At 59.5% G+C, this 57513-nt stretch carries 50 protein-coding genes and 1 tRNA gene (2 of these 51 running past the window's edge); 23 read left to right on the plus strand and 28 right to left on the minus strand.

Annotated features, from left to right (window positions below; translation table 11 throughout):
* From I6L41_RS03065 to I6L41_RS03075, 3 genes are all read left to right on the plus strand, one after another.
* A protein-coding gene (locus tag I6L41_RS03065) for an ABC transporter ATP-binding protein (protein WP_005337668.1) crosses the window boundary here: on the plus strand, nucleotides 1-905 show its 3' portion. It extends 76 nt beyond the left edge of the window; the window shows 905 of its 981 coding nt (coding positions 77-981); its start codon lies beyond the left edge, outside the window; it ends in the stop codon at nucleotides 903-905.
* Nucleotides 906-1901, plus strand: coding sequence for a murein tripeptide/oligopeptide ABC transporter ATP binding protein OppF (gene oppF, locus I6L41_RS03070; RefSeq protein WP_005337666.1), 996 nt, complete (start codon nucleotides 906-908; stop codon nucleotides 1899-1901). It begins immediately after the preceding gene.
* Nucleotides 1902-2203: 302 nt separating this feature from the next.
* Complete coding sequence (locus I6L41_RS03075) at nucleotides 2204-3148, plus strand: TerC family protein (protein ID WP_216961914.1); 945 nt, start codon at nucleotides 2204-2206, stop codon at nucleotides 3146-3148.
* Nucleotides 3149-3213: 65 nt separating this feature from the next.
* Here the strand turns inward: I6L41_RS03075 and alr are convergent, their stop codons facing one another.
* Nucleotides 3214-4440: an alanine racemase gene (alr, locus tag I6L41_RS03080; protein WP_021230622.1), complete on the minus strand. Its 1227-nt coding sequence runs from the start codon at nucleotides 4438-4440 to the stop codon at nucleotides 3214-3216.
* Between the two features lie 173 nt (nucleotides 4441-4613).
* Between alr and I6L41_RS03085 the strand changes: the two genes are divergently transcribed.
* Nucleotides 4614-5063, plus strand: coding sequence for an isoprenylcysteine carboxylmethyltransferase family protein (locus I6L41_RS03085; protein WP_040067858.1), 450 nt, complete (start codon nucleotides 4614-4616; stop codon nucleotides 5061-5063).
* Nucleotides 5064-5156: 93 nt separating this feature from the next.
* On the opposite strand, the gene tapW is transcribed toward I6L41_RS03085, so the two are convergent.
* Together tapW and I6L41_RS03095 are read right to left on the minus strand one after the other, a co-directional pair.
* Nucleotides 5157-6296, minus strand: coding sequence for a type IVa pilus ATPase TapW (gene tapW / locus I6L41_RS03090; RefSeq protein ID WP_005361600.1), 1140 nt, complete (start codon nucleotides 6294-6296; stop codon nucleotides 5157-5159).
* A gap of 58 nt (nucleotides 6297-6354) precedes the next feature.
* The gene (locus I6L41_RS03095) at nucleotides 6355-6711 is read right to left on the minus strand and encodes a DMT family protein (RefSeq protein WP_005353120.1); all 357 of its coding nucleotides are present in this window, start codon (nucleotides 6709-6711) and stop codon (nucleotides 6355-6357) included.
* A gap of 112 nt (nucleotides 6712-6823) precedes the next feature.
* Between I6L41_RS03095 and I6L41_RS03100 the strand changes: the two genes are divergently transcribed.
* The 3 genes from I6L41_RS03100 (at nucleotide 6824) to I6L41_RS03110 (ending at nucleotide 9523) form a co-directional block, all read left to right on the plus strand.
* A complete protein-coding gene (locus tag I6L41_RS03100; RefSeq protein ID WP_216961916.1) occupies nucleotides 6824-7555 on the plus strand; it encodes an ABC transporter substrate-binding protein in 732 nt (243 codons plus the stop codon).
* Between the two features lie 97 nt (nucleotides 7556-7652).
* Nucleotides 7653-8660 (plus strand): vitamin B12 ABC transporter permease BtuC, encoded by a 1008-nt coding sequence (gene btuC, locus I6L41_RS03105; protein ID WP_216961918.1) that lies wholly within the window; start codon nucleotides 7653-7655, stop codon nucleotides 8658-8660.
* Between the two features lie 65 nt (nucleotides 8661-8725).
* Nucleotides 8726-9523 (plus strand): ATP-binding cassette domain-containing protein, encoded by a 798-nt coding sequence (locus I6L41_RS03110; protein WP_216963807.1) that lies wholly within the window; start codon nucleotides 8726-8728, stop codon nucleotides 9521-9523.
* 22 nt (nucleotides 9524-9545) lie between these two features.
* On the opposite strand, the gene aac(6') is transcribed toward I6L41_RS03110, so the two are convergent.
* On the minus strand, nucleotides 9546-10004 hold the full coding sequence (aac(6'), locus tag I6L41_RS03115; RefSeq protein WP_216961920.1) for an aminoglycoside 6'-N-acetyltransferase: 459 nt from the start codon (nucleotides 10002-10004) through the stop codon (nucleotides 9546-9548).
* Nucleotides 10005-10010: 6 nt separating this feature from the next.
* On the minus strand, nucleotides 10011-11075 hold the full coding sequence (locus I6L41_RS03120; RefSeq protein ID WP_005353109.1) for a 3-deoxy-7-phosphoheptulonate synthase: 1065 nt from the start codon (nucleotides 11073-11075) through the stop codon (nucleotides 10011-10013).
* A gap of 144 nt (nucleotides 11076-11219) precedes the next feature.
* Here I6L41_RS03120 and I6L41_RS03125 point away from each other — a divergent pair, with 144 nt between their 5' ends.
* Nucleotides 11220-11600 carry a diacylglycerol kinase gene (locus I6L41_RS03125; RefSeq protein ID WP_005337641.1) on the plus strand — a complete coding sequence of 127 codons (381 nt, stop codon included), beginning with the start codon at nucleotides 11220-11222 and terminating at the stop codon, nucleotides 11598-11600.
* 81 nt (nucleotides 11601-11681) lie between these two features.
* On the opposite strand, the gene serA is transcribed toward I6L41_RS03125, so the two are convergent.
* From serA to I6L41_RS03150, 5 genes are all read right to left on the minus strand, one after another.
* Nucleotides 11682-12914: a phosphoglycerate dehydrogenase gene (serA, locus tag I6L41_RS03130; protein WP_005337639.1), complete on the minus strand. Its 1233-nt coding sequence runs from the start codon at nucleotides 12912-12914 to the stop codon at nucleotides 11682-11684.
* Between the two features lie 324 nt (nucleotides 12915-13238).
* The gene (gene rpiA / locus I6L41_RS03135) at nucleotides 13239-13892 is read right to left on the minus strand and encodes a ribose-5-phosphate isomerase RpiA (RefSeq protein ID WP_216961922.1); all 654 of its coding nucleotides are present in this window, start codon (nucleotides 13890-13892) and stop codon (nucleotides 13239-13241) included.
* A gap of 161 nt (nucleotides 13893-14053) precedes the next feature.
* Nucleotides 14054-14650 carry a 5-formyltetrahydrofolate cyclo-ligase gene (locus tag I6L41_RS03140; RefSeq protein ID WP_058059524.1) on the minus strand — a complete coding sequence of 199 codons (597 nt, stop codon included), beginning with the start codon at nucleotides 14648-14650 and terminating at the stop codon, nucleotides 14054-14056.
* A gap of 212 nt (nucleotides 14651-14862) precedes the next feature.
* Nucleotides 14863-16197 (minus strand): Na+/H+ antiporter NhaC family protein, encoded by a 1335-nt coding sequence (locus I6L41_RS03145; protein ID WP_201941436.1) that lies wholly within the window; start codon nucleotides 16195-16197, stop codon nucleotides 14863-14865.
* A gap of 438 nt (nucleotides 16198-16635) precedes the next feature.
* A complete protein-coding gene (locus I6L41_RS03150) occupies nucleotides 16636-17616 on the minus strand; it encodes an alpha/beta hydrolase (RefSeq protein WP_216961923.1) in 981 nt (326 codons plus the stop codon).
* A 273-nt stretch (nucleotides 17617-17889) separates the two neighbouring features.
* Between I6L41_RS03150 and dapB the strand changes: the two genes are divergently transcribed.
* From dapB to I6L41_RS03170, 4 genes are all read left to right on the plus strand, one after another.
* On the plus strand, nucleotides 17890-18702 hold the full coding sequence (dapB, locus tag I6L41_RS03155; protein WP_005347132.1) for a 4-hydroxy-tetrahydrodipicolinate reductase: 813 nt from the start codon (nucleotides 17890-17892) through the stop codon (nucleotides 18700-18702).
* 669 nt (nucleotides 18703-19371) lie between these two features.
* On the plus strand, nucleotides 19372-20508 hold the full coding sequence (gene carA / locus I6L41_RS03160) for a glutamine-hydrolyzing carbamoyl-phosphate synthase small subunit (RefSeq protein ID WP_216961924.1): 1137 nt from the start codon (nucleotides 19372-19374) through the stop codon (nucleotides 20506-20508).
* Between the two features lie 20 nt (nucleotides 20509-20528).
* Nucleotides 20529-23753, plus strand: a complete 3225-nt coding sequence (carB, locus tag I6L41_RS03165) for a carbamoyl-phosphate synthase large subunit (protein WP_216961925.1) — start codon at nucleotides 20529-20531, stop codon at nucleotides 23751-23753.
* Between the two features lie 301 nt (nucleotides 23754-24054).
* Nucleotides 24055-25206, plus strand: a complete 1152-nt coding sequence (locus I6L41_RS03170; protein WP_100646200.1) for a DUF1615 domain-containing protein — start codon at nucleotides 24055-24057, stop codon at nucleotides 25204-25206.
* Between the two features lie 157 nt (nucleotides 25207-25363).
* Here I6L41_RS03170 and tyrA read toward each other — a convergent pair whose 3' ends face one another.
* From tyrA to hinT, 12 genes are all read right to left on the minus strand, one after another.
* Nucleotides 25364-26491 (minus strand): bifunctional chorismate mutase/prephenate dehydrogenase, encoded by a 1128-nt coding sequence (gene tyrA, locus I6L41_RS03175; protein WP_216961927.1) that lies wholly within the window; start codon nucleotides 26489-26491, stop codon nucleotides 25364-25366.
* Between the two features lie 135 nt (nucleotides 26492-26626).
* Nucleotides 26627-27700 (minus strand): 3-deoxy-7-phosphoheptulonate synthase, encoded by a 1074-nt coding sequence (locus I6L41_RS03180; protein ID WP_216961929.1) that lies wholly within the window; start codon nucleotides 27698-27700, stop codon nucleotides 26627-26629.
* A 409-nt stretch (nucleotides 27701-28109) separates the two neighbouring features.
* Nucleotides 28110-29411, minus strand: coding sequence for a glucose-1-phosphate adenylyltransferase (gene glgC / locus I6L41_RS03185; protein ID WP_005334047.1), 1302 nt, complete (start codon nucleotides 29409-29411; stop codon nucleotides 28110-28112).
* A gap of 283 nt (nucleotides 29412-29694) precedes the next feature.
* Nucleotides 29695-30612 (minus strand): protein translocase subunit SecF, encoded by a 918-nt coding sequence (secF, locus tag I6L41_RS03190; RefSeq protein WP_005334046.1) that lies wholly within the window; start codon nucleotides 30610-30612, stop codon nucleotides 29695-29697.
* A gap of 150 nt (nucleotides 30613-30762) precedes the next feature.
* Entirely contained in the window at nucleotides 30763-32565 is a 1803-nt protein-coding gene (secD, locus tag I6L41_RS03195; RefSeq protein WP_216961932.1) for a protein translocase subunit SecD, read from the minus strand.
* Between the two features lie 158 nt (nucleotides 32566-32723).
* Nucleotides 32724-33158: a hypothetical protein gene (locus I6L41_RS03200; protein WP_216961935.1), complete on the minus strand. Its 435-nt coding sequence runs from the start codon at nucleotides 33156-33158 to the stop codon at nucleotides 32724-32726.
* Nucleotides 33159-33253: 95 nt separating this feature from the next.
* Nucleotides 33254-34111 carry a DUF6279 family lipoprotein gene (locus I6L41_RS03205; RefSeq protein WP_005361577.1) on the minus strand — a complete coding sequence of 286 codons (858 nt, stop codon included), beginning with the start codon at nucleotides 34109-34111 and terminating at the stop codon, nucleotides 33254-33256.
* A 3-nt stretch (nucleotides 34112-34114) separates the two neighbouring features.
* Entirely contained in the window at nucleotides 34115-34939 is an 825-nt protein-coding gene (locus I6L41_RS03210) for a phosphotransferase (RefSeq protein WP_254203381.1), read from the minus strand.
* A 10-nt stretch (nucleotides 34940-34949) separates the two neighbouring features.
* Entirely contained in the window at nucleotides 34950-35546 is a 597-nt protein-coding gene (lpoB, locus tag I6L41_RS03215; RefSeq protein ID WP_216961942.1) for a penicillin-binding protein activator LpoB, read from the minus strand.
* The gene (locus tag I6L41_RS03220) at nucleotides 35546-35944 is read right to left on the minus strand and encodes a YcfL family protein (RefSeq protein ID WP_064339841.1); all 399 of its coding nucleotides are present in this window, start codon (nucleotides 35942-35944) and stop codon (nucleotides 35546-35548) included. Before I6L41_RS03220 ends, lpoB begins: the two co-directional genes overlap by 1 nt.
* A gap of 83 nt (nucleotides 35945-36027) precedes the next feature.
* Nucleotides 36028-37464: a COG3014 family protein gene (locus I6L41_RS03225; RefSeq protein ID WP_216961945.1), complete on the minus strand. Its 1437-nt coding sequence runs from the start codon at nucleotides 37462-37464 to the stop codon at nucleotides 36028-36030.
* Complete coding sequence (gene hinT / locus I6L41_RS03230; protein ID WP_005334033.1) at nucleotides 37464-37814, minus strand: purine nucleoside phosphoramidase; 351 nt, start codon at nucleotides 37812-37814, stop codon at nucleotides 37464-37466. The genes I6L41_RS03225 and hinT overlap by 1 nt, the downstream gene beginning before the upstream one ends.
* Before the next feature lie 252 nt (nucleotides 37815-38066).
* On the opposite strand from hinT, the gene I6L41_RS03235 reads away from it, so the two are divergent.
* On the plus strand, nucleotides 38067-40079 hold the full coding sequence (locus tag I6L41_RS03235) for a methyl-accepting chemotaxis protein (RefSeq protein WP_216961947.1): 2013 nt from the start codon (nucleotides 38067-38069) through the stop codon (nucleotides 40077-40079).
* Nucleotides 40080-40150: 71 nt separating this feature from the next.
* Here the strand turns inward: I6L41_RS03235 and I6L41_RS03240 are convergent, their stop codons facing one another.
* The gene (locus I6L41_RS03240) at nucleotides 40151-41026 is read right to left on the minus strand and encodes a 6-carboxytetrahydropterin synthase (RefSeq protein ID WP_216961950.1); all 876 of its coding nucleotides are present in this window, start codon (nucleotides 41024-41026) and stop codon (nucleotides 40151-40153) included.
* Nucleotides 41027-41106: 80 nt separating this feature from the next.
* On the opposite strand from I6L41_RS03240, the gene I6L41_RS03245 reads away from it, so the two are divergent.
* From I6L41_RS03245 to I6L41_RS03265, 5 genes are all read left to right on the plus strand, one after another.
* Nucleotides 41107-42450 (plus strand): dihydroorotase, encoded by a 1344-nt coding sequence (locus I6L41_RS03245; RefSeq protein WP_216961953.1) that lies wholly within the window; start codon nucleotides 41107-41109, stop codon nucleotides 42448-42450.
* Nucleotides 42451-42562: 112 nt separating this feature from the next.
* A tRNA-Pro gene (locus I6L41_RS03250) sits at nucleotides 42563-42639 on the plus strand.
* 216 nt (nucleotides 42640-42855) lie between these two features.
* Nucleotides 42856-43287, plus strand: a complete 432-nt coding sequence (locus I6L41_RS03255) for a hypothetical protein (RefSeq protein WP_041235087.1) — start codon at nucleotides 42856-42858, stop codon at nucleotides 43285-43287.
* A gap of 204 nt (nucleotides 43288-43491) precedes the next feature.
* Entirely contained in the window at nucleotides 43492-44751 is a 1260-nt protein-coding gene (locus I6L41_RS03260; protein ID WP_005334018.1) for a dicarboxylate/amino acid:cation symporter, read from the plus strand.
* A 104-nt stretch (nucleotides 44752-44855) separates the two neighbouring features.
* Complete coding sequence (locus I6L41_RS03265) at nucleotides 44856-46475, plus strand: methyl-accepting chemotaxis protein (protein WP_216961956.1); 1620 nt, start codon at nucleotides 44856-44858, stop codon at nucleotides 46473-46475.
* A 67-nt stretch (nucleotides 46476-46542) separates the two neighbouring features.
* Here I6L41_RS03265 and I6L41_RS03270 read toward each other — a convergent pair whose 3' ends face one another.
* Nucleotides 46543-47145, minus strand: coding sequence for a DUF924 family protein (locus tag I6L41_RS03270; RefSeq protein ID WP_216961959.1), 603 nt, complete (start codon nucleotides 47143-47145; stop codon nucleotides 46543-46545).
* 252 nt (nucleotides 47146-47397) lie between these two features.
* On the opposite strand from I6L41_RS03270, the gene I6L41_RS03275 reads away from it, so the two are divergent.
* The 3 genes from I6L41_RS03275 to I6L41_RS03285 all read left to right on the plus strand — a co-directional run bounded on the left by I6L41_RS03275 (nucleotide 47398) and on the right by I6L41_RS03285 (nucleotide 50380).
* Nucleotides 47398-47538 (plus strand): hypothetical protein, encoded by a 141-nt coding sequence (locus tag I6L41_RS03275; RefSeq protein ID WP_021231002.1) that lies wholly within the window; start codon nucleotides 47398-47400, stop codon nucleotides 47536-47538.
* 1 nt (nucleotide 47539) lies between these two features.
* Complete coding sequence (locus I6L41_RS03280; protein ID WP_124929122.1) at nucleotides 47540-48460, plus strand: DUF808 domain-containing protein; 921 nt, start codon at nucleotides 47540-47542, stop codon at nucleotides 48458-48460.
* 123 nt (nucleotides 48461-48583) lie between these two features.
* Nucleotides 48584-50380 carry a M3 family oligoendopeptidase gene (locus I6L41_RS03285; protein ID WP_216961963.1) on the plus strand — a complete coding sequence of 599 codons (1797 nt, stop codon included), beginning with the start codon at nucleotides 48584-48586 and terminating at the stop codon, nucleotides 50378-50380.
* A gap of 63 nt (nucleotides 50381-50443) precedes the next feature.
* On the opposite strand, the gene I6L41_RS03290 is transcribed toward I6L41_RS03285, so the two are convergent.
* Entirely contained in the window at nucleotides 50444-51850 is a 1407-nt protein-coding gene (locus I6L41_RS03290; RefSeq protein WP_019445490.1) for a nucleobase:cation symporter-2 family protein, read from the minus strand.
* Between the two features lie 505 nt (nucleotides 51851-52355).
* On the opposite strand from I6L41_RS03290, the gene ycfP reads away from it, so the two are divergent.
* Together ycfP and I6L41_RS03300 are read left to right on the plus strand one after the other, a co-directional pair.
* Nucleotides 52356-52895 (plus strand): alpha/beta hydrolase YcfP, encoded by a 540-nt coding sequence (gene ycfP / locus I6L41_RS03295; protein ID WP_005334000.1) that lies wholly within the window; start codon nucleotides 52356-52358, stop codon nucleotides 52893-52895.
* Between the two features lie 74 nt (nucleotides 52896-52969).
* The gene (locus I6L41_RS03300) at nucleotides 52970-54262 is read left to right on the plus strand and encodes an NAD(P)/FAD-dependent oxidoreductase (protein WP_076492161.1); all 1293 of its coding nucleotides are present in this window, start codon (nucleotides 52970-52972) and stop codon (nucleotides 54260-54262) included.
* 84 nt (nucleotides 54263-54346) lie between these two features.
* Here the strand turns inward: I6L41_RS03300 and I6L41_RS03305 are convergent, their stop codons facing one another.
* The 3 genes from I6L41_RS03305 to I6L41_RS03315 form a co-directional block, all read right to left on the minus strand.
* Entirely contained in the window at nucleotides 54347-54988 is a 642-nt protein-coding gene (locus I6L41_RS03305) for an energy-coupling factor ABC transporter permease (protein ID WP_216961966.1), read from the minus strand.
* An 88-nt stretch (nucleotides 54989-55076) separates the two neighbouring features.
* Complete coding sequence (gene pflA / locus I6L41_RS03310; RefSeq protein ID WP_139734243.1) at nucleotides 55077-55874, minus strand: pyruvate formate lyase 1-activating protein; 798 nt, start codon at nucleotides 55872-55874, stop codon at nucleotides 55077-55079.
* 65 nt (nucleotides 55875-55939) lie between these two features.
* Nucleotides 55940-57513, minus strand: the 3' portion of a protein-coding gene (locus I6L41_RS03315; protein WP_216961969.1) for an EAL domain-containing protein. It continues 1363 nt past the right edge of the window; only the last 1574 of its 2937 coding nucleotides appear in the window; its start codon lies beyond the right edge, outside the window; it ends in the stop codon at nucleotides 55940-55942.

Raw genomic sequence — 57513 nt, forward strand, 5'->3', positions numbered from 1 at the left:
TCAATTTTTCTCTCTCTGCGGGTGAAACCCTGGGGATCGTCGGCGAGTCCGGCTCCGGTAAATCCCAGACGGCCTTTGCCATCATGGGGCTGCTGGCCAAGAACGGCATTATTACCGGTTCCGCCAAGTTTCAGGGCGAAGAGATCCTCAACCTGCCGGAGTCCAAGCTCAACAAGATCCGCTCCGAGAAGATCGCCATGATCTTCCAGGACCCCATGACCTCGCTCAACCCCTACATGAAGGTGCAGGATCAGCTGATGGAAGTGCTGATGTTGCATAAGGGCGTTAGCAAGGCGGAAGCGTTCGAAGAGTCGGTGCGGATGCTCGATGCGGTGAAAATTCCCGAAGCGCGCAAGCGGATGGGGATGTATCCCCACGAGTTCTCCGGCGGCATGCGTCAGCGGGTGATGATCGCCATGGCACTGCTCTGCCGGCCGCAACTGCTGATCGCCGACGAACCGACTACCGCACTCGACGTGACCGTACAGGCCCAGATCATGACTCTGATGAATGAGCTCAAGCGCGAGTTCAACACCGCCATCATCATGATCACCCATGACCTTGGCGTGGTCGCCGGTATCTGCAACAAGGTGCTGGTGATGTATGCCGGTCGTACCATGGAGTACGGCAAGGTAGACGATATCTTCTATCGCCCGAGCCACCCCTACACCGAAGGCCTGCTGCGCGCCATTCCTCGTCTCGATACCGAAGGGGAAGTGCTGCCCACCATCCCGGGCAATCCGCCCAACCTGCTGCGTCTGCCCACCGGCTGCCCCTTCCAGGAGCGTTGCCACCGTGTGAGCGAAATTTGCGGCCAACAGTCACCGATCCTGACCCCCTTCAACGACGGTCGGGAGCGTGCTTGCCACTGGGTTTCGGATGCCATGAACAAGGGGGCCAACTAAATGGGTGCCGACAAAAAATTGCTGTTGGAAGTGTCTGACCTCAAGGTCCACTTCAGTATCAAGAGTGGCAAGGCGTGGCCCTGGGCCAAACCGTCCGACCTCAAGGCGGTCGATGGGGTGACCTTGCGTCTCTATGAGGGGGAAACCCTCGGTGTGGTGGGGGAGTCTGGTTGCGGCAAATCGACCTTTGCCCGCGCCATCATCGGTCTGGTACCGGCCACCGATGGCAAGGTGGTGTGGCTGGGTGACGATCTCACCAAGCTCGATCAGAATGCCCTGCGCGAGAAGCGCAAAGAGATCCAGATGATTTTCCAGGATCCGCTGGCTTCTCTGAACCCGCGCATGACCATTGGCGACATCATCGCCGAGCCGCTCATCACCTTCTACCCCAACCTGCCGCGGGAAGAGGTGAAAGAGAAGGTGCGTGCCATGATGAGCAAAGTGGGTCTGTTGCCCAACCTGGTCAACCGCTACCCGCACGAGTTCTCAGGCGGCCAGTGCCAGCGGATCGGGATTGCCCGGGCGCTGATCCTCGAGCCCAAGATGATCATCTGCGACGAGCCGGTGTCAGCGCTTGATGTCTCTATCCAGGCACAGGTGGTCAACCTGCTCAAATCCCTGCAAAAGGAGATGGGGCTGTCGCTCATCTTCATCGCCCACGACCTGTCGGTGGTCAAGCATATCTCCGATCGGGTGCTGGTGATGTATCTGGGCAACGCCGTCGAGTTGGGGACCCGCAAGGAGATCTTTGCCAATCCGCTGCACCCCTACACCAAGGCGCTGATGTCTGCTGTGCCGATCCCGGACCCTGAGCTGGAGCGCAACAAGGTGATCCAGATCCTGGAAGGGGACTTGCCATCGCCGATGAATCCGCCGTCCGGTTGCGTGTTCCGCACCCGCTGCCCGGTGGCTGGCCCCGAGTGTGCCAAGACCCGCCCCGTGCTGGAGGGGAACTTCGATCACGCGGTCTCCTGCCTCAAGGTCGACCCGCTCTGATGGGGATGTGTTGAACCTGTTTGCGGGGCTCCTTGATGGGGCCCCAATTTATTTTTGACGGCAGTGAAGATGCCTCTTGGCGTTATCTTTTACCGCTGCTACTATCCGCGCAACAAGGGGAGTAACTTCTCGCCGGTTTGTCGTCATTACGGTGCACCCATTTCCTGCAGTGCACCCGGCAGCCGGGCAGTTGATGCAAATCAGCTGTAAGTGAGACCTTGCCGAGAGGCAAGGTGTATCTGCTCCAAACGCAAACCCACGCCTCTCGGTCGTGGGTTTTGTCGTTTTTGGGAGAAGTGAACATGGGTGAATGGTGGATGTGGACCGGTTTCTTCAGCATAGTGCTGGTCCTGTTATGGATAGACATACGCTTTGTCGGTGGCGGCAAGTCACACAAGGTGTCCCTCACAGAGGCGGGTGTCTGGTCCCTCATCTGGGTCAGCGTGGCGCTGCTCTTCAACCTGGCCATTTGGCTCTGGCTGGATCACAGCGCGGGCCGTGAGATTGCCAACCAGAAAGGGCTGGAGTTCCTCACCGGCTACCTCATCGAGAAAGCGCTGGCAGTAGACAACGTCTTCGTCTGGCTGATGCTGTTCGGCTACTTTGCCATTCCGGCCGAGCTGCAGCGCCGGGTGCTGCTGTACGGGGTACTGGGTGCCATCGTGATGCGTGCCGGTATGGTGTTCGCGGGCAGCTGGCTCATCGAGCAGTTCCACTGGATCCTCTATCTGTTTGGCGCTTTCCTGCTGCTGACCGGTGCCAAGATGCTGTGGGCGGCCGACAAGGAGCCTGATCTCGCCAACAACCCGCTGCTGGGCTGGATGCGCCGTCGCTTCAAGGTGACCGAGACCCTGGAAGGGGAGAAGTTCTTCGTCTGGCGTGACGGTGTGCGCTATGCCACCCCGCTGCTGTTGATCCTGGTGCTGGTGGAGGTGAGCGATCTTATCTTTGCGGTGGACAGTATCCCGGCCATCTTCGCGGTGACCACGGATCCCTTCATCGTGCTGACCTCCAACATCTTCGCCATCATGGGTCTGCGTGCCATGTACTTCTTGCTGGCCGGTGTGGCTGATCGCTTCGCCCTGCTCAAATACGGTCTGGCGCTGATCCTGATGTTTATCGGGGTCAAGATGCTACTGCTGGATATCTTCAAGATCCCGACCGGCATTGCACTGGGCGTAGTTGCATTGATCCTGCTGGCATCCATGGGGCTGAGTCTGTTTGTGACCCGTAAAAAGGCCGCTTGAGCGCGGCAGACAATTAAGCAATAACAACAAGGGCTCCCGCGGGAGCCCTTTTTCATATCGTCTTATCAGCGTTTGATCTTCTTGGGGTTGGTGTAGCCCCAGATGGTGTACATGTCCGCCAGCAGGGCGCCGTTGTACTCCTCCAGATCCGCCTGTTTCACTTCGGCTTCACCCTGACGGCCAAACAGCACCACCTCGTCGCCGGGTTTCACCCCTTTCAGGTCGGTCACGTCCACCATGATGGTGTTCATGGAGGTCTTGCCGACCACCGGCACCTTCTGACCCTGGATCAGCACATAGGCCTTGTTGCTCAGGGAGCGGCGATAACCGTCGGAGTAGCCCAGCGGCAGGTTGGCGAGCCAGGAGTCACGCTTGAGGGTAAATGTGCGGTCATAACCGACGGTGTTACCCGCTGCATAGTGGTTGACAGAGGCGACCTGGGTCTTGAATGCCATCACCCGCTTGTATTCGGTGTGGGAGGGGATGGAGTCACCGTAGAGCAGGCCGCCCGGGCGCACCATGTCGAAGTAGGCGTCCGGCACGGCCAGGGTGGCGAAGGAGTTGGCGGCGTGGATGGTGATCTTGCTGCGATCCAGCTTGCCCGCTTCCAGCAGCCACTGGGAGTCCAGTTTGAACTGGGCCAGCCCCATCTTGACGTCCTCTTTTTCCTCCACCGGGAAGTGGGTCATGATGCCGACCGGGGTGATCCCCTTGAGCTTGAGCATGGCCAGCGCATCCTGCTTGGCATCGGCCAGACGCAGGTCGATGCCGTTGCGGCTCATGCCAGCGGAGTTGAGCGCGATATGCACCGGAATGGTGGTGTGGTGGCGCTGGGCGATATCGGCGATACCCTGGGCACTGACCAGACTGCCGATCAGCTCCTCCATCTTGTAGGGCAGGGCCTGCTCTACTTCATCCGGGGTGGCAGCACGCACCCGCATCAGACGGCCGGTAAAGCCCTTCTCGCGGGCGACGCGCGCCTCTTCGTTGCTGGCGATACCGATGCAGGGGATATTGGCCTTGACCACGGAGGGGACCAGCAGGTCGATGCCATGACCGTAAGCGTCGGCCTTCATGATGGCGCAGATCTGCGGGCCCTTGTCGCCGAGGCGATCCTTGAGGGTCTGGATATTGTGTTCAAAGGCGCCCAGATCCACTTCCAACCAGGCGTTGCTGGCGGTTTGCTCCTGGCCGTTGCGATGATCCGTCGCAAGGGGCAGATAGGGAGCCGCAACGGCTTGGCCCGCGAGCAGGCCGAAGATCAGGGTAGCCAGCAGAGTTTTCTTGTGCATGGTGATTCCTTTTTGTTGTTCGCGTTGGATAGTTTGGACGGGGTCGGCCACATTGGTGGTGGTTTAACCACAACTTGTTGTTATTATTATGATCTTTGTCACTCTCAACAGGCGCTGACTGGTTGGGAGTCTACCGCAACACGGGTTCGGCCGACACTCGTCAGGGGAAGAAAATGGTCAATCTTGAGTTACGTTTGCCACCACCGCTGATCTTTCTGCTCTGTGCTGGTGTCATGTGGTGGCTAAGAGGGGAGAGTCAGCCCGGCATCTGGGCAATGACGCTGATGGCTATGCTGGTCGTGGCGGGGGCCATCATGGGCTTTGGTGCCCTGCAACGGTTTCGTCACCATCAGACCACGGTCAGCCCCACCAAACCGCAGCACACCAGTCGTCTGGTGACCTGCGGCGTCTATCGTGTCAGTCGCAATCCCATGTATCTGGGCTTGCTCTGCTGGCTGGCCGCCTGGGGCTGTTATCTCGGTGGAAGTTGGGTCTGGGTTGGGCCAATCGTGCTGGTTGCCTGGCTGACCCGCTTTCAGATCATGCCGGAGGAGCGGCTGCTGCGCGCCCGTTTCGGCGACGAGTATGTGGCGTATTGCCAGCGTGTTCGCCGTTGGTGCTGACTGGCTGTGAGCTGCGTGAGCTGAGGGATAAGTCGGGTCAGCCGTGCTGGATAAAGAGAACCCCGGGCGGGCCCGGGGTTCTCGAGGGGCTGGTTAGAAAAAATCGCCCTTCTCGTCCTTGGTGGGTTCGAGGCTCCAGCCGGTGGCATCGCTGCTGCTGGCAATCTGTCCCTTCTCCTTCCACAGCTTGATCTTGAGGCGCAGGTTGTTGGCCGAATCGGCGTTCTTCACCGCCTCTTCTTCCTCAATTACCCCTTCCACCACCAGATCAAACAGGGCACTGTCGAAGGTGACCATGCCGAGGGCCTTGGATTTCTCCATCACCTCTTTGAGGCCGCCAAATTCGCCGCGCTTGATCATGTCGCGGATGGTGTGGGTGCCGAGCATGATCTCCACTGCGGCCCGGCGGCCGCCATCGGTGGTTTTCACCAGCCGCTGAGAGACAAAGGCCTTGAGGTTGTTGCCCAGATCGTTGAGCAGCTGTGGGCGGCGCTCTTCCGGGAAGAAGTTGATGATGCGATCCAGCGCCTGGTTGGCATTGTTGGCGTGCAGGGTGGAGATGGCAAGGTGGCCGGTTTCGGAGAAGGCCAGCGCATGCTCCATGGTCTCGCGATCGCGAATTTCGCCGATAAGAATGACGTCCGGCGCCTGACGCAGGGTGTTTTTCAGGGCGGCGTGGAAGCTGCGGGTATCCACGCCAACCTCCCGCTGGTTGATGATGCTCTTGCGGTGGCGATGAACGAACTCCACCGGATCCTCGATGGTAATGATGTGCCCGCCGCTGTTGCGGTTGCGGTGGTCGATAAGCGCCGCCAGCGAGGTAGATTTACCCGAGCCGGTACCGCCGACAAACAGTACCAGACCGCGTTTCTCCATGATGGTGTCGAGCAGCACAGGCGGGAGTTTGAGATCTTCAAAGCGGGGGATGTCGGTCTTGATGTTGCGGGCCACCAAAGAGACTTCGTTGCGCTGCTTGAAGATGTTGACCCGAAAGCGGCCGATCTGGGGCAGGGAGATGGCGAGGTTCATCTCCAGATCCTTCTCGAACTGCTGCTTCTGCTCGCCATCCATGATCTCGGCGGCGATCCGCGCCACTTCCCCCGGCTCCAGCGGCGTTTCGTTGAGGGGGCGCAGGCCGCCGTTAAATTTGGCGCAGGGGGGCGCGCCGGTCGACAGATAGAGGTCTGAGCCATCCTGCTTGGCCAGGATCTGTAACATGTCTCGCAATTCCATTTTTTTGCCTCGTCGATCAATGAGATGCCATGAGCGGGATGATATTGAGTGTACAGCCTCAGGCGCCGGTCAGTTTCTCGCGAAAGACAAAAAAGACCGCACCGAGAATGCAGAGCCCTGCCCAGAGATAGTCCCATTTCAGATCTTCCTTGAGATAGAAGATAGAGAAGGGGACGAATACGGTGAGTGTGATCACTTCTTGCAGGATTTTAAGTTGGCCCACGCTCATCACCGTATGGCCGATGCGGTTGGCAGGCACTTGCAGCAGGTATTCGAACAGGGCGATACCCCAGCTCACCAGGGCGGCAATGATCCAGGGTTTATGGTTCATGCTCTTGAGGTGAGCGTACCAGGCGAAGGTCATAAAGACGTTGCTGCAGAGCAGCAGACCGATACTGGCGAAAATCGGGTTCATAGGGTTCTCCTTGAAAATCCGGCGCATTTTATCCCTGAACCACGGGTTTTCATACGTGGTGCGGGAGGGTATTTTTAACCAACAGGATAAGCCGTGCGAGGTATGCGACGGGATGGGCAAGTTATGCGGGATTGTGTTGTTACTGTTATTTGCCATGCCGGTGCGTGCGGCCCCGACGCTGACGGTGGCCACCGATCTGTGGCCGCCATTTCGCATCCTGCAAGCGGATGGCCGGTTGCAGGGGCTCGACATGGACATCCTGCGCCGGTTGCAACAGGCGAGCGGCATTGAGTTGCAGGTACGGCGGATGCCGTGGGGCAGGGCGCTCAAGCAGATGCAGACCGGTCAGGTCGATCTGATGATTGGACTCGCCTATACCGCCGAGCGGGCGCAGTTCATCGACTATCTGCAGCCTGCCTACTACCAGTGCAGGCCCGCGTTTTATGGTCAGCCGGTCAATGTGGCACGGATCCACCAATACCGCGATCTGCAGGGGGTGAAGGTGGGCTATGTGCTCAACTCCGCCTATTTTGAGCCCTTCAACAGTGACAGCCGCCTCGACAAGCACGGAGTACCCACCGAAGATCAGCTGCTGCGCATGGTGCAGCGCGGTCACCTGCCGCTGATGATTGGCACCGACTGTCAGGTTGACTATGCCCTGAGTCAGGGAAATGCCAGCCGGATAGGCAAGGCGGACTACCGCCCCGCCACGCCGGTAACCCTCTATCTGGGGATGAGCAAGCACTCACCTCACCAGTCGCTGCGCCAGCCCTTGCTGGTGGCGCTGCAAAATCTGGTGGCCAGCGGCGAGATAAGGGTGATGGCCAAGCGTTACCAGCCTTGACCTTGGGTGGCAAGCCACTGTTATCATGCCCTTTTCCTGCTTCTCCCCCGGCGCTGCGACAGGGCCGGGGGGAAGCCTTGTTATTCGGGGATCCTCTTTGTACCTCTCCCTTATCGCCCGCCAGCAGCGCTGGCAGCGGCGCTGGCTCTGTGGCCTGACGCTGCTGACCCTGCTGCTGTTTCTCTTCTCCCTCGTCTGGGGCAAGTTTGTGCTGCTGCCCTGGCAGCCCCTTGGCGATCTCGAACAGCGCATCCTGCTGGAGTTGCGCCTGCCGCGCGCCCTGCTGGCCCTCTTGGCTGGCGCAGCCCTTGCCTGTGGCGGCGCCGTATTGCAGGTGATGCTGCATAACCCGGTGGCCGAACCCGGGCTGCTTGGCGTTTCAAGCGGAGCAGGCCTTGCCGCCATGGTGGCGATGGCGGTGGCCAAATCCCTTGGCTTCTATCTGCCAGGCTGGGGGCTGTCGCTGGCGGCCTTCGGTGGCGCCCTGCTGGTGACCATGCTGCTCATTCGGCTGGCTCGCCGGGCACGCCTCGGCCATGCCCGCTTGCTGTTGTTTGGCGTTGCCATCGGTATTCTCACCAATGCCGCCATGACCTGGCTGATGTACTTTGCCGACGATGGCTCCTTGCGTGAATTCATGTTCTGGATGATGGGGAGCCTCTCTTACGGCAGCCAGCAGTTCGGCTGGTGGTGGCTGGTGCTGCCGCTTACCCTGGGCTGGCTCTGCTGGCAGGGCAAGGCGCTGCAACAGTTGTTGTTGGGGGAGACTCAGGCCCGCCTGATGGGGATGGATGTCGACAGGATGCGGGTGCGGTTGGTGCTGGCGGTCTGTCTGCTGACCGGTGTGGCGGTGTCGTTGTGTGGTGTCATCGGTTTTGTCGGGTTGGTGGTGCCCCATCTGCTGCGGCTCTGCGGTGGCAGCGATCAGCGCTTTCTGCTGCCTGCCTCGGCGCTTGGCGGCGGGGCCCTGCTGCTGGCGGCCGATCTGGTTGCTCGATCCACCCTGAGCGCGGGTGAGTTGCCTATCGGCGTCATCACCGCCTCGGTGGGGGCGCCGCTCTTTATCTACCTGCTATTGAGGCAAGCTGCCGATGGTGCTGCATGAATATCTGCATGATTTGGTCGGGGCGCGCAGTCTCCTTATTTACCCGTTGTTGAGGCAAGATGCCGATGTCACCCGCTGATCCCATGCCGGTTTCTTCTCGTGCTGCTGCGCCGCTGCTGGAGGCGCGCGCACTCGCCATTGCCGGACGGCTCTCTCCCCTGGATATCCGCTGGCATGGCGGCCAGCTGGTGGCGCTGCTTGGCCCCAATGGCAGTGGCAAGTCGACCCTGCTCGGGGCGCTGGCGGGGATTTTACCCGCCGATGGCACAGTGCTGCTGGGGGGGGAAGTGCTTACTGACCTGAGTTGGCCCGAGCTTGCCAAACGGCGTGCCATGCTGCCCCAGCGTCAGCCCCAGCTGTTTCATATTCCGGTGTTTCAGGTGTTGAGCCTGGGGCTCGATGAGACGGTTGCGCCCGCCAGACAGAACGAGGCGATCGTGGCTCTGTGCGAGGCACTGGAGCTGGAAGCCTTGCTGGCCCGGGACTTCAGCCGCTTGTCGGGCGGTGAGCAGCAGCGGGTGCTGATTGCCCGTACCCTGCTGCAGGTGTGGCAGAGCCTCAATCCGACCGGCAAGGTGCTGCTGCTGGACGAGCCGCTGGCGGGGCTCGACCTGCATCACCAGCTGGCGCTAGTGCGGTTGCTGAAAACCCTGGCTGGGCAGGGATTGCTGGTGGTGCTCGCCATCCACGATATCAATCTGGCCATCGACTGGGCCGACCGCATTCTCTGCCTGCAAGGGGGCGCGGTGGTGCGCGAAGGGGGTGTCGAGCTGGTGGATGAGGCGCTGCTGGAGCAGGTATTCCAGATCCGCACCGACCGCATCGAAGCGGCTGGCCGGGTGTGGTTTATGCCCAGTTTGTGAGAAACAAGAAAGGCCCTTGGCGTCAGCCGAGGGCCTTTTTGAAGAAGACGACCCGCTCCGTTTCGGCAAAGCCGAGTTGTTGGTGCATCTGCTGCGAGTCAAGATTGTCGATGGCGGCATCGGAGGCCAGTTCCCGGCAACCCAGCTCGCGGCCCCACTGCGCCACCCGAGCGATCAAGGCTTGGGCCACCCCACGCTGGCGCGAGGCCGGTTGCACATAGACCCCTTCCAGATACATCACAGGGCTGCTGTTGCAGCCATTCACGTAATCGTGGCGCAGGGCTGCATCGGCAAAGCCTACCGCCTGACTCTGCTCATCCAGCGCCAGAAAGGCGTTGAGATGTGCATTGGCCAACATCTCAACCCCTTCCTGCAGGTGGGCCGAAAGTGCGTGGTGCGGCCACAGCTGCTGGCGCAGGGTTGCCCACTGCGCCAGCAGCGTCTCGTCGAGGGGGACTATCTGCCAGCCGATATTCGTCATCGGGGCTCAGGCTTGCCGCTTGGCAAGGCGTACCAGTGCTGCCTCTGCCAGCATCGCCAGCAGGGTTTCGGTGTCGCTCCATGACAGGCAGGCATCAGTGATGCTCTGGCCGAAGGTGGCGGCGCAGCCGTTCTCTACATCCTGACGCCCTTCCACCAGGAAACTTTCGGCCATTATGCCGGCGATGCCGGTACGGCCGCGGCGCAGCTGATCGCAGATATCTTGCGCCACAAGCAGCTGACGGCGGTGATCCTTCATGCTGTTGCCGTGGCTGAAATCGACCACCAGACGCTCCGGCAGGCCCACATCGGCCAGCGCTTCACAGGCTTCATCGACACTGGCGGTGTCGTAGTTGGGGCGGTGGCCGCCACGCAGGATCACATGACCAAAGGGGTTACCGGCGGTGCGGTAGATGGTCATCTTGCCGTCTTTGTCCGGCGAATAGAAGATGTGGCTGTGACGGGCGGCGCGCACCGCATCGATGGCGATGCGGGTATTGCCGTCGGTGCCGTTCTTGAAGCCAACCGGGCAGGAGAGAGCCGAAGCCATCTCGCGGTGTACCTGGGATTCGGTGGTACGTGCGCCGATGGCGCCCCAGGTGATGAGGTCGGCAATATACTGGCCGGTCACCATATCGAGGAATTCGGTGGCGGTGGGCATGCCGATCTCGTTGATGTCGACCAGCAGTTTGCGCGCCAGTTTCAGCCCTTCGTTGACGTCGAAGCTGCCATCGAGGCGCGGATCGTTGATGAGCCCTTTCCAGCCGACGATGGTGCGCGGCTTCTCGAAATAGGTGCGCATCACGATGCAGAGGCTCTCTTTATACTGCTCGCGCAGGGCGTTGAGGCGCTGGGCATACTCGCGAGCAGCAGCGGGATCATGGATAGAGCAGGGGCCGACAATGACCAGCAGGCGCTGATCGTCTCCGGCCAGAATGGCTTCCACTTCGCGACGGGCATCCAGCAGATTCTGGGCAATGGTATCGGTGATCGGAAACGCGTGTGCAAGCTCGCTCGGAGTGATCAGTGACTCCAGGCGACGGGTGCGCAATTCATCTGTGTGAATGGACATACAACTCAAGTCTCGAGTGGGTGGTGTCAGCCGCAAGGGGCGAAAAAGCAAAGAGATAAAATAAAGCAAAAGTCCCCTGATTGAAACCTTGGGGGGCTCTGATAGGATGTGAGGCCAAAATCGATTCCAAATGAGGTAGTTAGCGTGGCAAAGCCAGGGGCAACCGGGGTCACCCGCATCATCAACGCAACCGGTTACAGCATGAAGGGGCTCAAGTCAGCCTGGATTAACGAGGCGGCGTTTCGGCAGGAGCTGATGCTGATCCTGTTGCTGATGCCACTGGCCTTCTGGCTGGGGGATTCTCTCAACCAGATCCTGCTGCTTATCGTCATCAGCTGGCTGGTGGTGATCGTCGAGATCCTCAACTCCGCCATTGAAGCTGTGGTAGACAGGGTTGGCTCCGAGCATCATGAGCTCTCCGGTCGCGCCAAGGATCTCGGTTCTGCCGCTGTCTTTATCGCGCTGGCCCTCAATGCCCTGGTGTGGGGCGCGCTGGTAGGCCGCAACCTGTTGGGGTGGTGGTAAGCCATCACGCTGCTTTGAGGTTCTGATTCATACAAAAGCCCGTCATCACGACGGGCTTTTTGCTGCGCAGATAAGGGGGTATCAGTGGAGGATGCGGGCACGGATGGTGCCGTTGATCTCCTTGAGCTTGGCGAGCGCCTTCTCGCTGTGCTCGGTCTCCACGTCGATCACCACGTAACCGATATGGCTGCTGGTCTGCAGGTATTGACCGGCGATGTTGATCCCCTCTTCGGCGAAGATCTGGTTGATCTGGTTCATCACGCCCGGCTGGTTGCGGTGAATGTGCAGCAGGCGGCTGGAGCCCTTGTGGCCCGGCAGCGACACTTCCGGGAAGTTGACGGCGGAGAGGGTGGAGCCGTTGTCGGAGTATTTGACCAGCTTGTTGGCCACTTCCAGCCCGATGTTCTCCTGCGCCTCATGGGTGGTGCCACCAATGTGCGGGGTCAGGATCACGTTCTCCAGCCCACGCAGCGGGCTTTGGAACTCTTCGTCATTGGACTTGGGCTCGACCGGGAAGACGTCGATGGCGGCGCCGGCAATATGGCCGCTCTTGATGACGTCAGCCAGCGCATCGATATCCACCACGGTACCGCGGGCGGCGTTGATGAAGATGGCGCCCGGTTTCATCATCCGCAGCTGCTCGGCACCGATCATGTTCTTGGTGGAGGCGGTCTCCGGTACGTGCAGGCTGATGACGTCAGACATATTGAGCAGCTCGACCATGCTTGGCACCTGAATGGCGTTGCCCAGCGAGAGCTTGTTCTCGATATCGTAGTAATAAACCTTCATGCCGATGCTTTCGGCGATGATGCCAAGCTGGGTACCGATGTGGCCGTAGCCGATGATGCCGAGCTTCTTGCCGCGGGCTTCCACCGAGCGATTGGCCAGTTTTTCCCACACGCCGCGATGGCACTTGGCGTTCTTCTCGGGGATGCCGCGCAGAAGCAGCAGGATCTCGCCCAGCACCAGTTCGGCGACCGAACGGGTGTTGGAGAAGGGGGCGTTGAAGACCGGAATACCGCGGATCTGGGCCGCTTCCAGCTCGACCTGGTTGGTACCGATGCAGAAGCAGCCGATGGCGACCAGCTTGTTGGCGGCGTCGAGGACTTTCTCGGTGATCTGGGTGCGGGAGCGCAGCCCGATGAAATGGACGTCGCGGATCTGCTCGATCAGCTCCTCTTCGGAGAGCGAGGTCTTGAGATACTCCACACTGGTGTAACCTGCGGCACGAAAGGTCTCTACGGTGTTGGGGTGAACCCCCTCAAGCAGCAGAACCTTGATTTTATCCTTGTCCAACGAAAACTTGGCAGTCATGACGATCCCTCTGTATGTGCAAACGTAAGTGCAGATTTGGTGTGCGAAGAAAACCGTAAAGTAGCAAAAACGTTTGGGAGAGGGAATATTTGTGACGAAAGTCAAATTCTTTGAAGTTATCAAAGAATGTTGTAAACATCCGTATGCAACTTGTTGAGGGATAAATAAAAACGGCGCCATCAGGCGCCGTCATTTATTCACAGTGCAATGTTTGGGTCATATCCCATCCCGGGGCTCAATCAACGCCGCTGTTGCGTCAGGGCTGGCAGAGTGGCGCTGGCGGGCGAGGGAGGATGCCGCTGCACTGTGCTACCGGTGTCGGGATTACTGGGTAATCACGCCGTCCGGCGTACCGATCAGGACCACATCGGCGCCGCGGGCGGCGAACAGGCCGTTGGTGACCACACCAACAATGGCGTTCAGTCGTACTTCCAACGCCTTGGCATCGGTAATGGCCATGCCTTTTACATCCAGAATGTGGTTGCCGTTGTCGGTGACCACCCCTTCACGCCACACCGGGTTGCCACCCAGTTTGCGAATTTCGCGGGCCACGTATTCGCGAGCCATCGGGATCACTTCCACCGGCAGCGGGAACTTGCCCAGCACGTCGACGGTCTTGGTGTTGTCGATGATGCAGATGAACTTGTCAGCGACGGCGGCAACGATCTTCTCGCGGGTCAGGGCTGCGCCGCCGCCCTTGATCATGTCGCGGGTTGCGTTGATCTCGTCGGCGCCATCCACGTAGACGGAGAGGGCGTCGATCTCGTTGAGATCATACACGGTGATGCCGAAGCCCTTGAGGCGTTCGGTAGAGGCCACGGAGCTGGATACTGCCCCCTTGATCTCGTCCTTCATGGTCGCCAGCGCGTCGATAAAGTGGTTGACGGTAGAGCCGGTGCCCACCCCGACGATGGTGCCGGGAACCACATGCTTGAGCGCAGCCCAACCGGCCGCCTTCTTCATTTCATCTTGAGTCATGATCGTTCCTTAAGAAAAAAGCGGGCGCATTATATCCAACCCGGTACCCCGTCGCGACCTTGTTGCTCACGTTCCGGGGCAAAAAAAGGGACTTTGTAAATCGTTTGCCTGTTTATTCTGCGTTTGCGCGCACAAAGCCGGGGCTGCTGGCCAAAAACAGCTTATTCAAAGCGCCAGCAGTGGCTCGGGGTGATGATCTGGGGCAGCGGCACATCCCACTCCTCTTGCGGGACCGCATCCACCTGCTGGCAGTCGTGGGCAATGCCGAGCGGCTTGGGGCCCAGCTTGTGCTCATGCCAGATGGCGAGAGTGCGATCGTAGTAGCCGCCCCCCATGCCAAGACGATTGCCCTGGGCATCGAAGGCGACCAGCGGGGTGCAGATAAGATCGAGCGTGCTGTGGGGCACCACCTGCAGGATATCCAGCTCCGGCTCTTCGATGCCGTAGCGGTTGCGTACCATGGGGCTGGTGGCGGTATAGCGCAAAAAGAGCAGGTGACCCGGGGTAAAGGGGTGGAGCACCGGCAGGTAGACCTCTTTGTGCTGGGCCCACAGCCAATGGATGGTGGGCAATGGATTGATCTCCCCGTCATTGGCCAGATAGAGGGCAATGCGTTTGGCGGCGAGGATCTCGGGGTGTTGCTTGAACTGGGCCAGCAGCTGTTGGGCCGCCAATTGCTGCTCGGCCGGACTCAGATTTTTGCGGCGTTGACGAACCAGTTGGCGCAGGGATTGACGTTCGGGTTGGGACTCATGCATGGGGAACCTCTGGTATAGCTGCGCATCGATGGCTTGAACGCGCTCTACCTTAGCACATTCACTCTTGACGTTAAGGGGGGCAGGGGAACTCCCGCCTCGGACGGCTGATGCCCGGGACGGTGGGATAAATGCTGGCGGATCCGTTAGTGAGCCAACAAGGGCCAGGATGTGGCCCGTGTTGATGGCATGTCGGCGCGTCAGCCTCTGGTCAGTTACTTCTCAGCCTTGCCGCACATCTGGTGCTTCACAAACACTGCAATGAGTGCCGCTACCGCGAGCGCCATCGGGTAGAAACTCATGCTCACTACCGCCAGCGGTGACAGGGCGAAGATGGAGCCCAGCAGCAGCGCCTGTGCGCCCCAGGGGATCAGACCCTGTACCACGCAGGAGAAAATATCCAGCATGGAGGCGGCTCGGCGCGGGGTGACACCGTGGTGTTCGGCGAGATCCCGAGCTACCTTGCTGGCGACGATAATAGCCACCGTGTTGTTGGCGGTGCACAGGTTGGTGAGGCTCACCACCCCGGCGATGCCGAGCTCGGCGGCTTTCTCGTTCTGTTCACCATTGTGCTCGCGAGTGAAACGGGCAATCAGGGCGCTGATGCGCTCGCTGATCCAGGCCAGTCCACCCTGACGTTCCATCAGGGCGCCGAGGCCGCCGATCAGCATGGAGAGCAGGAAGATCTCCTGCATGCCGGTAAAGCCCTGATAGATATCCTTGCTGAACTGACCGATGGCGTAGCCGTTGATCATGCCCACCGCTCCGGCGGCCAGAATACCGATCCCCAGCACCACAAACACATTCACTCCGGCGAGCGCCAGCCCAAGAATGAGCAGGTAGGGCATCACCTTGAACAGCTCGATGGCGCTGCCGCTGGCAGGGGATTCACCCACTGACCCCAGGGTCAGATAGAGCAGGATCACTGCGATGGCGGCAGGGGCGGCAATCTTGAAGTTCTCGCGGAACTTGTCCTTCATCTCGCACCCTTGGCTGCGGGTTGCTGCTATGGTGGTGTCGGAGATGATGGAGAGGTTATCGCCAAACATGGCGCCGGAGAGAATGGTGCCTGCCATCAGTACCGGATCGATACCGGCCGCCTGCGCCACGCCCAGCGCGACCGGCGCCACGGCACCTATGGTGCCCATGGAGGTGCCCATGGCGGTAGCAATAAAGGCAGAGATGAGGAACAGCCCGGGCAACAGCGCCCAGCCAGGGATGAGCGACAGGCCCAGCGCCACAGTAGCATCAACCCCGCCGGTGGCCTTGGCCACGCTGGCAAAGGCGCCCGCCAGCAGATAGATAAGGCACATCGCCATGATATTGCTGTGGCCAACCCCCTTGAAGAAGGTCTCCAGATTGCTGTTGAAGCTCTCTTTGCCAAGCAGCAGGGCCAGCATCACCGCAGGCAGGGCTGCAACCGGAGCGGGCAGCTGATAGAAGGCGAATTCGACCCCCTGCAGGGTCAGCCAGGTACCGGTACCGATAAAGAGTGCGAGAAAAACCAGAAGTGGCAACAAGGCCCTGGCACTGGGTTGAGTCTGGATCATGTGTTCCTCTGAAATTGAACAATGACCTCCTGTCATAAACTGCTTTGTACCTGTATCGGATAGGGATAGGGGGAAAACAGGGCGGGCATCCTGCCGCATTGGGGTGCCCACAGTAGTGAGTCAACCTCGCTTGGTCAAGATAGACGTCCAGATGGATAGGTGTTTTTGTTTGATGATTCTGGTGTTGTTGAGATATCCAAAGAATATTCGGAAAAAGAAGTTAGTGTTGATTATTGTTCATTGCTGTTCTGACGCAGTCCGCGGGTATCTGGGGGTATCGCGTGCCTTTAATAAGGAAAGAGGTAAACGATAAGATCTCTGCATGCCATCTTGGGGATTTCTCCCGAAGCCAAACGTCAGCCGCACCTCTCTCTATCTCTACGTGAGCATGGTACGGATATTTCCAGAACGCGTGGACACAAGACCTGGGCTGTGTGGTTACTGTGCCAGTGTCTCCACCGCCTGAACGGCTGTCGCGAGAGCATCCTGTTCCAGCGTCAGCGGAATGTGGCCAATTCCGGGCAGCAGGGTGACAGGCCAGGAGATTCCGAGAAGTCTTAACTCAGGTTCAAGTTGATCTGTTTGGAAGGCTTCGTCATTTGCACCCGCGATCATGGCGCAGGGGCGTTGCACATTGCGCAAATTCTGCTGATAGTCGCGCTCTGGCTGAAAGTTCGAGGCAAGGTTGAAGGAGTAGGAGGGGGTCAGCAGGGATTTCGCCTCATCATTAAGGGCAAAGTTCAGCACGGTCAGATGGTTGAGTGCGGAAATATGGAAACCGTTGAGGATGCTCAGGGCGATGAGGCGAGGCAAGCCGACACGCACCCAGCCACCGCTGTTGGGCCGGTAGTTGGCGGCGGTGGGGCCGAGATAGGGGGAGAGCAGCAGATAGCTCTCGAACAGGGTTTGTCGCGTGCTGCCAGCAACGCGCAGCACAAAGCCACCCCCTGACGAGAAGCCGACGAGTGTTGCAGGCTTGTCGGGGGCTACCGACTTGATGAAATCTTCCAGATCGTCTTCAAGCTGACCGATGTAGGTAATGGTGCCTTTGTTGCCCGATGCGCCATGGCCGCGAATATCGAGGGCGTAGGCGTCATATCCCGCTTGCGAAAAGGCGCTCGCCATCTTGTGCATGCTCTGGCTGCTGGCAGAAGAGCCATGAACCAGTACCACGCTGCCCTTGACCTTGTTGTTCTCTGCGTGCTCTTTTGCGCCATAGTGCCGATAGGCCAAGTTCGTGCCGTCACGCGCCGGGTATCTTGAGAGGGGTGGCATGTTGCTCCAGCCACACCCCTTGAAAGGGTCGTTGATGCTGGCCATCGCCGGTGCCGGACTCGGCCCGCCAAACAGCAGAGCCGCGGCCAGCATGACCAGGGTCAGTGATATCAACCCCACAGCAAACAGCAATCCTGCGCTCATCCTTGCACCTCATTTGATATCGACACGGGCGTGGCCCTGATTCTGCTTATGCTGGCATTTCACTCGTTCGAACCTATCAGATGGCACCCGGTCTGCCAAATGATGGAGTGAGACGATGAAAAACGGCCTGTGACCAAAAGGAAGTTCTTGGCCAGCCAGCGGGCGCTGCCGTTGGCGAGTGCAGCAAGGAGGGGTGGCATCATGGCTTTTCAAACCCGGCGCGGGCTGGTAAAACGGTCTCTTTCCATAATTAAAAGAGATGAGAGGGTGGAGATGGACAATCCGATCCGTGTGGCCGTGATGGGCTGTAATGGTCGTATGGGCAAGGTGCTGTTGGAGGCCATCACCAACACCGATGGCGTAGTGGTCGGTGCCGCGCTGGAGCGGCCGGGTTCGGCGGTGATCGGCCTTGATGCCGGTGAGCTCAATGGGCTGGGCCATCTGGGTGTGGCCATCAGCGATAGTCTGGACAAGGTGCGCGATGAGTTTGATCTTATCATCGACTTTACCCGCCCCGAGGTGACCCTGGCCAATCTGGCCTTTGCGCTGGCCCACCACAAGCAAATGGTGATTGGCACCACCGGTTTTGACGATGCAGGCAAGGCTGCTCTGAAAGAGGCTGGCAAGCAGATCGGTATCGTGTTCGCCTCCAACTACTCGGTCGGGGTCAACCTGGTGTTCAAGCTGCTGGAGCAGGCCGCCAAGGTGATGGGGGATTACACCGACATCGAGATCATCGAGGGACACCATCGCCACAAGGTGGATGCGCCATCCGGTACCGCGCTCTCCATGGGGGAAGTGGTCGCCAAAACGCTGGGTCGGGATCTCAAGGAGTGCGCCGTCTATGGTCGCGAGGGGATCACTGGCGAGCGGGATCGCAACACTATCGGCTTTGCCACCATTCGCGCCGGCGATCTGGTGGGGGAGCATACCGTCATGTTTGCCGATATCGGCGAGCGGGTGGAGATCAGCCACAAAGCTTCAAGTCGCCTGACTTTCGCCAACGGTGCTGTGCGGGCGGGCAAGTGGCTTGGTCAGCAGGGTGCCGGTCTTTATGACATGCAGGATGTGCTCAATCTCAAGTGATGCCTCTGTGCGGCACTTTCGTACTACAGCTACCCAGTGAAAAACCCCGGCTTGCCGGGGTTTTTGCTGTCAGTCAGCCAGAGTTTGTGTAAAAAGACACGCTATCGGCAATTTTTATCTGAATGCCTTATAAATCACACTATTGCGTTATCCACCAGATTTTCCCTTCCTGAATGTCATCACCAGGTAACAGATTTGAGCATCTTTATGGCTGATAAAGCCATTTTTTTACACCAATCGGAAAAGACTAAAAATTCAAACACAGAAAAACGTTTTCCATTTTTCGTGTTCACTCTTGTCATCTTAAAAGCGTTAAATTTGTCATTAATGTTTTTTGTGTAAAAATAAATGCCATTGTTTTAATTGGTTTTTTTGTTTGTTTTTGTCGCTATTGCTGGCTTGGTGTCATCTTTTGGTGGTGGTTTTTCCTTTTCTTTCGTGGGAGGGGGTTGCAAAGCGATTAAGTGCATAGATAATGGGTAATGTTGCTTTTTTATTGAATTTAGATGCATTTCGTCTGAGAAAAGACGTTGAAATGCCACTTTTTTTAAGTAGAATGCGCCCAATTTGCCAGAAATCTGCCGGGTTCGAGTCCTGTCCAAGACCGGAACCGAGCCCGCAACACCCAGGTAAATTGCTGAATTTAAAGCTAAATAACTGGAGGTTGTCTTGAATCACACTGCATTGCTAGTGCTGGAAGATGGAACTGTGTTCAAAGGCGTGTCGATAGGCGCCGAGGGATGTTCCGTTGGTGAAGTGGTTTTCAATACGTCGATGACGGGCTATCAGGAAATCCTCACCGATCCCTCTTATTCCCGTCAGATAGTCACCCTCACTTACCCCCATATAGGCAACACCGGCACCAACAGCGAAGATGAAGAGTCCAGTCAGATCCATGCTCAGGGATTGATCATCCGGGACCTTCCGATACTTGCCTCCAATTTCCGCAATCAGCAATCCCTCTCCGAATACCTCAAGTCTCACAACATCGTTGGCATCGCCGACATCGACACCCGTAAACTGACCCGCATCCTGCGCGAGAAAGGCGCTCAGGCTGGCTGCATTCTGGCCGGGAAACAGGTCGATGAAGCCTATGCCCTCGAACAGGCCCGCGCCTTCCCCGGTCTGAAGGGGATGGATCTGGCCAAAGAGGTGACGGTTGGTGAAGCGTACAACTGGACCGAAGGGAGCTGGCAGCTTGGCAAGGGGCATGTCACCCCGTATGCCGACCAGCTGAAATACCACGTGGTGGCCTACGACTTCGGCGTCAAGCGCAACATTCTGCGGATGCTGGTGGACCGTGGCTGCCGCCTGACCGTGGTGCCTGCCAAGACCCCGGCCGCCGAGGTACTGGCGATGAACCCGGATGGTATCTTCCTCTCCAACGGCCCCGGCGACCCCGAGCCGTGCGACTACGCCATCGAGGCCATCAAGGCTTTCCTTAATACCAACACGCCGGTGTTCGGCATCTGTCTGGGTCACCAGCTGCTGGGGCTGGCCTCCGGTGCCAAGACCGTCAAGATGAAGTTTGGCCACCACGGCGCCAACCATCCGGTGAAGAGCCTCGATGACAACACCGTCATGATCACCGCTCAGAACCACGGCTTTGCGGTAGACGAGAACAGCCTGCCGGATTGCCTGCGCGCCACCCACGTCTCCCTGTTCGATGGCTCCCTGCAAGGTATCCATCGCACCGACCGTCCGGCCTTCAGCTTCCAGGGGCACCCTGAAGCGAGCCCGGGCCCGCACGACTGTGCCGGTCTTTTTGACCACTTTATTGAATTGATTAAGCAGTATCGCGCCTAAGAAATAGAGGAAAGAGTTTCATGCCAAAACGTAATGACCTTCAGAGCATCCTGATCCTCGGCGCCGGCCCCATCGTCATCGGCCAAGCCTGCGAATTTGACTACTCCGGCGCCCAGGCGTGCAAAGCCCTGCGCGAGGAGGGCTACCGCGTCATTCTGGTCAACTCCAACCCGGCCACTATCATGACCGACCCGGAGATGGCAGACGCCACCTACATCGAGCCCATCACCTGGGAAGTGGTGCGCGAAATCATCAAGAAAGAGCGCCCGGACGCCATCCTGCCCACTATGGGCGGCCAGACTGCGCTCAACTGCGCACTGGCGCTGGAGAAGCATGGCGTGCTGGCCGAGTTCGGTGTCGAGATGATCGGTGCCACCGCCGACGCCATCGACAAGGCCGAAGACCGCTCCCGCTTTGACAAGGCGATGCGCAGCATCGGCCTGGAGTGCCCGCGTGCCGGCATCGCCCACAACATGGAAGAGGCGTGGGGCGTGCAACAGATGGTTGGCTTCCCCTGCATCATCCGTCCCTCCTTTACCATGGGTGGCTCCGGTGGCGGCATCGCCTACAACACCGAAGAGTTCGTTGAGATCTGCGAGCGCGGTCTGGACTTGTCGCCGACCAAAGAGCTGCTCATCGACGAGTCGCTGATCGGCTGGAAAGAGTACGAGATGGAGGTGGTGCGGGATCGCAACGACAACTGCATCATCGTCTGCGCCATCGAAAACTTCGACCCCATGGGTATCCACACCGGTGACTCCATCACGGTCGCGCCAGCCCAGACGCTGACCGACAAGGAGTACCAGCTGATGCGCAACGCCTCCATGGCGGTGCTGCGCGAAATCGGTGTCGAGACCGGCGGCTCCAACGTCCAGTTCGGCATCAACCCGAAAGATGGCCGCATGGTCATCATCGAGATGAACCCGCGGGTGTCGCGCTCCTCTGCGCTGGCCTCCAAGGCGACCGGTTTCCCCATCGCCAAGATCGCAGCCAAGCTCGCCATCGGTTACACCCTCGACGAGCTGATGAACGACATCACCGGCGGTCGCACTCCGGCCTCCTTCGAGCCGGCCATCGACTACGTGGTGACCAAGGTGCCACGCTTCAACTTCGAGAAGTTCGCCGGTGCCAACGACCGTCTGACGACCCAGATGAAGTCGGTCGGTGAAGTGATGGCTATTGGCCGTAACTTCCAGGAGTCCCTGCACAAGGCGTTGCGCAGCCTCGAGACCGGTAAGACCGGCTTCGACCCCATGGTGGATCTGAACGCCCCGGACTCCCTGACCCGCATCCGTCACGAGCTGCAGGATGCCGGTAGCGACCGTATCTTCTACATCGCCGATGCATTCCGCGCCGGTCTCTCCATGGACGGCATCTTCAAGCTGACCAAGATTGACCCCTGGTTCCTGGTACAGATTGAAGATCTGGTGAAACTGGAAGAAGAGGTGAAAGAGCGCGGCATGGCCGGTCTCGATGCTGACTTCCTGCGCGCCCTGAAGCGCAAAGGCTTTGCCGATGCCCGTCTGGCCAAGATCCTCGGTGTGGCCGAAGGGGAAGTGCGCAAACTGCGTGCCCGCAACAACATCTTCCCGGTCTACAAGCGGGTCGATACCTGCGCCGCCGAGTTCGCCACCAACACCGCCTACATGTACTCCAGCTATGACGAGGAGTGCGAAGCGGCCCCGAGCAACCGCGACAAGATCATGATCATCGGCGGCGGCCCGAACCGTATCGGTCAGGGTATCGAGTTCGACTACTGCTGCGTGCACGCGGCGCTGGCCCTGCGCGAAGACGGTTATGAGACCATCATGGTCAACTGCAACCCGGAGACCGTCTCCACCGATTACGACACTTCTGACCGTCTCTACTTCGAGCCGGTGACCCTGGAAGATGTGCTGGAAATCGTGCGCATCGAAAAACCCAAGGGCGTGATTGTCCAGTACGGTGGCCAGACCCCGCTGAAACTGGCCCGTGCACTGGAAGCCAACGGCGTACCGATCATCGGTACCAGCCCGGATGCCATCGACCGCGCCGAAGACCGTGAACGCTTCCAGTCTGCCGTCGAGCGCCTCGGCCTCAAGCAGCCGGAAAACGGCACCGTCACCGCGCTGGAGCAGGCCGTGCTGCTGGCCGAGCGCATTACCTACCCGCTGGTGGTTCGTCCCTCCTACGTGCTGGGTGGCCGCGCCATGGAAATCGTCTATGACGAGCAGGATCTGCGTCGCTACTTCGCCGAGGCGGTGAGCGTCTCCAACGAATCGCCTGTACTGCTGGACCGCTTCCTGGACGATGCGACCGAGCTGGACGTGGATGCCATCTGCGACGGCACCGACGTGGTCATCGGCGGCATCATGGAGCACATCGAGCAGGCCGGTATTCACTCCGGTGACTCCGGTTGCTCCCTGCCTCCCTATACCTTGTCCAAGAAGATTCAGGACGAGATCCGCGAGCAGGTGCGCAAGCTGGCGCTGGAGCTCGGCGTTATCGGCCTGATGAACGTGCAGTTCGCGGTCAAGGGCGATGACATCTACCTTATCGAGGTGAACCCGCGTGCCGCCCGTACCGTGCCGTTTGTCTCCAAGGCGACCGGTGCTCCGCTGGCCAAGATTGCCGCCCGTGTGATGGCCGGTCAGTCGCTGCAAGAACAGGGCTTCACCAAAGAGATCATCCCGCCCTACTACTCGGTGAAAGAGGTGGTACTGCCGTTCGCCAAGTTCCCGGGGGTTGACCCGCTGCTGGGGCCGGAGATGCGCTCCACAGGTGAGGTAATGGGTGTGGGCAGCAGCTTTGCCGAGGCCTATGCCAAGGCGCAGCTGGGTGCCAACCACGCCGTACCGAAAGAGGGTCGTGCCCTCTTGTCAGTGCGTCACAGCGACAAGGCGCAGGTGGTCGACTTGGCCGCCAAGCTGCTGGAGCTGGGCTACGAGCTGGATGCCACTCACGGCACCGCCGTCGCGCTGGGTGAGGCGAGCATCAACCCGCGTCTGGTCAACAAGGTGCACGAAGGTCGCCCGCACATTCTCGACCGCATCAAGAATGGCGAGTACACCTACATCGTCAACACCGCCGAAGGGCGGGTGGCGATCCAGGACTCCAAGCAGCTGCGTCGCGCCGCCTTGCAAAACAAAGTGGCGTATACCACCACCATGAACGAGGCGTTTGCCACCTGCATGGCCATCAGTGTGGATGCCACCGCCAACGTCAACTCGGTGCAGGAGCTGCACCAGAAGGTGAAAAACCGCTAAGCGTTTGCAGCGGGCATCAGCCCGATTTGCCAGACGACCAACCCCCGCCAGCGATGGTGGGGGTTTCTTTTTATCTGTCGCTAAGCGTTCGGTTCGGAGCGGGTGAGCCATTTAGGAAGGTCATGAGTTCCGCATCGCAGACAACGGATGGCGCGTGGGGTGGTAAAAGCTGGCAAGGGGAGGGGATGCTGCGAGCGCGGGTTTCAACTGCAGCAGGCAATCCTCTACAATGGCCCCACTTTGCTTGTCAGTGCAGTGCCAGCGGCGCTGCCTGTAGGGCCTACAAAAAATGGACATGCTTATGACCGCTTTGCCTTCCTGTCGTCTTCTTGCCTTCTGCGCTGCCTTGTTGCTGGCCGGTTGTGCCAGTGATCCCGCCTCCGCGCCTGCCAAAGAGGCGAGCGTGAGCAACCCCAAAACGCCGCCTGCCATGCAGCCGCGCAAACCGGCGGATATGAAGAGCCGCATCGTGCGCTTCTTGCCCCGTCAGGTGCCGGACAAACAGGGGTGGGCCAACGACGTGGTGACGGCGCTCACCACCCAGGGGGTGACGGTCAATGATCACAATGTCTGTAGCGTGCTGGCGGTGGCGGAGCAGGAAGCCACCTATCAGGCCGACCCCGTGGTGCCGGGCCTTGGCAAGATCGCCTGGAAAGAGATCAACTCGCGGGCAGCCAAGCTGCTGATCCCCGAGTTTATGGTGCGGGCCGCACTCTCCATCAACTCGCCCACCGGCAAGAGCTACGCCGAGCGGATCGACAAGTTGCGTACCGAGCGGGAGATGAGTGAAATCTTCGAAGACATGATCAGCATGCTGCCGATGGGCAAGACGCTGTTTGGCAATCTCAACCCGGTGCATACCGGCGGCCCGATGCAGGTGAGCATCGCCTTTGCCGAGGCCAACGCCCGTGGCTACCCCTATCCAATCAAGGATTCCATCCGCCACGAAGTCTTTACCCGTCGCGGCGGCATCTGGTTTGGCACCAAGCATATCTTCGGTTATCCCGTCGACTACCCGGATACCCTCTACCGTTTTGCCGACTTCAACGCCGGCTGGTACGCCAGCCGCAATGCCGCTTTTCAAGCCGCCGTCAGCCGTTTGAGTGGCAAAACTCTGGCGCTGGACGGGGATCTGATCCGCTATGACTCGGATCTGCCGGGCAATACCGAACTGGCCGTCTACACCCTCGCCAACCGGGTCAATATGAGCAAACAGGCGATCCACCAGAGCCTGCGCAAAGGGGATACCGCCGAATTTGCCGAGACCGATCTCTACCATCGCATCTTTACCCTGGCCGACAAGCAAGCGGGCAAGCGACTGCCCCGCGCCATCCTGCCCGGCATACAGCTAAAGAGCCCAAAAATCACCCGCAACCTCACCACCGCCTGGTTTGCCAAGCGGGTGGATGACAGGGAGCAACGCTGCGTGCGGCAGATGGCGACGATTAGGTAGGACTGGGTTTGCTTCGAGACTAGTTGCAAAGCGGGTTGCCATTGTTAATGACAACCCGCACGCTTAATCGCTTCCAATGGAGATCTTTGGCTCGCATCCAGTTATGAACGGTGGCGGCTCCTTCCGAGTGGCATGAGTTGTTACTACTGTTGCAGGATCAGCCGTGTTGGCGGCGGTCGTTGGCCTGGGCCAGTAGCATGCGGCTTTCACGCAGGAACTGGTCGGCATGTTCGCCGAAGAAACCGGAGACTTGCGAGAAGGCCTCGATGAAACCGTCCCTGTCTCCTCGCTCCAGCAGCCCCAGCGCTTCGCCGAAGTTTTGGTAGTAGCGACGGATCATCGCCAGATTCTGCGGTGACGACAAAATGATGTCGGCATAGAGGTGGGGATCTTGGGCAAACAGCCGCCCCACCATGGCGAGCTCCAGCCGGTAGATGGGGGAGCTCAAACTCAGCAAGCGATCCAGATTGGCCTGCTCCCGGGAGAGGTGCCAGCCATAGGCAAAGGTGGCGAAGTGACGCAGCGCCTGAATGAGGGTCATCGCCTCATCGTGGGCCTTGGCTTCCACCTGTTGCAAGCGGGCGCCCCAGATGGTCATCTGATCCAGCAGCCATTGGCTGGCTGCGGGGTTACGACCCTGACAGCAGACGATCACCTGCTTGGCGAGGCTTGCCACATCCGGCCCGAACATGGGGTGTAGTCCCAGTACCGGCCCCTGATGTACCGCCAGCATATGTTCGAGCGGCGCCGCCTTCACGCTGGTGACATCCACCAACAGGCAGTGGGTGGGCAGGTTGCCGAGGCGGTCGATGATCTGGCAGGTGATATCGATGGGCACCGCCACCATCACCAGACCGGCTTCGGCGAGGATCTCGTCAGCGCGCGGCCAGTCGGCTTGTTCCAGCGTCTCGACCCAGTAGCCTGAGAGGCTGAACATATGGCCGAACAAGCGACCAAGCTGGCCCTGACCACCGATGATGACCACTTTGCCAAGGTCCGGCTTTATGCATTTGAAGCCGGTATCTTTCTCGCTGGCGTAAGATTCGCGCATCACCCGGCGCAGCACGTCTTCGATGAGATCGCCGGGCACCCCCAACTGCTCAGCCTCGGCGCGGCGGCGGGCCAGCATGCTCGCTTCCCGATCCGGTGCATAGATGGGCAGGCCGTGGCGGCTCTTTACCTCACCCACTTCTCCCACTAGGGCCAGACGGGCGGCCAGCAGATCGATCAGCTGCTTGTCCACCGCATCTATCTTGTCCCTGAGTACATTCAACTCTTCAGCCATATCCAGTCCCTGCTGGCGCCGCGAGCGGCGGCGCCCTGAAATTCAAGATGCAACAAGGTATCACGGCGTGAGCGGCTTGATGCCACCAGCGGTGATACCTCGATTGTTCAATAGGTTGCGACAAAATACCACGGCTTACCGCGCAGTTCTGCCCTTGAGAGGGTCAGCCAGCTGGTTGTGGCAGCGGGCCAGCAGGGTGGCGGTGGTGTCCCAGTCGATGCAGGCATCGGTGATGGAGACCCCGTAGCGCATCTGCTCTTTGGGCTGCTCACTGGACTGGTTTCCCTCGAACAGGTTGGATTCGAGCATCACCCCGATGATGGAGCGGTTGCCCTCCTGGATCTGGTGGATGACGTTGTCGGCCACCTTGGGCTGCAAACGGTGATCCTTGCTGGAGTTGCCGTGGCTGCAATCCACCACAAGGCTCGGCAGCAGGCCTGCTTTCTCCAGCGCCTCTTCCGCCAGCGACACGTTGACCGAGTCGTAGTTGGGATGTTTGCCGCCGCGCAGGATCACGTGGCCATCCGGGTTGCCCTGGGTCTGCAACAACGCCACCTGGCCCTGCTGGTTGATCCCCATAAAGGCGTGAGGGGAGGAGGCCGCCAGCAGCGCATTGATGGCGGTCCCCAGGTTGCCGTCGGTGCCGTTCTTGAAGCCGACCGGCATGGAGAGGCCGGACGCCATCTCCCTGTGGGTCTGGGATTCGGTGGTGCGCGCGCCGATGGCTGACCAGGAGAAGAGCTCGGCCAGGTATTGCGGGCTGATGGGGTCGAGCGCTTCGGTGGCCAGCGGCAACTCCAGCTCCGCCAGCCAGCAGAGCAGCTCGCGGGCACGGTGCAGCCCCAGCTCTACATCGAAGGTGCCATCCAGATTGGGGTCGTTGATAAAGCCTTTCCAGCCGACCGTGGTGCGCGGTTTCTCAAAGTAGACCCGCATGACAATGTAGAGAGAGTCCTGATAGGCATCATGCAGCGCTTTGAGTCTGGTTGCGTACTCTTTGGCAGCGTCCATGTCGTGGATGGAGCAGGGACCACAGATCACCAGCAGCCGGTGATCGCGGCGGTGAATGATATCGGCGATGGTATTGCGGGCCCCTTGCACGAATGCCAGCGCCTTGTCGGAGATGGGTAACTTCTCCTTGAGCTGGGCAGGCGTGATCATCACTTGTTCGGACTGGATATGGATGTTGTTCAGGGGGTCTCTTTGCATGATTTCATACTCTCTACTGTATTAAGCCAAAAGCGGTTGTACCTATATATTTACACTGGTACCTGCTTTGTTACGCAACCGCCATCACCTTACCAAGGAAAAACAAACAATCAAGTGAAACTAGTGGATTTACCGCTAAAAAGTCAGATAAAGGAGCTGCTATATAGCGCGAACAGGAATAATACAGAGGTTTTTTCGGAGGAATAATGGTTTTTGTGTAATTTAATGTTTACGATTTGAGGGCGTGAAGGCTGCGTTGCCCAGCTGTTTACCCACAGTAAATGGTATCTCTGGGAGACTGCAACGCGATGGCAATGATGGTGTGAGGTGGCTATCTGGTCAGCCATAGAAAGAGGGAGCCATCATGGCTCCCTTTGCGGTAGGAAGGGGGATCCCGTCTGGCTGCGGATCAGCGCTTCTGTTTTCCCTGCAGCTCTTTGTTCAGGCGAGTGAGCATCCCCTGGGTGACCAGCACTATGCCCTGCTCGGAGCGGTGGAAGCGACGTGCATCTTCATCGGCGTTTTCACCGATCACAGTGCCTTCCGGCAGCTTGCACCCCTTGTCGATCACCACCCGGCGCAGTCGGCAACCGGCACCAATCTCCACACCCGGGAAGATAACGGCCTGATCCAGAGTGCAGAAGGAGTCGACCCGCACATTGGTAAAGAGCACCGAACTCAGGATGAAAGAGCCACTGACGATGGTGCCCCCGGCAAACATGGAGTTGATGGTCATGCCGTGCTGGCCGTTTCGGTCCTGCACGAACTTGGCGGGAGGTGTCATGTTCTGACTGGTCCAGATGGGCCAGTCCTGATCGTAGATATCCAGCTCAGGCGTGACGGAAGCGAGATCCATATTGGCCTCCCAGAAGGAGTCCACGGTGCCCACATCGCGCCAGTAGGGGCGGCGATCCGGACAGCAGCCGACACAGGACATGCCAAACGGGTGAGCGAATGCGGTGCCCTCTTTCACCACCCGGGGGATCACGTCCATGCCGAAATCGTGATGGGACTGCTCGTTGGCAATGTCCTCTTCCAGCAGCTGATAGAGATACTCCGCATCGAAGATATAGACGCCCATGGAGGCCAGCGCGGTGTCGGCCTTGCCCGGCATGGCGGGCGGGTTGGCAGGCTTTTCGACGAAGGCATTGATCTTGCGATCATCATCCACCGCCATTACCCCGAAGGCGCTTGCTTCACTGCGTGGCACCTCGATGCAGGCAACGGTCACCTTGGCGCCCATATTGACGTGGTCGAGCAGCATGGCGGCGTAATCCATCTTGTAGATGTGATCGCCTGCCAGCACCACCACATATTTGGGGGCGTGATCGCGGATGATATCCAGATTCTGGTAGACCGCATCGGCGGTACCCCGATACCAGTTCACCTCATCCACCCGCTGCTGGGCAGGGAGCAGATCGATAAACTCGTTCATCTGGTAGCGCAGGAAAGACCAGCCCGATTGGAGATGGCGCAACAGGCTGTGGGATTTGTACTGGGTCACGACACCGACCCGACGAATGCCGGAGTTGATGCAGTTGGAGAGCACGAAATCGATGATGCGGAATTTGCCGCCGAAATGAACGGCAGGTTTTGCACGGTTGTCGGTTAACTGTTTGAGGCGACTACCCCGCCCTCCTGCGAGTACCAAAGCCATGGTCTCGTTCAGCAACTGTCTGGATTTTGCTGTATTGGCAGGTTGTAACAACATCTCATATCCCTTTGTAGATAAATCACTACAATGTTGCCTCCTTTGAGCCCTCAAGAAAGTGCTTTCAGTCACATTTTATGGTTTACGACGTAATAAAATGACTTTTTTGTTATTAAAAATGACGGGTTGATCCGTCATTGCTTTCAATATGGTCAGTTGTCAATTGAGGCGAGCCGAGTACCAAAAAGGGCGGCGAGAGAGGAGGGATGGAAAAAGCCCCTGCCAATGGTTGGCAGGGGCCAGGTTCGTTGAGGCCCGGTGAGCCGGGCCTGATTAACAAGATTCAGGCTGCGTTGGCCAGTGGCTCCTCGCTCTTCTTCTGGTAGGCCTGCGGGGTGAGGCCCAGCAGCTCCTGCACGGTCGAGGCGACGGTGATGGAGGAGACAGTGCCCACCAGGATCCCGGCAAACAGGGTGAAGGAGAAGCCGTAGAGGGCGTCACCGCCAAACAGCAACAGAGCGCCCACGGTAAACAGGGTGGTGCCCGAGGTGATCATGGTGCGACTGAAGGTCGCCTTGATGGCTACATCGGAGCATTCGTGGATCCCCATCTGGGTACGCGAGCTCAGCAGATCCCGCAGCCTGTCCGAGATGACGATGCTGTCGTTGAGGGAGTAGCCGATCACCGCCATCAAGCCGGCGATGATGTTCAGATCGAATTCGATTTGAAAGAGTGACAGCAGCCCCAGCGCCACGATGGCGTCATGGACCACCGAGAGCAGGATGCCGATGGCCTGACGCCACTCGAAACGAAACGCCAGATAGGCCGACATCGCCAGCGAAGCGACCAGTACCGCCAGCATCCCCTGCTGGAACAGTTCTGCACCCACCTGAGGGCCGACGATGGTGGTGCGCAGCAACTCGACCGGCATCCCCAGCTGTTGGGTCAGCATGGTGGCGAGATCTGCCGCGGGCCAGGGAAGTTCGTGGGGGGGCAGCTTGATCAGCCACTCGCCGGGAATACCGGCCGAGCTCAGCTCAACGGCTCCCGCCAGCGGGGAGACCAGCATGGCATTGAGCTCATGGGCCTCTTTCAGGGTCTGGATATGAAACTCCAGCAGGATCCCGCCGGTAAAATCGAGCCCCAGTGTCAGGCCGTTCACCAGCAAGATGGCAACGCTGGCCACGGTCAGCAGGATGGAAGCCCACAGGCCAATATAACGCCAACGGGTCAGCCCCATGGCAACGATCATTCTCAACATAATTCTCTCCTTGGCCAGCCAGCACCAGGCTGTTGGCCCATCACGACGTGTCGCGACACGCCGGGAAATAGTGTTCTGCTTTGGCCGCTCCGGCCATATCCATGGCCGATGGCGCAGCCAAAGCCGCTCATCAGAAGGACTGCTGTCTCGTTACACCTTCAGCGTGCGCTCGCTGCTGCGTCCCCAGAGGGGGTTGATGATGGCGCGCGTCCCCCAGATCCCGGTGATCATGCTGGAGAGCAGACCCAGAATGAGGGTGATGGAGAAGCCCTGCAGCGGCCCGGAGCCGATGGAGTAGAGCACCACAGCGCAGATGAGCGTAGTGATGTTGGCATCGAAAATGGTGTGGAAGGCCGAGCGATAGCCAAAGTCGATGGCGTTGGCCAGTGAGCCCCCTTCTCGCAGCCGGTCCCTGATCCGCTCGAAGATCAGCACATGGGTATCCACAGCCATGCCCACCGTCAGCACCAGACCGGCGATCCCCGGCAGGGTCAGCACGGCGCCCGGCAGCACTGCCAGCATGCCGACCTGCATCAACAGGTTGGCGACCAGCGCCGTGATGGCAACCCAGCCGAATTTGCGGTACCAAGCCATCATGAACAGCATCATGCCTGCCATGCCGAAGGCCAGCGCGGTGAAGCCCGCCTCGATATTCTGCATCCCCAGCGTCGGGCCAATACTGCGTTCTTCCAGGATCTTGAGCGGGGCGGTGAGGGCGCCGGCACGCAACAGCATGGCCAGCTCTTGCGCCTCCGGCAGACTGCCAATACCGGTGATGCGGAACTGGTTGCCAAGGGCGGTCTGGATGGTGGCGACGTTGATCACCTCGCTCTGGGCGCGCAGTTTGCCCTGAGCGTTGGTCTTGTACTCGGTGAAGACGGTCGCCATCGGCTTGCCCACATGCTGGCGGCTGAACTGGTTCATCTTGCTGCCACCCAGGGTGTCGAGCACGATATTGACCTGGGGTTGACCCATCTCGCCCATATTGGCGCGGGCATCGACGATGTGCTCGCCGGTCAGTACCGGCTTGCGTGCCATGCCGACGGCCTGACCGTTGCGATCGGCGATATAGAAGTGGCTGTCGGCTTTGGCCTCGTAGAAGGCCAGCGAGGCGGTGGCCCCGATCACCTCTTTCGCCTGCTTGGGGTTGTGCACCCCGGGCAGTTCGATACGGATGCCATCCTGCCCCTGACGCACCACTGAGGCCTCGACGATGCCGAGTTCGTTGATCCGTTTTTTCAGGATCGACAGGTTCTGGGTCACGGCGTTGTTGACCAGCAGGGTACGCTCCGCCTCGCTCAGCACCAGTTTCAGGTCATTGCCGGAGCGGGTCAGCTTCCACTGATCCTGACGGGTACCGGCACTCTCCTTGATGATGGCGAGCCAGCTCTCCTGTTCGGCGACCTCCGGCAGGGTGACGGCTACGGCGCCCTGTGCGCTGCGCGTGACGCTGGCGCCGCGCAGATTGGCTTCACGGAAGCGGGTGCGCAGGGTATCCACCAGATTCTTGGTCTGATTGTCGATGACAAAGTCCACGTCCACCCCGATCAGCAGCTGGGAGCCGCCACGCAGATCGAGTCCCAGCTTGATGGGGTCGGCGCCGAGTCGGGTGATCCAGGCCGGCGCGTTGGAGTGAAACTCCAGGGTGAGAGTGGCACTGTCGACCCCTTGCTGCTCCAGCAACTGCTTGGCGCGCTGCTGTTCGCCCTGGCTGGCAAAGACCAGCTCGACCCGCTCAGGTTGCTCAAGGACCTTGAGCGGGGTCAGGTGTTTGTCGCTCAGCAACATCTGCTGCTGAGCGGTCAGGCGCTGCTGTCCGTGCAGGCCGAGGGAGGGCTGCTCACCAAAAAAGGTGGGCAGGGAGTAAAAGGTAAAGGTCAACAGCATCAACAGCAGCAGTGCGTACTGCCACTTGCTCATGCGGTTGAGAACGGTGCGATTGCTCTTTCTCATGGCAAACAAGCCTCTGTCAGGAGAATGGTGCCCGGGCCGATAGCAACAAGGCTCGGCAAGGCGCAAAAAATGGGATGCATCAGATGCGGATCAGGCAGTTGCCGGATCCGTCAGGAAGAGGAGATGAGCAAACAGTGGATGTGCCAGCCCCTCCGGGGTCAGGCGCTCAGATAGCTCTGGGTGAAGCGGTATTGCAGATGTTGGCGCTGTAGATGGCGCCGGTGGATCGCGCCAAAGCGATCGCGAAAACTCTGTTTGTGATAGAGCTCGGGGGTCAGCATCAGCCAGCCGAGCAGCAACAGCAGGATGGCCTGGGCCGACCAGCTCTGGATCAGCTCGTAGACCACACTCTTGGGCTGGTTGTCACTGCGCAGGGATTGTTCGAGACGCAGCAGGTGATTCTGATGGCTGCCGACAAACTTGATGATGCCATCATCGCTGTCGCTAAGCTGATTGAACACCTGAGTCTGCTGCTGTTCACTCTGGGGCGATGCGGGTAGCAGCGGGCCTTCCATTCGGGCGATGGAACAAAGCAGGGTGAGGGCGATAACCAGAGTTACCAGCACCAGTTTTACTTTGTCGATAAGGCGCAAAAGTTAATTCCCGATAAATAGAGAGGGCAAACTACCACATGCGCCCGGTTTGAACAAGGTTGCCCCGGGCGCATGGCACCATTCGGTGCTGGCTGTCAGCTGCCGCTCATCTGCTTGAAGTCGCGGGCATAACCCTTGAGCAGGGAGTAGAGATGGGCCCGCTGGGAGATATCCAGCGACTGGCTCATGGCGCTCAGCCAGTTGACGGTACGCTGGCGCGACTGTTCGGTATAGCCGGTAAAGCGGCCATCCATCAGCCCATCCCCCTCGGCCAGCAGGTCAGTCAGCTCGCGGGTAAAGTCGGGACTCTGGCGCTGCTTCATCAGCCTGTCCAGCTCCTGGGTCCAGGACTCCTGAAACTCGAGCCAGGGGGGCATCAGCTCGTATTGCCATTCGGCCCACTGGGCCACCAGTGGTGCCTGTGCCGGTTTCACCTCGCCAATCCAGAACTCGAGCCGCTTGTTCATCTTGTCGCGAAACTCTGCCAGCATCTGCTCTTTGGGCTCAGTGGCAAAGTCCTTTTGCCGCTCCTGTTGCCGCTTGACCCGATCAGTCATAAAGCGGGCCACCTGCTCATCGGTCAGGGTGCGCGCCAGCCTGACCGCGCGGGGGATAGTATTTTCCAGCGTGCGGGTCAGGCTCTGCTGCACCGCATCTAGGTTGGTCGAGATCTGCTCCGGCGTCATGGGGCTGGCCACCGCCTTGGCCAGTGCATCGAGATCCCTAGCGTAGCGCGGCAGCTCGTGCTGGCGGTGCCAGGCCATCAGCCCCTTCACTTCGCGGCTGAGCAGATCCTTCTGCGAATAGGAGAGGGCAAAGTAGTCATCCAGCTGCCAGATGATGGCGGTATCGAGCCAGTAGTAGATCACCCGGGTGGAGCAGCCGGTCAGCAGCAGGCCGATCAGCAGCAGACCCCAGGTTTTCGGCTTGTGCCAGCGCACCTTGTTTATCATCTGTTACTCCAGTCGTTGCCGGTTGATGGCGATCAGGGTGTCATAGTCGAGTGAGGGCTGTTGCTCTGTCATCAGCAGGGCCCAGAGCAGGCCGATATAGTCGACCCAGGGTAAAAATGCCTCGCTCTGAAAATCGGGCCACTGGTGGCGCGGCAGGGCCTGCAGATAGTGCGCTTCCAGCTCGTCGCGCCGCTCGGCGGGCCACTCATGGGTGCGCTGGATGCTGGCGAGCTCAAAGCCGGGGTGACCTGCCGCGCCATACTCCCAGTCGATGACCCAGGGTTTGCTTCCCAACAAGTTAGCCGGATTGAGATCATGGTGGCAAGGGCGCCAGCAATCATTTGGCTCACTGCTGGCGAGCAAGCTCCGCTCCAGGGCGGGCAGCCAGGAGGGGATGTGGGCCAGTCTGGTGCGATAGCCTGCGGCGTGAGCCCGCACCGCCATCACTACCGCAGGCAGCGGCAGGCGATGGAGCTTGCGCAGCACCTCAGCCAGCAGGCGGGACTGATCGGCTTCCGGTGGCGCCGCGTGTACCCAGTTTGGCTCATCGCACCATTCGAGCAGCATAAGACCGCTGGCGGGATCGCCATAGTGGCAGGGCAGCGCCAACCCTTCTGCCATCGCCCCCTGATAAAGCTGCCACTCGGTGGGACGGTCGATGCCAAGGCGCACCGGGTCGGAGTGGCCCTGACGCAAAAAGTAACTGCGCCCCGAGGGGAGGCGCAGTCGATAGTTGCAGTTGGTCAGGCCTAACCCGAGTGGTTCCAGCTGCCCCTCCCGCCAGGGGGCGGGCAGGCTGGCCAGTAGCGGATCACGGTTGCCTGTCACCAGGAGCCTGTTACCAGCCAAAGGTGGATTTCTTCGCCTGTTTGCGGATCTCTTTCTGATCGGCCCACAGCAGTTCGCCGTTTTGCAGATCCATCAGGTTCATGGTCATCTGGTAGTAGACATCCTTCACCTTGCCATTGTCTTTGACGATGCTGGCGAGGTTGCCATAGACCATGTAGCGGGCACCGGTCTGCTTGCCCAGACGTACCATGGAGGCAGGATCCACCATGCCGCTGCTCTGCTGGTATTCGAGCTGCTGCTTGACGGCGGCCACCTTGCTCATGTCGACGAAGCGGAACTTGCCGGCCCGCAGCAACTTGGTGCGGATGGTATCGGTGATGGCTTCGGTATCGATGTGCTCGGAGGTCTTGTTGCGGATAGAGTCCATAAACATCACCGGACGACCGCCTGCGGTGATCTCGCTGGTGGCGGGGGAGGCCAGCATGGAGTCCGCCATCTCGTCGGCGATGGCCTGCAGATCGCTTGAGCCGTAATCGACGGTAACGGTTTCGGTTTCAGTGGGATCGCCATAGCTGACGGTGGTGCTGGAGCAGCCGCCCAAGAGCAAGGCGCCGGTCAATATCAGCAGGGCATGATTCATTTTCATCAGTAGGATTCCTCAATCACTTCGCGTACGTAAATCCGGTAACCCTGCGCCGCCGGGCTGGGCGCCAGGGCCGAGAGGGTGCGGGTCTGATAGCCATGCAGCTTGATGGGGGTCCAGCCGCGGCCATCGCTGGCGACCTCCTGACCGGCCTCATCATACCAATAGAAGATATATTGCAGCTTGTTATCGCCGCGCTGGGTGCTGGCGGCGGCCACATTGACCTGCAGCAGGCCATTTTGCTGGCGGCGGCTCAGCTCGGTCAGGGTGACGTTGACGTTTTGATGCTGCTCTGCCACTGGTGCACCGCCCGCCGGGCCATAGAGCGCCACGCCGGAGGTGTTGGTGGCGCAGCCGGTCAGCAGCAGCGCGAGCCCGAGGGCCAACCCGTATGCTTTCATCTTGCTCTCCTTAATCGGGGTGAGTGGGGCCGCGAGTGTGCCTGCCCGGTTAATTGTCTTGCTCATCTCACTTCGCCATCTGCTCAGAGCGGCATCACCCGCGTGGTCAGACCGGCGCCTAGGCGCTGTACCCAGACCAGGGTGGTGCGTCCCTTGTGGATGGTGAGCGGCAATTGGCGCTGGGCTGCCCCCGCGCCCAGGGTGAGATTGATGTCACCTGCCGGCACTATTCCCTGCCAGCTCGATGCCTGCGCTGGCAGCGTCAGCCAGCTGCGGGTATCGGCCCGCTCCGAGAGGGTGTTGAAGATCCCCACCAGAATATTGCCCACATCCCCTCCCTCTTTGGCGGCGGTGCGGCGCATCTGCTCCTTGGCCACCAGTCGCAGCGCCTGGCGGGTCAGCATGCCGGGCAGCCGCTCCTGCAGATCTTTGGCGGCCAGCGCTTCCAGCCTGACCAGCTCGCTGGTCTGCTCGACCCGCTTGCCGACCTCCACCGTCAGCGGGCCGGTGTCGCTGGCCCGATTATCGTAATAGGGGATGGCGACGGTAAAGGTGCGAAAATCGCCGCGGGAGGTGGAGATGGGGAGCGGCAGGAACAGTTCTCGCCGCGCCGGGATCAAACCATCTTCAAACAGCACCACCAGTTGGCCTTGATCTTTTGCAAGCGGCGGTGCTTTGCGGCCTATCTTTTTCTCGGTCTCGCGGATCTCGTCCGGTGAGCCACGCAGCCGCGCCAGACGCAGCAAGGCATCTTGCAGGCTGCGGTTGTCCGGCGCTATCTGGTAGCCGCGTTGATAGTCGACCCAGGCATCGTTGAGATCCCCAGCCGCCTCATAGAGCACGGCGGAAAAATAGAAGGTGTAGGCGTTCTGAAAACCGTTTTTGACCTTGCCGATCAACCGGTCGAGATCCGGTGCGCCGCGCGACATCAGCTGGCGCATCTCGCCTTCTGCTTCGGCCTCTTCGCTCTCATCCTTCGCCTTGCGCACCTCATCGGCTCGCCGTTTAAGCGCCTGCTCCTGCACCTGATTGGCCCGGCGTATTTCCACCAGGGCGCCATCGGCATCACCCCGTTGCAGATAGTTGAGGGCCAGATAGTGATGCAGCATGGTGCGTTCGTAATCGGGAGTACGATAGGCCATCGACTGATCGTTGGTGAGCAGACTGCCCACCTGATCCAGACCGTGGCTCAGCCGGTATTCGGCCTGATTCTCTTCCCACTGAAGGCGGCTGTCGGCGGCGGTGAACGCCTGCTTGCTGCCTGCATCCTGACCCGCCAGCCAGGCAATGCGCCCCTGTTCGAGCCGATCCAGCACAAAGGTGTCATCCCCCAGGGTGGAGTCGCGCACTTCGGGCAGCGCCTCGGCGGCATGGCCCAACAGCAGTTGGTTGCGTAGGGGCACCATCTGATCGGAGTAGGAGACGAACATATCCTGCCAGCGGGAGGCGCAGCCTCCCAGCAACAGCAGGGCGCCGCAGAGCAACAGGGCGCTGCGGCAGGTTGAGGCGTGGCGATTCATTACAGGCTGAGCAGCGGTCCCAGCGGCTGGCCACCGACCAGATGCATGTGGATGTGGTAGACCTCCTGCCCGCCGTGGCGGTTGCAGTTCATGATGAGGCGGTAGCCATCTTCGGCGATGCCAGCCTCAGCGGCCAGTTTGCGGGCCACGGTGAACATCCGGCCAAGGGCCAGTTCATGTTCGGCTTCCACGTCATTGACGGTGGGGATCAGTACATTGGGGATGATCAGAATATGGGTCTTGGCCTTGGGCTGGATATCCCGGAATGCGGTGACCAGATCGTCTTGATAAAGGATGTCGGCGGGGATCTCTTTACGGATGATTTTGCTGAAAATGGTTTCTTGCGCCATGGCTAACTCCCTTATATGAAACAGAAAATTGAACTAGAACCCCAAGCGGCTCCCTAAAGGGGGGCGAGCAGCACGCCAAGTGTGACACAAGCCGACATTTGACACAGCTGATGTCCCATTCCCTTCAGTTATTGTTAAAAATACCGATAGCCAGAGGGACGTCATCTGCAGCGCCTGTTCAGGGTGGTCTGCAGGGTATCAAAAGGACGGGGTACTCAGGCAAGGGACTTTTGCATATACAGCGGGACAATAATGAAACAAACAATGTCGGATCTCTCCATCTTGCAGCGAGTCTACCTTGGCTTCGCGATCCTAGTGGCCGTGATGGTGGCCAGTTCACTGCTCACATTTCGTAGTCAGGAGACCCTGGGGAACGCACTGAAGCAGGTGACCCAGCAGTCTATGCCGCTGGTGATTGCCAGCAGCCAGACCCAGATCACCCTGCTCAGCGCCAACAAGTGGCTGGGGGATGTGCTCACCGAGCAGGACCCCAAACAGCTGCCGGCCGAAGTGGCCGAACTGAAACAGGCCAAGGCCGCGGTGGGCAAGAGCCTTGATGTCTTGCGCCAGCAGGTGGCCCACCATCCCGAACTGCAAGGGGAGATGAGCAGCCTCAGCCAGCAGGTCGACAGCTACCTGCAACTGACCGATACCCTGCCCGGCGAACACGAGGCGTTGCTCACCCGACTGCACAAGGTCAATCTGGCCAAGGGGCAGTTTCAGGTCAGTCTGCCCCAGTTCAAGAAGAGTCTGGGTGACATGATGGTCACCATCGACGACAGCTTTATCAAGATGCTCTCCGAGACCCTGACCACCAAGCTTTCCGCCATCGAACTCTCCACCATGGACGCCCTCAATCAGACCATTCCGGCCCCCATCGAAGGGGCGCTCAAGCGCAACAAGATGCAGATCGAGGGGTTCAACAGCACCATCAAGGATCTGCAGGGGGAGCTGAAGAACTTCGAGAACGACATGGGCCACTATGTTCACGGCTTTGTGCGCGACACCACCGCAAGCGAAGGCGTGCTCTCCCAGTATCTGGTGCTGATGAAGCAGCAGGAACAAATGCGGGAGAAGAGCAAGCTGGCGAGCGCCCTCATCGTCGAGATCCAGAACCGACTAGAGCGGATCACCGGCCAGAGTCAGCAGCTGATGAGTCAAAGCATTCAGCACGCCAAAGCCACACAGAGCCAGAGCACCCTGACCCAGGGAACCAGCATCGTAGTCGCCATCCTGATCGCCATGCTGGTGGCTTATACCCTGGGCAAGGCCATTCGCCGTCCGCTCAGGGAGTTGCTGCGGGTGCTGACCGAAGTGACTCAGGGCGACATGACCCAGCGCATCGGTTTTCAGAGCAAGAACGAATTTGGTCAGCTGGGCAGCCAGATTAACCTGCTGATTGCCCAGATGGGGGAGGTGCTGGCACAGCTTTCACAAGCGTCTGCCCAGCTTAACGATGCCGCCCACGGCAATCGCCACACCACCGAATCAGTGCGGGCGGATCTGGAGAAACAGCGGCAGGAGACCGCCTCGGTCGCCGCCGCCATGACCCAGATGGAGGCCTCGGTGCGGGAAGTGGCGCAGGCCGCCAACCAGACCCTGGAGCGGGTGATGGATGTGGAGAAGGCCTCCGAGATGGGACGCAAGGTGATGGCAGGCAATATCACCACCACTCATCAACTGGCGGGCAAGCTGCAACAGACCGGCAAGGTGATTGGTGATGTGAGTGCCATGAGCAGCCAGATCGGCAACATCCTCGATGTCATTCGCGGCATTGCCGAGCAGACCAACCTGCTGGCCCTCAACGCCGCCATCGAAGCGGCGCGGGCTGGCGAGCAGGGGCGCGGATTTGCGGTGGTGGCGGATGAGGTGCGCAGTCTGGCGGGCCGCACCGCCCAGTCCACCAGCGAAATCCAGACCATGATCGAGAACCTGCAGCAGGGGGTAGCCAAGGCGGTGACCGTGATGCAGGAGTGCTCTCGCGAGATGGACAGCTGCGTGGATCAGAGCTCTCACGCCAACAACGCCATGGAGGAGGTGCAGGGGATTGTGGTGCTGATCAGCGACATGTCGAGCCAGATCGCCTCTGCCGCCGAGCAGCAGCAGGCCACCAGCGCCGATATCGCCACCAACCTCAACCGCATCTCCGATATCTCGGATCTCAACTATCAGGGGATCGAGCGGGTAGCCGAGACCAGCCAGCAGCTGGACTCCCTCGCCGAGCAGCAGGAGTGCCTGGTCAAGCGCTTCCGCCTCAGCGCCTGATGGTCGAAAGATGAAACAACAAGGCCCCGCAGATGCGGGGCCTTCTCTTTATTGCGGCAGCGACAAGGGGATCAGGCGTAGGCAATCGCGCCCTTGCCGACCCCTTCATAGGCGACAATCTTGACGAACTTGTCGCCCACCATCTTCTTCACTTCGCGAGCAATGTAGCAGGCCAGCAGCTCGACCGTGGTGTCGGTGTCGATCATCTCCACCTCGGCGGTGGGGATGGCCAGCTGGAACAGCCCTTGTGGCGCCACATATTTGAAGCCGCAGTGATGCTCGCCAAGCTGGGCATTGGCGCGAGGGCTCAAAGCGAGCTCGGTCAGCGCCACCTTGTCCTCCTCGGTGCCAAGGTAGATATCGTCCCAGCGTTCGGCCCAGTTGAGCTCAAGCTCCTGGTCGCGCTCGCCATCGACGTGGATCTCGATGGGAGAGCGGTGGCCGTGGGCGATACGCTGGCAGTTGCCATCGTGCTTTTTCAGGCCGTGGCTGTAGTGGTAGAAGGCGCCGGTGATCGCCTCCTGACGCAGGGTCAGGGAGAGATCCTTGATATTGCCCGGCAGCCGTTTGGCCAGTACCGCCAGCAGGTAGCGGGTCACCGACTCTTTATCAACTTGCGGAGCCGGGATAAAGGCGAAGCCCTGGGATGGGCAGCGCAGATGGATGGAGCGACCCGGGCGCAGCAGATCCACTGTGCTTTCGTCACCATCCAGTGTCTCGACGTGGATCAGCGGGCACTCGGTCGGCACCAGCAGCTTGTGGTCCACCTCTTCATCGATGATCGACTTGATCAGCTTCTTTACCCGGCCAAAGTCCAGCAGCATGCTCATTTCGTTGAGCTCACCGCTCATTTCGATATCTACCAGCCAGCTCTCGCCCACCATGCCGCGGCGTTCGCAGAGGTAGCTGGAGTCGATCACGGTCAAATCTCTTACAAATAACTTCATCAGTCAGGCCTTGCTACAGAGAAAGGGCAGTTTTGCGCTATTATGACCCGCGATTATCGGCAAAGGAACTGGAACCCCCCATGAACAAACTGCTTATCAAGAATGCCACCCTGGTCAACGAAGGCCGCATCTATGCCTCCGATGTGTTGATCGAGGGGGAACGGATTGCCCGCATCGCCCCGGATATCGAGGCGCCCGATGCGCTGGTTATCGATGCCGCAGGTCGTCATCTCATCCCCGGAATGATCGATGATCAGGTCCACTTCCGGGAGCCGGGATTGACCCACAAGGGGACCATCGCCAGCGAATCCCGCGCCGCCGTCGCCGGTGGCACCACCAGTTTCATGGAAATGCCCAACGTCAATCCCCAGACCACCACCCTCGACGCCCTCGAAGCCAAATACCAGATCGCCGCCAACTCATCCGTCGCCAACTACAGCTTCTATCTCGGCGCCACCAACGACAATCTTGAAGAGATTAAGCGTCTCGACCCCAAGCAGTCCTGCGGGGTCAAGGTATTTATGGGCTCCTCGACCGGCAACATGCTGGTCGACAATCAGGAGACCCTGGCGGCCATCTTCCGCGAAAGTCCGGTGATGATCGTCACCCACTGCGAAGACACCCCGACCATCGCCAAGGCGGAAGAGGCGGCGCGGGCCAAGTGGGGCGAGAATGTGCCGATGGGCGAGCACGGCCGCATTCGCAGCGACGAAGCGTGCTACAAATCCTCCAGCATGGCGGTGGCGCTGGCGAAAAAATACGGTGCCAAGCTGCACGTGCTGCATCTGACCTCGGCCAAGGAGCTGTCGCTGTTTACCGCCAGCCACGACCTGAGCGAGCTGAAGAACAAGAACATCACCGCCGAGGTGTGTGTGCATCACCTCTTCTTCAATGATGCCGATTACGAGACCCAGGGCAGCCTGATCAAGTGCAACCCTGCGGTGAAGAGTGCCGCCGACCAGCAGGCACTGCTGGATGCGGTACGCAACGACGTGCTCGACATCATCGCCACCGACCACGCGCCCCACACCTGGGAAGAGAAGCAGAACAGTTACTTCAAGGCGCCGTCCGGCGTACCGCTGGTGCAGCACTCTTTGCAGGCGCTGCTGGAGCTCTACCACAACGGCGTGTTTACCCTGGAGACTATCGTCAAGAAGACCTCCCACGCGGTAGCCGAGCGCTTCCAGGTGCAGGATCGCGGTTATATCCGCGAGGGGTATTTCGCCGATCTGGTGCTGCTGGATCTGGGCAAGCCCTATGTGGTCAACGATGACAACATCCTCTACCACTGTGGCTGGTCGCCCTTCAACGGCTACCGCTTCCACAGCACGGTGGAGATGACGCTGGTGAATGGCCAGATCGCCTGGCAAAACGGGCAGGTGACTGACCAGATCCTGGGCAAGCGGCTGACCTTTAACCGCTGATTGTTCGCAAAGCAGGCGAACGCACCGTGGCTTAGGAATTGGCGGCGTTTCCCTGTTGACAGGGCAGGGTCATCTCCATAAACTCTGCCCCCGTCAGCCGAGCTGACTCCGTCGGTGTGTAGCGCAGCCAGGTAGCGCATCTGCATGGGGTGTAGAGGGTCGGAGGTTCGAATCCTCTCACACCGACCAAATTCCCCGGTAAAGGCCTTGTCAAACGACAAGGCCTTTTCTTTTGCCTGCGATTTGCTGCACAGGCGTGAAGCCAGTGGTGATGCATGCCGGTCGCTGCTGGCGCGAGCGGATTGTGCAGCCACCGCGCTTTATGGTGTAGTAACCACTCTGTTGCTCATTTGCCTGGCGAGGCCTCTCGTGTCTGCATCCGTATCTAAACCCTGTTGTCTGCTGATGCTCACCCTGCTGCTGGTGGGCTGCGCCACCCCTTACGAGAGTGAAAAGTCGTTCTGGAATGGCCAGACCGGTTTTTCCCAGACCCGGCTTGGCCCGGACAAGTGGCAACTGGAGTTTGTCGGCAACGATCTGGTGGACAGGGAGACCGCCCGCAAATATGTGCTCAAGCGGGCAGGGGAGCTGGCACTGGCAGAGGGTTACTCCTGGCTCAAGGTCGATGAGCTGACCATTAACCGCGATGCCGTCAGGGTGACCCCATCACGGCCGATCTTCGGCTTTGACGAGGATGAGCCGGATCTCTTTATGGCCCAGATGCAGGTGCAGCATACCATCTCGGCGCTGCTCACTTTTCGCCTGTTGCCACGGGCACTCGATGAGCGAACTCTTAATGCGAAATATCTCGCCGAAATCAAAATAAACAGTGATTAATATTGGTGGTTTGCAAGATCCATATCACATACACCTAATGGCAGGATAAAATTCTGGATAAAGCCTCTAGATTTACCCCCTGCTTTTAGGCATTCTCCCAGCATACCAGCCGCCAGGAATCAACGGCTCGGATCACAAAAACGGACTGTAGTGGCTCCCACGCCACTGTTTACGGCTTGCACCAATCAAAACCGGGACTCCCCCATGAAAATGAATAAACTGACGGTCGCCATCCTCATCTCCATGATGTTTGGCATCCTCACCGGCCAGGGCTATCGGATGTTTGCCGCAGATCAGGCTGCGGATTTCGCCAATAACATCACGATCCTGACCGATATCTTCCTGCGACTGATCAAGATGATCATCGCTCCCTTGGTCTTCACCACCCTGGTGGTCGGTATCGCCAAGATGGGCGACACCCGCACCGTGGGTCGTATCGGTGCCAAGACCCTCGGCTGGTTCATGCTGGCCTCCCTGATGTCCCTGAGCCTGGGTCTGGTGATGGTGACCCTGATGCAGCCGGGTGTGGGGCTTTCGCTCTCCCTGCCCAATGACACCGCCAGCTCGGGCATTGCTGCCGGTGCCATTACCCTGAAAGATTTCGTGACCCACGCCATTCCCAAGAGCGTCGTAGAGGCGATGGCCACCAACGAGATCCTGCAGATCGTGGTCTTCTCCCTCTTCTTCGGTCTGGCTGCCGCCGCGCTCGGCGATCTGGCCAAGCCGGTAGTGGTGCTGATGGCCAGCGCTGCCGAGATCATGCTGAAAGTGACCGGCTACGTGATGAACTTTGCGCCGTTCGCGGTGTTTGGCGCCATCGCCGCCATGGTAGCCAAAGAGGGGCTGGGTATTCTGGTTACCTACGGCAGCTTTATGGCCCAGTTCTATATTGCGCTGGCCTGTCTCTGGCTGCTGCTGATCGCCATGGGCAGCGTCTTCCTGCGTGGTCGCGTCATCAAACTGCTGGCGATGATCCGCGAGCCCATCCTGCTTGCCTTCTCGACTGCCAGCTCCGAAGCCGCCTATCCGAAGACCCTGGATCGTCTGGAGAAGTTCGGTTGTGACAAGCGCATCGCCAGCTTCGTGCTGCCTATGGGTTACTCCTTCAACCTCGACGGCTCCATGATGTACTGCACCTTCGCGGTGATGTTCATCGCCCAGGCGTATGGCATCGAGCTCTCCATGGCCCAGCAGATCACCATGCTGCTGCTGTTGATGGTCACCTCCAAGGGGATGGCCGGGGTGCCGCGCGCTTCTCTGGTGGTGATTGCCGCTACCCTGAACCAGTTCCATATTCCGGAAGCGGGCATCCTGCTGCTGCTGGGGATCGACCACTTCCTCGACATGGGCCGCTCAGCCACCAACGTGCTGGGCAACGCCATCGCCGCCAGCGTGGTCGCCAAGACCGAAGACAGTCTGGGTGAAACCGTCGCGCTGGGCGAGAGTGAGCCAGCCAAAGCCTGATCACAACGCCATGAAAAATAAACAACAACGGCCCGCCAATGCGGGCCGTTGTTGTTTATGGCTCGTCTACACTGCTAGATAGTTTCCATCTGGAGTGTACGGTTATGAATATTGCTCGTCGACTGCAACTGATCGCGCTGCTGGTGATGCTGACGCTCATTTTTCTCAGTTGGTTCAGTATCAATCGCCTTGGGGCAGGCAACCGTGATTTGAGCTATGTGACGGACAATACGGTGCCCAGTATTTCGCTGATTACGGAAGTGCAGGCCGATTTCTATGAATTGCACTCGCTGGTACAAACGCATGTGCTCAATACCGACTCAAGCAGGATGCAGCAGATTGAAACGGGTATCACCGAGATACGGGGACAAATCAATTCGCTGCTCGACAAATATAAGGCAGAGATGCTCTCCAATGATGAAGATCGGCGCCTGACTGACGATGATCAACGCATTGTCGCGCAATATTATCAGGAGATAGACAAGGTTCTGCAGCTCTCTCGCCAAAACAAGAATGATGAAGCCAGAGACATGCTGGCGGGAGAGGCATACGGACTGTTCAAGCAATTTGCCAAGGCAATCGAGCTTCACGTCAACTTCAATATGGATTTGGGACTGGCGCTCAAGAAGCAGGGTCAGGAGAACTACGACAACAGCCTGCAAACCCTGTTGTTGATCGCCGGTGGTGCCACCGTGCTGACGATGGTGCTGTTTGTCTGGTTGTTCAATCAGGTGGCCAATCCCCTTCGCACCGCCATGGATACCCTGACCCGGATCCAGCGCGACCTCAACTTTACCCTGAGAGCTGATGTGAAACAGCAGGATGAGATTGGCCTGACCCTCAATGCGGTCAACCGGCTGCTCGATACGCTGCAACAGACATTTACCGAATTTTCCGTCGGCAGCTTGCAGATCAAGAGCACTGCCGAATCCCTCTCTCAGGCAGCGCAACACTTGGCCAGCTCGGCTAATCAGGCCAATGATGCCACCAGTCTGATAGCCGCCGGTGTGGAAGAGATGACGGTCAGCATCACAGATATCTCCCAGCGCACTCAGGAGACGAGCCGCATCACCAACGAGTCGGGGCAACTGGCGACCGAGGGGGGCCGGACCATCGAGCGCACCGTTCATGCCATCAACGAGATAGCCGACTCGATCCGGCAGGCCTCGGCCGAGGTCATTGCGCTGGGTGAGGGCATTTCGCGCATTGGCGGTGTGGTCAACGTGATCCGTGATGTGGCGGGGCAGACCAACTTGCTGGCCTTGAACGCGGCCATTGAAGCAGCGAGGGCCGGGGAGTCCGGCCGTGGCTTTGCGGTGGTGGCGGATGAGGTGCGCAAACTGGCGGAGCGGACGGCGCAATCCACCCAGGAGATCTCCGCCACGGTAGAGGCGATCCAGCAGGAGTCGAACAATACGGTCTCCCGCATGCATCTTGTGGAGGAGAAGGTGAGCCAGGGGGTCACCATGGCGACCGAGAGTGGCGCCATTATTGCCGAAATCCGCAGTGCGTCGCACCGGGTGATGGAGCAGGTGGGCGAGATCACCAATGCCATCCGCGAGCAGAGTTCGGCCGCCGAGTCGATTGCCCATCAGGTGGAGCAGATAGCTCAGGTCGTGCAGCAAACCAGCAGCACAGCAGAGGAGACCTCTGCCGCAGCCGAGGAGCTCAATGTCACCACCGAGAGTATCCACCAGCAGATATCCCGTTACCGCATTCAGTAATGCTGACGGTTGTTATCCATCTGCTATCCCCGCCAGCCAGCTGGCGGGGATTTTTTATATGACCTGCTTAGAAGCCTGAGCCCGGTTGCTGCAAAAATGCCGCCTCTTCCGGTGTGCTGGTGCGACCCAGAATGTCGTTTCGGTGGGGAAAGCGGCCAAAGCGTTCGATGATCACCTGATGACGACGGGCAAAGTCGGCAAAGCCCGCGAAGGTCGCCTGCGCCGGTGTGCCAGCCTGCTCGGCAGCGAGTGCCTCGAACAGGGCCACACTTCTGGCCTGCTGCTCCCGGGATTCGGCATGCTCCAGCGGCAGATAGAAGAAGACCCGCTCCAGTGGCGAGAGGGATTTGTCCGCCCCGATGGATAGCCCTTTCAGGCAGAGATCTCTGGCCAGCGGATCCTGGGCAAAGGCCGCAGGCGTGCCGCGATGGATATTGCGGGGCAGCTGGTCAAGCAGCAGGATCAGCGCCAGCCGACCGCTGGGAGCATCGGCCCAGTGGGCGAGGCTGCCCTTGGCTGCCGCCTCTGCCAGCTCGCCAAAGCGGCTGGCCAGCAGGGCATCCGTTTCGCTGCTTTTTCCCCACCAGAGCGGGGCTTGCCGTGTGGCCCGGAGAACGTCATCGGCTTCGTCGCCAAACCAGAGAGCGAGCAGAGGTTGCCAGGGTTGCATGGGAACTCCTTGAGGTGATTCAGAGGGAACCAGGAACAAATGGCTCAGGGGTGCTGCCGAAACGGCGGCTTCTCGTTACACTGTGCCATCTTTTACCCGAAAGACGTAACCCCCTGATGGCGAGCGCCGAATTCTTGGCTCGGCCGATGATGGCCTGCGATCGCCATGAGGTGGTCCTGTTGACCCTGGTGGTTATCGGGACGTAAACCTCTCTCCCGGGGGCTGTTCTCACTGATATAAGGAATCTTTGATATGGCCGGAACTAGTTTGTTGGCCCTGCTCGATGATATCGCCAGCGTGCTTGATGATGTGGCGCTGATGACCAAGGTCGTGGTGAACAAGCGCGAGACATTTTTCGGGAAGACGTTTCTCACTGATATAAGGGATCTTTGATATGGCTGGAACCAGTTTGTTGGCCCTGCTCGACGATATCGCCAGCGTGCTTGATGACGTGGCGCTAATGACCAAGATGGCGGCGAAGAAGACTGCCGGGGTGTTGGGGGACGATCTCGCCCTCAACGCGGAGCAGGTTTCCGGAGTGCGTGCCGAGCGGGAGCTGCCGGTGGTGTGGGCGGTGGCAAAGGGCTCATTTCGCAACAAGCTGATTCTGGTGCCCGCCGCCATCGCCATCAGTGCCCTGGTGCCCTGGCTTATCACGCCGCTCTTGATGCTGGGAGGCGCCTACCTCTGCTTTGAGGGGGCCGAGAAGCTGGCCCACAAGTTCCTGCCCCATGAGGCGAGTGAGGGTGAGGCACACACTGCTCCTATTCCCGATGATCTGGTGGCGTTTGAGCAGCAGAAGGTAAAGGGAGCGATCCGCACCGACTTTATTCTGTCGGCCGAGATCATCGTCATCGCCCTTGGCACGGTACAGGGAGCAAGCCTCGCGCTGCAGCTCTCGGTAGTGGCAGGCATCGCCCTGCTGATGACCATCGGGGTCTACGGGTTGGTGGGGCTGATCGTCAAGCTCGATGACATCGGTCTGCATCTGCTGCAAAAGCCCGATGGCAGCGCCCTGCGCCGCGCGGTGGGGCAGGGGCTGCTGGTGACGGCGCCCCGTCTGATGCACCTGTTGGCACTGGTCGGCACCATCGCCATGTTTATGGTGGGCGGCGGCATTCTGGTGCATGGCTGGCCTTTTGCTCATCACCTGATTGAAGGCGCAGCCGCTGTCGTTGCTACCCTGCCCACAGTAGGGGCCGTACTGGCGGCGGTGACGCCGACTCTGCTCAACGCCGTGGCCGGTGTGGTGGCGGGTCTGCTGCTGGTTGCCGTGATGACGCTGGTGAGCCGTCTTGCCCCGGCCAAGGGATAAGCGAGCTTGCGGGCCATTGTCTCTTTTTTCCTCTCTTCATTTTTTGGCCTTCGGGTTGCCCGGTGTCGGACTTGCTGCCCGCAGGTCTGTTGCGCCTCCCGATAAAGGCCTTTGCGAGAAGTTATGTATCAACAACAGTGGAATAACGACCATATCTACCCGGGCCTCGACAGCCCAGAGCTGGAAGCGGACATGCGCGCCGCCCGCCACGCGCTGGAAGAGCTGACCAGCTATATGGCGGGTCTGGACGGGGTACGCGACGATGCAGCTGCGCTGCTGGATTTCTTGCGGGAAGTGCGGCTGCGCGCCCGTGATATTCGCCATATCGGCTGGAACGTCGCCATTCTGGCCGCGTGCCGCGGCAGTCAGGATGCGCGGGATCCGCAGGCCAAACAGCTGGCGTCCCGTGCCCGCGCCCTTAATGCCGATCTGTTCAAGACGCTGGCGCCGGTGGAAGATCTGATGCTGGCGTTGCCGGAAGAGAAATTCGCCGCGCTGATGAGTGATCCACTGCTCGGTGAGGAGGCGTACCGCCTGCGCCACGAGCGTCGTTTGCAGGATCAGCGCCTGCCGGTGGCGGCGGAGCAGCTGGTGATCGGTCTGGGCACCGATGGCCTGCACGCTTGGGGCAACCTCTACAACGATCTGGTGGGCAAGATCCGCTTGACCATTGATGGCCGCGAGATGGGGCTGGCCGAGGCGAGCAATCTGCTCTCCAGCCCGATACGTGCGCTGCGTTTAGAAGCCTTTGATGCCATCAGCGCCGGTTGGGAAGGGGAGCAGGAGACGGTTGCCGCTATCCTCAATGCCCTCAACGGCTGGCGGCTGGAGCTGGCCCGTCAGCGTGGCAACACCCGTGTGCTCGATGCGCTGGATCTCTCCTGCCATCAGAGCCATATCGAGCGAGCCACCCTCGATGCCCTGATGAGCGAAACCTGGCGAGCCCGTGGGTTGGGTCAGCGCGCCCTGGGGCTGATGGCCGAGCGCCTTGGTCTCGACGATCTGGGGCCGGAGGATCTCTTTGCGCCGCCGCCTGCTTCCAGCAGCCGCGACATTCCTTTTGATGAGGCGATCGAGTTGATTGCCAATGCCTTTAGCCGTTTCGATCCCGAGATGGGGGCATTTGCCCGCATGATGGCCGAGAAGGGGTGGATTGATGCGGCGCCCACACCAAATCGCCGCACCGGCGCCTACTGCACCAAGTTTGCCGAACCGGTCGAGCCGCGGGTCTTCGTCACCTATGCCGGCACCATGGACAATGTCATTACCCTGGCCCATGAGCTGGGTCACGCCTGGCACAACTGGGTGATCCGCGATCTGCCGATGAGTCAGCGCAGCTACCCCATGACGCTGGCGGAGACCGCCTCCATCTTCGCCGAAACTCTGGTGCGCAGCGCCCTGTTCGAGCAGGCAGAAAGCCCCGAAGAGCAGTTGGCGATCGCCTGGGCCGAGGCCGACGGCGCGGCCACCTTCCTGGTCAATATCCCGGCTCGCTTCGATTTCGAGCAGGCCTTGGTGGCCGAGCGGGCGCAGGGTTATGTGTCGGCAGAGCGGCTCAAGGCGTTGACCGACGAGGCGTGGGGACGCTGGTATGAGGGGAGCCTGACCCGCTATCACCCCATGTTCTGGGCGGCCAAGGCGCACTTCTCCATCCCGGGGCTGGGCTTTTACAACTATCCCTATCTGTTCGGTTATCTGTTCAGCCTCGGGGTCTATCAGCAGTTGATGAGCCGCAAGGCGGCGGGGGAAGAGGGCATTGCCGAGGCCTATCGTGCCTTGTTGCGCGATACCGGCCGGATGAGCGCCGAAGATCTGGTAGCCAAGCATCTGGGGCAGGATATCCGTGAGGCCGCCTTCTGGCAGGGGAGTCTGGCACAAGTAGCGCAGGCGGTAGAGCGCTTCGCGCAGTTGCCTGCCTGATTGGGTCTGCGGTGATATGAACAACAGGCCCCCGGACAGTCTCGCTGTCCGGGGGCCTGTTTGTTATGCCTGCTCTTGCTGCGGTTTGATGGGACCAACGAACAGAGGACGGGTCTGGTGACTCAGATCCGGCTGATAGCCGTTGAAGAAGAGGTTGAGCAGCACCGAACTGATGGTGGCCAGCAGGATACCGCTATGAAAAAGCGGTTGTAGTTGCGCCGGAAGCTGCTGGAAGAAATTCCCGGAGACCGTCGGGATCATGCCAATTCCGAGACTGATGGCGACGATATAGAGGTTGTGACGGTTGCTGTTGTAATCGGTGCGCGCCAGGATGCGAATACCGGTGGCCAGTACCATGCCGAACATCACGATACCGGCGCCCCCCAGCACGAAGGGCGGGATGGAGGCGACCAGCACCGACATCTTGGGGATGAGGCCAAAGGCGAGCAGGATCCCCCCCGACATCACGCAGACCCAGCGACTCGATACCCCGGTCACGCTCACCAGACCGATATTCTGGGAGAAGGAGGTGTGGGGGAAGCTGTTGAATATCCCACCAATAATGGTGCCGATGCCATCCACCCGCAGCCCGCGTACGATATCACCGCGCCTGGCCGGATGGCCGACGATGTCGCCAAGGGCCAGAAACATCCCCATCGACTCGATAAAGGTGATGAGCATGATCACCGTCAGGGTGGCGATGGAGATAGGATCGAAGGTAGGCCAGCCGAAGGCGAAGGGCACTATGGGGGCAAACCAGGCTGCCTCGCCGAGGCCATCGAGGCTCACTTCGCCCATGGCGATGGCCACCACGAAACCGAAGATGATCCCGAGCAGCACCGAGATATTGCTGAAAAAGCCCTTGGTGAAGCGGGTCACCAGCAGGATAAAGACGAGCACCAGAAAGCTGGTGCCGATATAGCGCAGGCTGCCATATTCCGGATTGCCCTTCCCCCCTGCCATCCAGTCGATCCCCACCTGCATGATGCTGATCCCGATGGAGGTGATAACCACCCCGGTGACGACGGTGGGGAAGAGCGGCATCAGCCGACCTATCAGCGGCACCAGCAGGGTCGAGATGATACCGGCGGCGATGGTGGCGCCGAAGATGCCCGTCAGCCCCAGATCCGGGTTGGCTCCGATGGCCAGCATCGGCATCACGGCGGCAAAGGTGACCGACATGATGACCGGCAGCCGGATCCCGGCAAAGCGGCCAATCCCGACACATTGCAGCAGGGTGACGATGCCGCAGCAGAAGAGATCCGAACTGATAAGGTAGGAGATTTGATCCTTGGGCAGCCCCAGACTGCCGCCAATCACCAGCGGCACCGCCACGGCGCCGGCGTACATTACCAGCACATGTTGCAGGCCCAGGGTAAATAGTTGGCCCATGGGGAGCATGCGCTCCACTTCATCCACCGGGCGTTTGCGCGCACCCGGTCGGGGGGAGGGGGGATTGGTCTCGTTCATGAACAGATCACTCCTTGAAGCCCGCGCAACTGCTACAGGCAAGATAGTGAAAGCCGCAGCTTTCCCGGTCATTGATCTCGTGTATTGACAGAGGAGCCAGATCCCTCGGCAGTAGTGAGAGGGATCCGGTGCAGCACGGGTCAGTGCACAAAACATGCACAACGCCACTCACGAGAGAAAACGTTTGGCGATAACGCCTTGTTTTTGCGGGATGAGTCACATACCGGCCAGATAAGTGTCCGGCTGCTGGCAGGGGAAGGAGGTGAGGGCATCTCAGATTGGTAAGGGGTTTATCATTATCGGTCTGGCGATCTCACTTTGATAGCCTGGCACCATAACGTTGCTCGCAATGCGCCTCTCTGCATGTGACGGCGCTCGCGGGCCGCAGGGCGCAATCGGGGGCGGGGGCGTGATCCAAAGCAAGAAAGTTGGATGTTTTGGTGGCGCACGGGGCCGCCGCTGGGGTAGTTTCGATAAAACCGACACAGATCTTGAGGTCTTATCCATGATCATCTATCTGCATGGCTTTGATGCCACCAGCCCAGGCAATCACGAGAAAGTGCTGCAGTTGCAGTTTATTGATGATGATGTGCGTTTCGTGCACTACAGCACGGTTCACCCCCGTCATGATATGAGCCATCTGCTCAAGGAAGTGAAAAAACAGCTCGATATGAGTACCGATCCCAAACCGCTGATCTGCGGCGTGGGTCTTGGTGGCTACTGGAGCGAGCGGATCGGCTTTCTGTGCGGCATTCGCCAGGTGATCTTCAACCCCAATCTGCACCCCGAAGAGAACATGCAGGGCAAGATCGACCGGCCGGAGGAGTACGATGATATTGGTACCAAGTGTGTAACTGAATTTCGTAAGAAAAATTCAGGAAACTGCCTGTGCATCCTTTCCGTTCAGGATGAAGTGCGCGATAATCGGGACACTGAACGTGAATTGAAGAACTATTACGACATCGTGTGGGATGAGCGCGAGACTCATAAGTTCAAAAATATCTCGCATCATCTGCAGCGGATGAAGGCCTTCAAAGAAGCCTGATCCATCACGTCGACCGATTTCGTTTTAGGGAGCCAATGGCTCCCTTTCGTTTTGAGGAACCGAGGAAAATCATCATGATGAATATTGTCGTTGTAGGCGGCGGCGCCGGTGGCCTGGAGCTGGCCACCAGTCTGGGTCGCAAGCTTGGCAAGAAGAACAAGGCCAAGATCACTCTGGTCGATCGCAACCGCACCCACCTGTGGAAACCTCTGCTGCACGAAGTGGCCACCGGCTCCATGGATGCTGGCATCGATGCCCTGAGCTACCAGTCTCACGCCAAGAACCACGGTTTCGACTTCCAGCTCGGCACCCTGACTGACATCAAGCGTGACGATAAACGCATCGTGCTGGCCCCGATCCACGACGACAATGGCGACATCGTGGTCAACGAGCGCGAACTGCCCTACGACTATCTGGTGATGGCCATCGGTTCTGTCTCCAACGACTTCAACACCAAGGGCATCAAGGATCACTGTATCTTCCTCGATAGCCCCTCCCAGGCGCACCGTTTCCACAACAGCATGATGAACCGCTTCCTGCAGTTCGCCACCGAATATAAGCCGGGCGACAAAGTGAAGATTGCCATCGTTGGCGGCGGCGCAACCGGCGTTGAGCTCTCTGCCGAGCTCTACAATGCGGTCGAGCAGCTCTACGCCTACGGCTTCAAGAACCTCACCACCGACAGCCTGAAGGTGACCCTGGTGGAAGCGGGCCCGCGTATTCTGCCGGCCCTGCCGGAGCGCATCAGCGGCGCCGCTCATCAGGAGCTGGTCAAGCTGGGTGTGGACGTGCGTACCGCCACCATGATCACCGAAGCGACCGCCGAAGGTCTGCACACCAAGGATGGCGAGCTGATTGAAGCTGACCTGATGGTGTGGGCGGCCGGTATCAAGGCTCCGGATTTCATGAAGGATATCGCTGGTCTTGAGACCAACCGTATCAACCAGCTGGTGGTGAAAGAGACCCTGCAGACTACCCGTGACGAGAACATCTTCGTTATCGGTGACTGCGCAGCCTGCCCGCAGCCGGATGGCAAGTTCGTGCCGCCGCGCGCCCAGTCTGCCCACCAGATGGCCAGCCAGGCGTTCAAGAACATTCTGGCCAAGATGAACGGCGGCGAGATGAAGCCCTACCTCTACCACGACCACGGTTCGCTGGTTTCCCTCAGCCGCTTCTCCACCGTGGGCAGCCTGATGGGCAACCTGATGCGCGGCTCCATGATGGTGGAGGGCTACATCGCCCGTCTGGTCTACATCTCCCTCTACCGGATGCACCAGATCGCCCTGCACGGCTACGTCAAGACCGGCCTCATCATGCTGGTGGGTCGCATCAACCGGGTACTGCGCCCGACCCTGAAGCTGCACTAAGCCGGGATTTGGCATAATTCGGAATACCAAAAGGAGAGGCGATGGCCTCTCCTTTTTTATGGGCGCAGATCAGGAAAGAGAGCGTTACTTGCCCAGATAGGTGCGGTCGAAGAAGGTATTGACCCAGTGAGGGCGGTAGATGGCCAGCACCGTCATCGCCATGCCGTTGAGCAGAGCTTCGGGGAACAGCAGTAGTGGCCAGATGGAGAGGTAATCCGCCGTGATGGTGTGCCAGGGGTAGCTGTGACTTAGCCCCATCAGCAACGCACTGGCGGCCACCTTGACCGAGATGGTGATGGCGCCGCCGAGAAAGGCGGCCACGAAGATATAGACAAAGAGATGGCGCGGCAGCCAGGCCCAGCTGGCCAGAAACAGCAGCCAGCTGGTGGCTACCGGCAGGGCGATGCCCACCAGCGCCTGCCAGCCCAAATCGGCCAGATTGGTGACACCGAAGTAACCGAGCACCAGCAGGGTCAGGCAGGGGGCGAGCAGCGCCAGCCGCCAGCCAAGCAGCAGGGTGAGGGAGGTGAGCCCGAGAAAATGGACCTCCAGCCCCTCATGCAGACCGGCCCTTAGATACCAGAGCGGCACCAGCGCGATGGCGCTACCCAGCAACAGGTGCTGATAGAGGGGGTTGTCACGGAGGGTCTGCCACAGGGAGCGGCGCAGGCTGAAGGCCAGCAGTACCAGCCAGATCAGGAGGGCGGCGAGTTGTCCTTCACTCATCTTGTCGTCCATTTATGCAGTAGAGTCCGGGCGGCCTTCCCGACCGCCCCATAGCAGAGCAGGCTGACGAGTCAGCCTGCTTTTACCATCAATATTTGACGTTGTTGTGGTACTTGCCGAGGATGCCCTTGACCCGTTCCATGGTCTCTTTGCTGGGGGGCTTGATCCCGCTCAGCTCGTACGGGTCGCCCAGCACGTCCCACTTGTGTTTGCCGAGCTCGTGGTAGGGGAGCAGCTCCACCTTCTCCACGCTCTCGCCCAGCTCGGCGATAAACTGGCCCAGCCCTTCGGCGCTCTCGTCGTCGTCGCTCCAGGTCGGTACCACCACGTAGCGGATCCACATGGTCTTGCCTTTGGCTGCCAGATAGCGGGCAAACTCCAGGGTGTATCTGTTGCTGACGTGGGTCAGTGGAATGTGTTTCTCGTCATTGATCTGTTTGATGTCGAGCAGCACCAGATCGGTCTGGTCGAGCAGCTTGTCCACCTGTTCGTCGAGATGGCGGACGAAGCCGTTGGTGTCGAGACAGGTGTGGATCCCTTTCTCTTTGCAGGCGGTAAAGAGTTCGGTAATGAAAGCCGGTTGCAGCATGGCTTCACCGCCGGACGCTGTCACGCCACCGCCGGAGGCATTCATGAAGTGGCGATAGCTGGTGATGTCACTCATCAACTCCGGTACGGTCACTTCGCGGCCACCTTCGGTATCCCAGGTATCGCGGTTGTGGCAGTACTTGCAGCGCATCAGGCAGCCTTGCATGAATACGATAAAGCGTATTCCCGGGCCATCGACAGTGCCGCAGGTTTCGACGGAATGGATCCGGCCAACGGTGCCGTGAGTTCCGGCTGGCTGGCTGATTTCAACGGCAGGGATCCGATTAATGACAGACATAAACAACTCCAACGATTCGAGCAGGCCGTTATTTTATTACATAAACCCCTATTGATCCTACACCTTTAGTCCGGCGCCCGGCAGCCAAGCAGCTGCTCCAGTCCCTTGACGGTGAGCGGCCGACTGGTGAGAAACCCTTGATAATGCTGGCATCCCAGCGCTTTGAGGATAGTCAGCTGCGCTTCCTCTTCCACCCCTTCGGCGGTGACGGTAAAACGGAATACCTGGGCCAGATCGAGTATCGCCTTGACGATGGCTCTGTCCTGTTCGCTGTGTACCAGGGTCTGAATGAAGCTTCTGTCCAGTTTCACCTCGTCGGCGGGCAGATCCCGCAGATAGGCCAGCGACGAGTAGCCGGTACCGAAGTCATCAATGGAGATGAGGATGCCGAGCTCCTTGAGCTGGCGCATTCTGGCGATACTCTCCTGCCGATTCTCCAAGACTACCGATTCGGTCACCTCCAGCAGCAGGCGGGAGGGGGGCACACCGGTGTCGCGCAAGATGTACTCCACCTGTTGTACGAAGCCCTGGGTGTGGAACTGGCGAGCGCTGACGTTGACCGACAGATGGGGGATCTGCAGGCCACGGTTGAGCCAGAAGCTGTATTGGGCACAGGCGGTCTTCATCACCCAGTAGCCGATTTCGAGGATCAGGCTGGTCTCTTCGGCGATGGGGATAAACTCCCCGGGTGGCACCATGGTGCCGTCGCTGCGCTGCCAGCGCAGCAGCGCCTCGATACCCGACAGTGAGCCATTGTCGACCCGGTATTGCGGTTGATAGTGGAGTTGCAGCTCGTGATGACGCAGGGCATCGCGCAGCTCATTGGTGAGGGTCAGCCGGTTCTTCTCATGCTGGGCCATCGCCTCGGTAAAGAAGACGTAGTGGCCCTGACCGGCGCGCTTGGCCATGTGGGTTGCGGTGTCGGCCTGTTGCATCAGGACCAGATGATCCGTCTCGTTGCCGGAGAAGAGGCTGATCCCCACCGAGGCGCTGCAGTGCAGTTTGTGATCGCCGATGTCGAACGGGGTGCGAAACAGCCCCATCAGCTCGCGGGCGAAGTGCTCTGCCAGAATTTTGGCGGTGACTTCCCCTTGTCCCAGCTGGGTAAAGAGCAGGGCAAACTCGTCCCCCGAGATACGCGCCTGCACCAGATTGTCCTGGGGCAGCTCCCTGAAACGCTGCACCACGGCCTGCAGCAACAGATCGCCGCAGGCGTGACCGAGGGAGTCGTTGATCGACTTGAAGTTGTCGAGATCCAGCAGCAGCAGGGCGCCCCACTGGCCGTTGGGGGAGCTCAGGGTCTGCTGCAAAATATGGTTGAGGCTGCGGCGGTTGTGCAGACCGCAGAGATCGTCGTAGTAGGCGAGCTGCTCGATATGTCTGGCCGCCTCTTTTTCCTGGGTGATGTCGTAGAAGCTGCAGATAAAGTGGCTCAGTTCTCCCTGCTCATCCTTGACGCCGTTCACCATCAAGCGCACCGGAAAGAGGTGACCATCCTTGTGCAGGCAGCGCTCTTCCCCGAGCCAGAACTCCTGCTCGTTGACGGTGCGGCTGACATCCTCCTTGAGATGATCCCCGTAGTAGGTGGGACGCAGCTTGCGAATGGAGTGACCGATCACCTCTACCTCGCCAAATCCGG

Origin of the sequence: Aeromonas sp. FDAARGOS 1411, from assembly GCF_019047125.1 — a bacterium.
Classification (GTDB): domain Bacteria; phylum Pseudomonadota; class Gammaproteobacteria; order Enterobacterales; family Aeromonadaceae; genus Aeromonas; species Aeromonas veronii.

Coding starts and splice junctions, on each gene's coding strand:
- secD (WP_216961932.1), bottom strand. CDS start 32,565: ATGAGAAAGAGCAATCGCACCGTTCTCAACCGCATGAGCAAGTGGCAG.
- tapW (WP_005361600.1), bottom strand. CDS start 6,296: ATGGAATTGCGAGACATGTTACAGATCCTGGCCAAGCAGGATGGCTCA.
- I6L41_RS03240 (WP_216961950.1), bottom strand. CDS start 41,026: ATGAAGTTATTTGTAAGAGATTTGACCGTGATCGACTCCAGCTACCTC.
- I6L41_RS03255 (WP_041235087.1), top strand. CDS start 42,856: ATGCTCACCCTGCTGCTGGTGGGCTGCGCCACCCCTTACGAGAGTGAA.
- I6L41_RS03110 (WP_216963807.1), top strand. CDS start 8,726: ATGTCACCCGCTGATCCCATGCCGGTTTCTTCTCGTGCTGCTGCGCCG.
- I6L41_RS03245 (WP_216961953.1), top strand. CDS start 41,107: ATGAACAAACTGCTTATCAAGAATGCCACCCTGGTCAACGAAGGCCGC.
- dapB (WP_005347132.1), top strand. CDS start 17,890: ATGGACAATCCGATCCGTGTGGCCGTGATGGGCTGTAATGGTCGTATG.
- I6L41_RS03290 (WP_019445490.1), bottom strand. CDS start 51,850: ATGAACGAGACCAATCCCCCCTCCCCCCGACCGGGTGCGCGCAAACGC.
- I6L41_RS03265 (WP_216961956.1), top strand. CDS start 44,856: ATGAATATTGCTCGTCGACTGCAACTGATCGCGCTGCTGGTGATGCTG.
- rpiA (WP_216961922.1), bottom strand. CDS start 13,892: ATGACTCAAGATGAAATGAAGAAGGCGGCCGGTTGGGCTGCGCTCAAG.
- I6L41_RS03145 (WP_201941436.1), bottom strand. CDS start 16,197: ATGATCCAGACTCAACCCAGTGCCAGGGCCTTGTTGCCACTTCTGGTT.
- I6L41_RS03085 (WP_040067858.1), top strand. CDS start 4,614: ATGGTCAATCTTGAGTTACGTTTGCCACCACCGCTGATCTTTCTGCTC.
- I6L41_RS03100 (WP_216961916.1), top strand. CDS start 6,824: ATGGGCAAGTTATGCGGGATTGTGTTGTTACTGTTATTTGCCATGCCG.
- I6L41_RS03120 (WP_005353109.1), bottom strand. CDS start 11,075: ATGTCCATTCACACAGATGAATTGCGCACCCGTCGCCTGGAGTCACTG.
- ycfP (WP_005334000.1), top strand. CDS start 52,356: ATGATCATCTATCTGCATGGCTTTGATGCCACCAGCCCAGGCAATCAC.
- I6L41_RS03285 (WP_216961963.1), top strand. CDS start 48,584: ATGTATCAACAACAGTGGAATAACGACCATATCTACCCGGGCCTCGAC.
- I6L41_RS03150 (WP_216961923.1), bottom strand. CDS start 17,616: ATGAGCGCAGGATTGCTGTTTGCTGTGGGGTTGATATCACTGACCCTG.
- hinT (WP_005334033.1), bottom strand. CDS start 37,814: ATGGCGCAAGAAACCATTTTCAGCAAAATCATCCGTAAAGAGATCCCC.
- I6L41_RS03275 (WP_021231002.1), top strand. CDS start 47,398: ATGGCCGGAACTAGTTTGTTGGCCCTGCTCGATGATATCGCCAGCGTG.
- pflA (WP_139734243.1), bottom strand. CDS start 55,874: ATGTCTGTCATTAATCGGATCCCTGCCGTTGAAATCAGCCAGCCAGCC.
- oppF (WP_005337666.1), top strand. CDS start 906: ATGGGTGCCGACAAAAAATTGCTGTTGGAAGTGTCTGACCTCAAGGTC.
- I6L41_RS03180 (WP_216961929.1), bottom strand. CDS start 27,700: ATGCAAAGAGACCCCCTGAACAACATCCATATCCAGTCCGAACAAGTG.
- alr (WP_021230622.1), bottom strand. CDS start 4,440: ATGCACAAGAAAACTCTGCTGGCTACCCTGATCTTCGGCCTGCTCGCG.
- I6L41_RS03225 (WP_216961945.1), bottom strand. CDS start 37,464: ATGAATCGCCACGCCTCAACCTGCCGCAGCGCCCTGTTGCTCTGCGGC.
- serA (WP_005337639.1), bottom strand. CDS start 12,914: ATGACTGCCAAGTTTTCGTTGGACAAGGATAAAATCAAGGTTCTGCTG.
- I6L41_RS03220 (WP_064339841.1), bottom strand. CDS start 35,944: ATGAAAGCATACGGGTTGGCCCTCGGGCTCGCGCTGCTGCTGACCGGC.
- I6L41_RS03270 (WP_216961959.1), bottom strand. CDS start 47,145: ATGCAACCCTGGCAACCTCTGCTCGCTCTCTGGTTTGGCGACGAAGCC.
- glgC (WP_005334047.1), bottom strand. CDS start 29,411: ATGTTGTTACAACCTGCCAATACAGCAAAATCCAGACAGTTGCTGAAC.
- I6L41_RS03305 (WP_216961966.1), bottom strand. CDS start 54,988: ATGAGTGAAGGACAACTCGCCGCCCTCCTGATCTGGCTGGTACTGCTG.
- I6L41_RS03095 (WP_005353120.1), bottom strand. CDS start 6,711: ATGAACCCGATTTTCGCCAGTATCGGTCTGCTGCTCTGCAGCAACGTC.
- I6L41_RS03205 (WP_005361577.1), bottom strand. CDS start 34,111: ATGATAAACAAGGTGCGCTGGCACAAGCCGAAAACCTGGGGTCTGCTG.
- I6L41_RS03140 (WP_058059524.1), bottom strand. CDS start 14,650: ATGCATGAGTCCCAACCCGAACGTCAATCCCTGCGCCAACTGGTTCGT.
- I6L41_RS03300 (WP_076492161.1), top strand. CDS start 52,970: ATGATGAATATTGTCGTTGTAGGCGGCGGCGCCGGTGGCCTGGAGCTG.
- I6L41_RS03235 (WP_216961947.1), top strand. CDS start 38,067: ATGAAACAAACAATGTCGGATCTCTCCATCTTGCAGCGAGTCTACCTT.
- I6L41_RS03280 (WP_124929122.1), top strand. CDS start 47,540: ATGGCTGGAACCAGTTTGTTGGCCCTGCTCGACGATATCGCCAGCGTG.
- I6L41_RS03075 (WP_216961914.1), top strand. CDS start 2,204: ATGGGTGAATGGTGGATGTGGACCGGTTTCTTCAGCATAGTGCTGGTC.
- carB (WP_216961925.1), top strand. CDS start 20,529: ATGCCAAAACGTAATGACCTTCAGAGCATCCTGATCCTCGGCGCCGGC.
- I6L41_RS03170 (WP_100646200.1), top strand. CDS start 24,055: ATGACCGCTTTGCCTTCCTGTCGTCTTCTTGCCTTCTGCGCTGCCTTG.
- lpoB (WP_216961942.1), bottom strand. CDS start 35,546: ATGAAAATGAATCATGCCCTGCTGATATTGACCGGCGCCTTGCTCTTG.
- tyrA (WP_216961927.1), bottom strand. CDS start 26,491: ATGGCTGAAGAGTTGAATGTACTCAGGGACAAGATAGATGCGGTGGAC.
- secF (WP_005334046.1), bottom strand. CDS start 30,612: ATGTTGAGAATGATCGTTGCCATGGGGCTGACCCGTTGGCGTTATATT.
- I6L41_RS03260 (WP_005334018.1), top strand. CDS start 43,492: ATGAAAATGAATAAACTGACGGTCGCCATCCTCATCTCCATGATGTTT.